Raw genomic sequence first — 56,281 nt, 5'->3', positions numbered from 1 at the left:
CTGCTGAAAGAGGCGGGCATCACTTTTGCGATGCCGGTGGCGCCGCTGTTTGAAACCCTCGACGATCTCAACAACGCCAATGACGTGATGAGCCAGCTGCTGAGCATCGACTGGTACCGCGGCTTTATTCAGGGCAAACAGATGGTGATGATCGGCTACTCCGACTCGGCGAAAGACGCCGGCGTGATGGCCGCCAGCTGGGCGCAGTATCAGGCGCAGGACGCCTTGATCAAAACCTGCGAGAAGGCCGGCATTGCGCTGACGCTGTTCCACGGGCGCGGCGGCAGTATCGGCCGCGGCGGCGCCCCTGCCCATGCGGCGCTGCTGTCACAGCCGCCGGGCAGCCTGAAAGGCGGCCTGCGCGTCACCGAACAGGGCGAGATGATCCGCTTTAAATACGGCCTGCCGGAAGTCACCATCGCCAGCCTGTCGCTCTACACCGGCGCGATTCTGGAAGCCAACCTGCTGCCGCCGCCGGAGCCGAAGCAGGAGTGGCACAGCATTATGGATCAGCTCTCAAAGCACTCCTGCGACATGTATCGCGGCTACGTGCGCGAAAACCCGGACTTTGTGCCCTACTTCCGCTCCGCCACGCCAGAGCAGGAGCTGGGCAAACTGCCGCTCGGCTCGCGTCCGGCGAAGCGTCGCCCGACCGGCGGCGTCGAGTCACTGCGCGCCATTCCCTGGATCTTCGCCTGGACGCAGAACCGCCTGATGTTACCTGCCTGGCTCGGCGCGGGCGCGGCGCTGCAAAAGGCGATGGAAGAGGGCCATCAGGATCAGCTGGAGGCGATGTGCCGCGACTGGCCGTTCTTCTCCACGCGCCTCGGCATGCTGGAGATGGTGTTCGCCAAAGCGGACCTGTGGCTGGCGGAATACTACGACCAGCGTCTGGTGGATAAAACGCTGTGGCCGCTGGGCAAACAGCTGCGCGACCAGCTGGACGCCGACATTAAAGCGGTGCTGACCATCGCCAACGACGCGCATCTGATGGCAGACCAGCCGTGGATCGCCGAGTCGATCGCGCTGCGTAATGTCTACACCGATCCGCTCAACGTGCTGCAGGCGGAGCTGCTGCAGCGTTCGCGCGAGCAGGACGCGCGCGGCGAAGAGGCCGATCCGCGCGTCGAGCAGGCGCTGATGGTGACCATCGCCGGCGTCGCGGCGGGGATGCGTAATACCGGTTAACCTTTCTGACCTCTCCGGGCAGGCCCCTGCCCGGAACCCGCCACGCCGCAGCGCGTTTCGCGCGCGTCGGCGTTGTGCCAGGCCGCTACTTTGCTCTATTCTTTAGGACCATTCCTCGGTTATCAATATTCTCATTTACAGGAGTTGCCCTTATGGCATCAGGAATTTCTCGCATCTGGATGCGTACCGGCATGTTGCTCGGCGCCGCGTTGCTGGTGCTTAACCTCACCGCTTGCGGCGACAAAGAGGGCGATCAGCGCAAAGCCTTTATCGACTTCCTGCAGAACACCGTCATGCGCAGCGGCGAGCATCTGCCCAGCCTGAGCGAAAGTCAGAAGCAGAATTTTGGTAAATACGCCGGCGACTACGCCATCCTTTACGGCTTCTCCCAGCAGGTGAACAAAGCGGTGGATCAGGGCATGCGCCCGGTGGTTGATGAGCTGTCGGCGATCCACGTGCCGCAGGATTATCTGACGCGCCGCGACGCGCTGCGCCAGGCGAACGGCGCGCTGGTGATTGTCACCCAGCAGCTGGAGAGCGCCAAAATGCAGGCGGACAGCAGCAAAGCCGCGCTGAAGCAGGAAGAGGATCTGAAGAAGGTCTACGACACCGCCTACGATAAAGTGGTGACGCAGCCGGCCAACCAGCTGGTGCCGCTGCTGCCGAAGCTGCAGGCGCTGAGCCAGGGCGCGGCGCAGGCGGGCGACTTCCTGCAGCAGCAGGGGCCGCGCGTGAGCTTCAACAACGGCGCCGTTCAGTTCCCGACGCCGGATCAGGTCACGCAGTACAACGCGCTGATGAGTGATATCTCCGCCAACGCGCAGGCGTTAACCCAGGCGCAGAGCGCCGTTCAGAACGGACTGCAGTAACCACTGATGCGGGACGCGCCAGCCGCTCGTCCCGCCCTCTTCGCCGTCACTCTCTTTCAGATTTTCCCCAGCCAGACAGCCGCCTCGTCCACAGTGTGATCTGGCGCATTTTCGACCAAAAATAGTTTGTGATCTTAATCACATATATGAAACAAACCAGACACCCTTAAACGTGATATTCATCACGTTTAACCCCGTTTTACGGCGAAAAAAACGCCACTGTAGCTTTTTTACACCGTTTTTTTGTGATCTGCCTCACCAAAACAGCCCCTTATCCCACCGGCAATCGGTGATCTGGATCACACTAAGGCGGGCCGCTACGCAGCGTCATACTGGCGTGGTAGAGTCCGCCTGCATACAGTAATAGCGACGGTTCGCCGCCGTACTGACTTAACAAAAACAAACGCGCGCCCTTATGGCAGCGCGTCTCGATAAGGGGTGGGTTTATGTCCTCATCAGTCAAGGTCAAGGTTCAAAGCTTTGGTCGCTTTCTGAGTAATATGGTGATGCCTAACATCGGTGCGTTTATCGCCTGGGGTATCATCACTGCGCTGTTCATCCCGACCGGATGGATCCCTAACGCGACGCTGGCGAAGCTGGTCGGCCCGATGATCACCTACCTGCTGCCGCTGCTGATCGGTTTCACCGGCGGCCGTCTGGTTGGCGGCGATCGCGGCGGCGTGGTCGGTGCCATCACCACCATGGGCGTGATTGTCGGCGCCGATATGCCGATGTTCCTCGGCGCTATGATTGCCGGTCCGCTCGGCGGCTGGGCGATAAAAGCCTTTGACCGCGCCGTTGACGGTAAAATCAAAAGCGGCTTTGAGATGCTGGTCAACAACTTCTCTGCCGGCATTATCGGCATGTTGCTGGCGCTGCTGGCGTTTCTCGCCATCGGTCCGCTGGTCGAGGGGCTCTCCCACATTCTCGCCGCAGGCGTTAACCTGATGGTGCAGAACAACCTGCTGCCGCTGACCTCAATCTTTGTCGAACCGGCGAAAATCCTGTTCCTCAATAACGCCATCAACCACGGCATCTTCTCGCCGCTGGGCATTCAGCAGGCAAGTGAAGCAGGCAAGTCGATCTTCTTCCTGATTGAAGCAAACCCAGGCCCGGGCATGGGCGTACTGGTTGCCTATATGATGTTCGGTCGCGGCAGCGCCAGACAGTCTGCGGGCGGCGCGGCGATCATCCACTTCCTCGGCGGCATCCACGAAATCTACTTCCCGTACGTGCTGATGGCGCCGCGTCTGCTGCTGGCAGTGATCCTGGGCGGCATGACCGGCGTCTTTACCCTGACGCTGCTGAACGGCGGTCTGGTTTCTCCGGCTTCGCCAGGCTCTATTCTGGCGGTGCTGGCGATGACGCCGAAAGGCGCCTACTTCGCCAATATCGCAGCGATTATCGCGGCCTTTGCAGTCTCGTTCGTGGTCTCCTCTATTCTGCTGAAAACCAGCAAAGTGAAAGAAGACGACGATATCGAAGCGGCCACCAAACGCATGCAGGATATGAAAGCGCAGTCCAAAGGCCAGTCGGTTGCCGGCGCGCCGGTAGTAGCCGACGCCAACAGCGTTGACGTCAGCCACGTGCGTAAAATCATCGTTGCCTGCGACGCCGGTATGGGCTCCAGCGCCATGGGCGCGGGCGTGCTGCGCAAAAAAGTGCAGGACGCGGGACTCGCTAACGTGTCGGTCACCAACAGCGCGATTAACTCGCTGCCGGGCGACGTCGATCTGGTGATCACGCACCGCGACCTCACCGAGCGCGCGATGCGTCAGGCGCCGCAGGCGCAGCATATTTCGCTGAATAACTTCCTCGACAGCGCGCTCTACACCAACCTGACCGATCGTCTGGTGGCGGCGAACCGCAGCGAAGCGCACCGCGAAACGGTGCAGACCGCGCTGGCGGATAGCTACGACACCAGTAACGCGCACCTGTTTAAGCTGGGCGCGGACAACGTTTTCCTCGGCCTGAGCGCCAGCAATAAAGAGCAGGCGATCCGCTTCGCCGGCGAGCAGCTGGTGAAAGGCGGCTACGTCCAGCCGGAATATGTGGAAGCGATGCTGGCGCGTGAGCAGCTCACCCCAACCTATCTCGGCGAATCCATCGCGGTGCCGCACGGCACGGTGGAAGCGAAAGATCGCGTATTGAAAACCGGCGTGGTGTTCTGTCAGTATCCGCAGGGCGTGCTGTTCGGCGACGATGCGGACGACGTCGCGCGACTGGTTATCGGCATCGCGGCGCGCAACAATGAACACATCCAGGTGATCACCAGCCTGACCAACGCGCTGGACGACGAAAGCGTGATTGAGAAGCTGGCGCACACCACCAGCGTGCAGGAAGTGCTGGATCTGCTCTCTGGCAGCCCGGCGACCGCCTAAACGTCCTGCGTGATTTTCCCTGGGGCGGGTAAGCCCGTCCCGATTTCCGGGGCGGGCGTGCCCGCCCCATCGTCATTTGATATGGGTCAATATTATGAAAGCGTTACATTTTGGAGCAGGTAACATCGGTCGCGGCTTCATCGGCAAGCTGCTGGCAGATGCCGGCATCGAGCTGGTGTTCGCCGATGTCAATCAGGCGGTGCTGGATGCACTCAACGCGCGTCATGAATATCCAGTACATGTGGTTGGCGAACAGGCAAAAGTGGAAATCGTAAAGGGCGTCAGCGCCGTTAACAGCACCAGCGACGACATTATCGCGCTGGTGGCGGAGGTCGATCTGGTGACCACCGCCGTCGGCCCACAGATCCTCGAGCGCATCGCCGGCAGCGTGGCGAAAGGACTGGCGCAGCGCCATGAAGCAGGCAACGCACGCCCGCTCAATATTATCGCCTGCGAAAACATGGTGCGCGGCACCAGCCAGCTGAAGCAGCACGTGCTGAACGCGCTGCCGGAGCAGCATCACGCCTGGGTGGAGCAGCATGTCGGCTTCGTCGACTCCGCCGTCGACCGCATCGTGCCGCCGTCTGAAGCGGGCAGCAACGATCCGCTGGAAGTGACTGTGGAAACCTTCAGCGAGTGGATTGTTGATAAAACCCAGTTCAAAGGCGCGCTGCCTGATATCGCCGGCATGGAGCTGACCGACAACCTGATGGCGTTCGTCGAGCGCAAGCTGTTCACCCTCAACACCGGCCACGCCATCACCGCCTATCTCGGCCAGCTGGCTGGCCATCAGACCATTCGCGACGCCATCCTTGACGAAAAAATCCGTGCGGTGGTCAAAGGCGCGATGGAGGAGAGCGGCGCGGTGCTGATCAAGCGCTACGGCTTCGACGCCGACAAGCACGCCGCCTATATTGAGAAAATCCTTGGCCGCTTCGAGAACCCCTACCTGAAAGATGACGTAGAGCGCGTCGGCCGTCAGCCGCTGCGCAAGCTGAGCGCGGGCGATCGCCTGATCAAACCGACGCTGGGCACGCTGGAGTATCAGCTACCGAACGCGCATCTGGTGCAGGGCATCGCCGCCGCGATGCACTATCGCAGCGCGCAGGATCCGCAGGCGCAGGAGCTGGAAGCGCTGATTAACGAGAAAGGCCCGCAGGCGACGCTGGCGCAGGTATCCGGTCTGGATGCCAACAGCGACGTGGTGGCCGCCGCGGTCAGCGCCTACCACGCAATGGCATAACAAACGCGTGTCAGTCACGCACAAGCGGTACGGGCGCAGCGAGGCTGCGCCCGTTGGCGGTATCAGAATTCTGCAGGCGACAATGGAAGAGAAGCAAGCTTTTGAAAACCGGGTGCTTGAGCGCCTGAACGCCGGACGTTCGGTGAGAAGCTTCCTGATCGCCGCCGTCGAACTGCTGGCCGAAGCGGTCAATGTGCTGGTGCTGCAGGTGTTTCGCAAAGATGACTACGCCGTGAAGTACGCGGTTGAGCCGCTGCTGCTGGGCGACGGCCCGCTTGGCGAGCTGCCGGTGCGCCTGAAGCTGATTTACGGTCTGGGCGTTATCAACCGTCACGAGTATGAAGATTGCGAACTGCTGCTGGCGCTGCGCGAAGAGCTGAATCACGATCGGGGCGATTATCGCTTCACCGACGACGAGATCCTCGGCCCGTTCGGCGAGCTGCACTGCGTGGCCGCCTGGCCGCCAAAACCCGCTTTTCATCCCGACGACGCCGAACTGCGCGCCATGCAGCAGCAGCGCTACCTGCAGATGGTGCGCTCCACGATGGTGCTCTCCCTGACCGAGCTGATCTCGCGTATCAGCCTGAAACAGGCGTTCAAACGTCCCGGCGCCTGATCTTCAGGCGCCCTGCTCCATCGCCGCGCGAATCTGCGCCGCTTTTCGTGTATCCTTTGCCTGTTTTCCACAACGAGTTTTCGCTATGAAAGAGCAAGAAAAAGCCGAGATTAAACGTCTGAGCGATCAGCTGGACGCCCTGAACCGTAAAGAGCCGCAGCTGCTGGAAGCGGGCGACGCCGAGAAGCTGGGCGCGCTGCTGAAAGAGAAAGAGACGCTGGTGACTGAGATCGAGCGCCTGCGCGACAAGATCGACGACAAGCTGAGCAAAGAGGCGCAGAAGCTGATGAATCTGCCCTTCAACCGCGAAATCACCAAAAAAGAGCAGGCCGATATGGGCACGCTGAAGAAAAGCGTGCGCGGCCTGGTGGTGGTGCACCCGATGACCGCGCTGGGCCGTGAAATGGGCCTGAAGGTGATGACCGGCTTCGCGAAGAAGCCGTTCTGAGCCAGGGATCAGGCGGCCGCCTGATCCTCCTCGTGCTGGCCGACGGCAGCGGATAGCTGCTGCGCCAGCGCGTCAAGCAGTTCGTAGCGGCGGCGATACTCCGCGCGCTTCTTGCTGGCGATATCCTCCAGCGCTTTACGCGGCAGGCTCAGCGGCAGCAGAAACAGCGCATCTTTGCGCGCCTCGCCGCCCAGCGACAGCCAGAACTCGCTGTAGCTGGCGAAGAAATAGTCGCGCTTGCTGTGACGATAGCGCAGGCTGCGAAACACATGCGTGGTATCGCCGACGGCGAGGATCTGCTCTACCGCGCACTGCTGCGCCAGCCTGGCCACCACTTCCATCAGGATACGCTTGGGAAACAGCCCGTGCGCCGCCTTCGTCGCCTCGCGGATCACCTCGTTAGAGATATGCTTGCGCGGCCCCTGTAAGCCGCCGATCAGCAAGGTGCGTTGACCCGCCTCCTGGACCAGCGAAAAAGAGAGCGAGGCGATCACCTCATGCTGATAGCGCAGCACCAGCGTAATTTCGCCTTCGCGATCAAACCGTCCCGGACAGGAGAAGAGTTCGAACCGCTCCCCATTTTTCCCCTCTAGCGTCGCCAGCAGATTATCGCCAGGGCTTTGCAGCAGCTGACGCAGCGCGCCGTTCTGCAGCGCGCCTACCATCTGATAGTGGTCGAGGATCGCCTGCGCGCGCGCCGCCACGCTGATGCCGGCGCGCAAATAGGGACGGTGCGGTTTGGCAGGCAGTAACCCCTGCACGCCCATCACCTGATGCAGATCCGGCAGGCGCGACAGCTGATGCAAATAGCGCAGCGTGGTCACGGGAAACGCCAGCGTTCTCAGGGCGAACTTCAGGCGAAAGTTTTTGCTCAACCACAGTTTATTCGGGATATATTTTCCGCTGATTAACTGAAAAAACAGCGAAGCCGACGACTCGGTGGTCGGCGCAGGCGTTGTTATAATGGACATAATGTTACATTCTCTGGTGGAATGTTTTTTAGCCTACCTGGGTGAAACTCAACGGCGGGTTAATGTCCCAAAAAGTTAAATGTCTGGTGCGAGGATGTTTAGCTGCGGTTTAATTTTCAGAATTTTGGCAATAAAAAACCGGCGAATCACGTCGCCGGTTGGGGCTACCTTAGCGGTTGAACTTACTTAGCAGAGGCGAAACGCGCCGCGGCTTCGTCCCAGTTCACCACGTTCCAGAACGCCTTGATGTAGTCAGGGCGTTTGTTCTGATACTTCAGGTAGTAGGCGTGTTCCCACACGTCCAGGCCGAGGATCGGGTAGCCTGACGCGCCAGAGATCGCTTCGCCCATCAGCGGGTTGTCCTGGTTAGCGGTAGAAACCACGGCCAGTTTGTCGCCTTTTTTCACCAGCCACGCCCAGCCTGAACCAAAGCGGGTCGCAGCGGCTTTCTCAAACTCTTCCTGGAATTTCTCAACGCTGCCGAAATCTTTTTCGATAGCCGCTTTCAGGTCGCCCTGCAGCGTGGTGCCGGTTTTCAGGCCTTTCCAGAACAGGCTGTGGTTAGCGTGGCCGCCCGCGTTGTTGCGCAGTACGCCTTTTTTGTCTGCCGGCACCTGATCCAGTTTGGTGATCAGCTCGTCAACCGGCAGGTCAGCGAATTCGGTCCCTTCCAGCGCCGCGTTAGCGTTGTTAACGTAGGTCTGGTGGTGTTTGGTGTGATGGATCTCCATCGTCTGCTTGTCGAAGTGCGGTTCCAGAGCGTCGTAGGCGTAAGGCAGGGATGGCAGTGAATAACTCATGTTCTTCCTCTCCATTTCATATTTGGGCGGCGCCGCCCAGTGGCGTGCCGCGTAAGCAGTCGAACCATTATAGTTAAATTCATGATCCGGAAAAGGGTAATCAATGCCCCATTAAACATAAGGAATTTACAAAACTGTTATAAACAAACTGTTGTTTTTACAGCCCGCCGCCGCGGCGCGTCCGTTAACGCAGCCGCTGCGGATGGCTATAGACCGTGGCGCGCCCCGGCTTACTGAAGCCGACCAGCGTCAGGTTGCAGCGCTCCGCCACCTCGACGGCCAGCCGCGTCGCCGCCGAAACAGCGAACAGGATCTCAACGCCGCACATGGCGGACTTCTGCACCATCTCATAGCTGGCGCGGCTGGAGACCAGCACCGCGCCGCCGCCCCACGCCGCCTGGCTGCGATAGCCGAGCAGCTTATCCAGCGCCACGTGACGGCCGACATCTTCGCAGCCGCCCGCCAGCTCGCCGTCCGGGCGGATCCACGCCGCCGCGTGGGTGCAGCCGGTCTGCTGGCCCACCGGCTGAAAGCGCTTGAGCTGGCTCAGGCCGCGATCCAGCTGCGCCAGATCGAAGGTCTGGGTGAAGGGCAGCGGCTGCACCGGCTTGCCGATCTGCTCCAGCTGCTCAACGCCGCACACGCCGCAGCCGGTGCGTCCCGCCAGCGCGCGGCGCTGCTCTTTCAGCGCCATAAAGCGGCGGCTGGAGAGTTCAATCTGCACCTCGATGCCGTTGCAGCCCGGCACTACGTCCAGACCAAAAATATCGTCCGGCGCGTCGATAATGCCTTCCGACAGGGAAAAGCCGATGGCAAACGCCTCCAGATCTTTCGGCGTGGTCATCATCACCACGTGCGAGATGCCGTTATACACCAGCGCGACGGGCACTTCGTCCGCCAGCCAGTCGGGCTGCGCCGCCGCCAGATCGGCGCGCTGCCACACCAGGCTTTCGCTGACGCCCGTTTGAGTTGTTAAATTTTCGCCGGTAGGTTGCGGGATAGCCTTCAATGAGTACGACCTGTAATTAACAAAAAATTAAATTATGCGCTGCCGCGAGGCGGGCAGAGAGTGCGGTCTATTTTGCCTTTTTGCCGCGGACAGCGCAAAAAAAGCGCTATACAAATTATGCGGAAAAAAGCGGGTGGACGCCGATACGGCGCGCTTTAACCTGAGAATGAGAACGATTTTCCGCTGTGCGTTAACATGCGTTTCAATATAGAAATATTATTATGCTGCTTATGCCAGAAAAAAATTTATGTACCCGCAAGCGCCTAAACGAATTTAAACAGAATTTAAAAAACGGGTTACTAAAGGCTAACTTATTGACCTTAGTCAAATAAGACGCAGACAGGGCTGCTAATTTGCATAGCTTCGCAATGGAGCTTACAGAAGAAAGATAAATGCAAATTACCAGACGGAGTTTTTTCAAAATCTGCGCTGGCGGCATGGCGGGAACCAGCGCCGCGCTATTGGGCTTTGCCCCGGAAACCGCCTTAGCCAGCATCAGAGAATATAAGCTCGTTCGCGCCCGCGAGACGCGCAATAATTGCACCTACTGTTCCGTCGGCTGCGGCATGCTGATCTACAGCCTTGGTGACGGCGCGAAAAACGCCAGCGCGGCGATCTACCATATCGAAGGCGATCCCGACCATCCGGTCAGCCGCGGCTCGCTCTGCCCGAAGGGCGCCGGCGTGCTCGACTATATCCACAGCGATCAGCGGCTGAAATATCCAGAGTACCGCGCGCCAGGTAGCGATAAGTGGCAGCGCATCAGCTGGCAGGAAGCGTTTGAGCGCATCGCCCGCCTGATGAAGCAGGATCGCGACGCCCACTTCCAGCAGACCAACGCCGCAGGCGTAACGGTCAACCGCTGGCCCACCACCTCTATGTTCTGCTCGTCGGCCGCCAGCAACGAAACCGGCCTGCTGGATCATAAGTTCGCCCGCGCGCTCGGCATCGTCGCGCTGGAGAACCAGGCGCGCCTCTGCCACGGCCCGACGGTCGCCGCGCTGGCGCCCAGCTTTGGGCGCGGCGCCATGACCAACAACTGGAACGATATTAAAAATGCCGATCTGGTGATGATAATGGGCGGCAACCCGGCGGAAGCGCATCCGGTCGGCTTTAAGTGGGTCATTGAGGCGAAGACGCGCAACAACGCGCAGGTCATCGTGGTCGATCCGCGCTTCAACCGTTCCGCCTCGGTGGCGGACCTCTACGCGCCGGTGCGCGCCGGCAGCGACGTGGTGTTCCTGATGGGGGTCATTAACTATCTGCTGCAGCACAACCAGATCCAGCAGCAGTATGTGCGCGCCTTCACCAACGCCGCGCTGATCGTCAGCGACGGCTACAGCTTCAAAGATGGGGTGTTCAGCGGCTACGACGCGGAGATGCGCCAGTACGATCGCGCCAGCTGGCGCTATGAGCTGGATGAACAGGGGCACGCCCGCCGCGACGACAGCCTGACGCATCCGCGCTGCGTGCTGAATCTGCTGAAGGCGCACGCCAGCCGCTATACGCCGGAGATGGTGACGCGCCTGTGCGGCACGCCGCAGGAGAGCTTTCTGGCCATCTGTCGCCAGCTGGCGGCCACCAGCGCGCCCAACCGCACCGCCACCATCCTCTATGCGCTGGGATGGACGCACCACACCAACGGCTCGCAGATTATCCGCACCGCCGCGATGATCCAGCTGCTGCTGGGCAATATCGGCATGCCGGGCGGCGGCATCAACGCGCTGCGCGGCCACTCCAACGTGCAGGGCTACACCGACCTCGGCCTGCTGTCGCAGAGCCTGCCGGGCTACCTGCCGCTGCCGTCGGAGAAAATGGCGACGCTGGCGGACTACCTGCAAAAAGCGACGCCCGCCGCAACGCTGCCGGGCCAGGTCAACTACTGGCAGAACACCGACAAGTTCTTCGTCAGCCTGATGAAAAGCTTTTACGGCGAGCAGGCAACGGCGGACAACCAGTGGGGTTACGACTGGCTGCCCAAGTGGGACAAGAGCTACGACTGCATGGCGCAGGCGGAGATGATGGAGCAGGGCGCGATCAACGGCTGTCTGGTGCAGGGTTTTAACCTGCTGGCCGCCTTCCCCGACAAAAACAAAGCGGTTCGCGCCCTCTCGCGCCTGAAATATATGGTGGTGATCGATCCGCTCAGCACCGAAACCGCCAGCTTCTGGCAGCCGCACGGCGAATTCAACGACGTCGATCCGGCGCAGATTGAGACCGAAGTGTTTCGCCTGCCCTCTTCCTGCTTTGCCGAAGAGGATGGCTCGGTCGCCAACTCGTCGCGCTGGCTGCAGTGGCACTGGGCCGCCGCCGAACCGCCGGGCGAGGCGCTGCACGACGGCAAAATCCTCGGCACGCTCTTTTTGCGCCTGCGCGAACTCTACCGCCAGGAAGGCGGCATCGCGCCGGAACCGCTGATGGCGATGCGCTGGGACTACAGCAATCCTGCCGATCCCTCGCCGGAAGAGGTGGCGCAGGAGAGCAACGGACGCGCGCTGCAGGACGTTTACGACGCCAGCGGCGCGCTGCTGCTGAAAAAGGGTCAGCAGCTCAACAGCTTCGCCGAGCTGCGCAACGACGGCAGCACCGCCAGCGGCTGCTGGATCTACGCCGGCAGCTGGACGCCAAAGGGCAACCAGATGGCGCGCCGCGACAACGCCGACCCGTCCGGGCTGGGCGCGGTTTCCGGCTGGGCCTGGGCGTGGCCAGCGAACCGCCGCATCCTTTATAACCGCGCCTCCGCCGATGAGCAGGGCAAAGCCTGGGATCCGAATCGTCGCCTGATCGAGTGGGATGGCCAGCGCTGGCAGGGCATCGACGTGCCGGACTATCCGCTGACGCTGGCGCCGCAGCAGCAGGCCGGCCCTTTTATCATGCAGCCCGACGGCCTGGGCCATCTCTTCGCGCTCGACAAAATGGCGGACGGCCCCTTCCCCGAGCACTACGAACCGATGGAGAGCCCCCTCGCCGCCAATCCGCTGCATCCGCAGCAGAGCCACAGTCCGGTGGCGCGCCTCTTTGCGCGCGACGCCGCGCAGCTGGGCGAGGCGGCCGACTATCCCTGCGTCGCCACCACCTACTCCATCACCGAGCTGTTTCGTCACTGGACCAAGCACGCGCTGCTGAACGCCATCGCGCAGCCAGAGCAGTTTGTGGAGATCGGCGAGGAGCTGGCGGCGGAAAAAGGCATCCAGGCAGGCGACAGCGTCAAGGTCTCTTCCCGTCGCGGCTATATCAAGGCCAAAGCGGTGGTGACGCGCCGTCTGCAGCGTCTGCACATCGACGGCAGGCCGGTCGACACCGTCGGCATTCCCTGTCACTGGGGTTTCGAGGGCACGGCGCGCAAAGGCTTCCTCGCCAACACGCTGACGCCGTCAGTGGGCGACGCCAACTCGCAAACACCCGAGTACAAAGGGTTTTTAGTTAAAGTGGAAAAGGCGTAACGGAGAACGCACATGGCTTACCCCACACAGGACATTATTCGTCGCTCCGCGACCAGTTCCCTCACGCCCGCGCCGCAGGCGCGCGATCATCGGCAGCAGGTCGCCAAGCTGATCGATGTCACCACCTGCATCGGCTGTAAAGGCTGTCAGGTCGCCTGTTCGGAGTGGAACGATATTCGCGCCGAGGTTGGCTACAACGTCGGCGTTTATGACAATCCGACCGATCTCGACGCCAAAGCCTGGACGGTGATGCGCTTCTCGGAGGTGGAGGAGGATGGCCGCCTGCAGTGGCTGATCCGCAAAGATGGCTGTATGCACTGCGCCGATCCCGGCTGTTTGAAAGCCTGCCCGTCGGCGGGCGCCATCGTGCAGTACGCCAGCGGCATCGTCGATTTTCAGTCCGAGCACTGCATCGGCTGCGGCTACTGCATCGCCGGCTGCCCGTTCAACGTGCCGCGCATTAGCAAAGAGGATAACCGCGCCTATAAGTGCACCCTTTGCGTCGATCGCGTCAGCGTCGGGCAGGAGCCAGCCTGCGTCAAAACCTGTCCCACCGGGGCGATCCGCTTCGGCAGCAAAGAGGAGATGCAGCAGCTGGCGGCGGAGCGCGTCGCCGATCTGAAATCGCGCGGCTTTGCAAACGCCGGGCTTTACGATCCGGCGGGCGTCGGCGGCACTCACGTGATGTACGTGCTGCATCACGCCAACAAACCGCAGCTCTATCACGGGCTGCCGGAAAACCCCGCCATCAGCCCGACCGTGACGTTCTGGAAAGGGATCTGGAAGCCGCTGGCGGCGATCGGCTTCGCCGCCACCTTCGCCGCCTCGCTGTTTCACTACGTCGGCGTGGGCCCCAATCGGGTCGACGAGGCGCCGCACAAGGAGGAGAACGAATGAAAAAAGACGATCGCATCATCCGCTACCGCGCGGCGGAGCGCATCAACCACTGGATTGTCGCCATCAGCTTCGTGCTGCTGGCGCTGAGCGGGCTGGGATTTCTCTTTCCCTCCTTCAACTGGCTGATGAACGTGCTGGGCACGCCACAGCTGGCGCGCATCCTGCATCCCTTTATCGGCGTGACCATGTTCGCTGCCTTTATGCTGATGTTTTTCCGCTACTGGCATCACAACCTGGTCAACAAAGAGGACCTGCTGTGGGCGCGCAATATCCACAAAATTGCCCTTAACCAGGAGGTCGGCGATACTGGCCGCTATAATTTCGGCCAGAAGTGTGTGTTCTGGGCTGCTATCATCAGCTTATTGCTGCTTCTGCTTAGCGGGATAGCGATCTGGCGTCCCTGGTTCGCCAGCGCTTTTAGCATCCCGCTGATCCGTGCGGCGCTGCTGGTGCATTCTCTCTCCGCCGTGGGCCTGATCCTGGTGATTATGGTGCACGTTTATGCGGCGCTGTGGGTAAAAGGCACCCTTACGGCGATGGTCGAAGGCTGGGTGACCGCCGCATGGGCGGAAAAACATCATCCCCGCTGGTATCGCGAACAGCGCAACCGCTCAACACAACAGGAAAAACGCCCCTGATGAGTATTCGCATTATCCCGCAAGACCAGCTGGAGAAGAGCGAAAAAACCACGGCGGATACCATTCCGCCGTTACTTTTTCCACGGCTGAAGAACCTCTATAGCCGCCGCGCCGCGCGACTGCGCGAGCTGGCAGCGAAAAATCCGCTTGGCGACTATCTGCGTTTCGCCGCCAAGATCGCGCAGGCGCAGGAGATCGTGCTGTATGACCATCCACTGCACCGCGATCTGCGCGATCGTCTGGTGCAGAGCGCCGCCCAGGACAAGCCGCCGCTCGATATCCACTCTCTGCCGCGCGAGGCGCACTGGCAGCGGCTGCTGCACTCGCTGATCGCCGAGCTGAAGCCGGAGATGACCGGTCAGGCGCTGGCGGTGCTGGAGAACCTGGAGAAAACCGCCGCCGGCGAGCTGGAAACGCTGGCCAGCGCGCTGCTGGCGGGCGAGTTCGCGCAGGTCAGCAGCGACAAAGCGCCTTTTATCTGGGCGGCGTTATCGGTCTACTGGGCGCAGATGGCAGCGCTGATCCCCGGCAAAGCGCGCGCCGAATATGGCGAACAGCGACAGTTCTGCCCGGTGTGCGCCAGTATTCCGGTGGCGAGCGTGGTGCACCTCGGCACGCAGCAGGGCCTGCGCTATCTGCACTGCAACCTGTGCGAAAGCGAGTGGTACGTGGCGCGCAGCAAGTGCAGCAACTGCGAACAGACGCGCGATCTGCACTACTGGTCGCTGGACAGCGAGCAGGCGGCGGTGAAAGCAGAGAGCTGCGGCGACTGCGGCACCTACCTGAAGATGCTGTATCAGGAGAAGGATCCCGCGCTGGAGCCGGTGGCGGACGATCTCGCCTCGCTGGTGCTGGATGCGCGCATGGAGCAGGAAGGGTTTTCGCGCAGCAGCCTGAATCCCTTTCTTTTTCCCGATGAGAGTTGATTAACCCCCTGATGGCGGAGGCGCGCGATGAAACTGATTGGCAGCTATACCAGCCCTTTTGTACGAAAGATTTCGGTTATCCTGCTGGAGAAAGGCATCGTTTTCGAATTTGTTAACGATGCACCCTACGGCCCCGACAGCCAGGTGTCGCGTCACAACCCGCTGGGCAAGGTGCCGACGCTGATTGACGACGAGCAGCAGGCCTGGTTCGACTCCTCCATCATCGCGCAGTTCCTTGAGCTGCGCGGCGACGCGCCCGCGATGCTGCCACAGGACGACGCCTGGCTGGCGCTGCATATTCGTCAGGTCGAGCGGCTGGCGGACGGCGTCAGCGACTGCGCCAGCATTATCGTGCGCGAGAAGCTGCGCGCGCCGGAACAGCAGTCCACCGAGGTGCTGACGCGCCATCGGGAGAAGATCCTGCGCGGGCTGGATCAGCTGGAGGCGATTGCGGCGCAGGGGCGTTTGCTGAACAACGGCACGCTCAACCTTGCCGATATCGCCACCGGCTGCATGATCGGCTACATCAACCTCCGTCACGTAGTGCCGAACTGGTGCGTGGATCGTCCGGCGCTGATAAAGCTGGCGGAGCAGCTGTTCCAGCGCGAGAGTTTTGCGCGCACGGCGCCGCCGGCTGCGTAACGGCAGCGGCGCGTTTTACCGATGCAACGCCCAGCGCTTAAGAACTCTCTCTGTCTTAGCGCTGGGCGAAACAGGCGGGCTAATGACGACGTCGTTAAAAAAAGCCTTTAAGCCAGATCACCACAGGTTATTTATTGTGGTTAACTTAAAAATATTTCTGGCCCTTTGTCAGAAATCATATTGATAATTCGCAGCACTGCCTGATTCGGCTTACTCTCCCCACGCTCCCATTTAGAGACGCTTTCAACAGACATGCCTGTTGTTCGCGCCAGAACTGACTGAGACAGGTTCCAGCGCTGCCGAACCTCCTTGATTTCTTCGCCAGTCATAGGACGAACATCAGGAATATCAGCAGCTTTAATACGAGCTTCAACCGTTTTAAGCGTTTCATCTTTTACCACGCCATGCTTATGATAACGTTTCGCCATAGCGTAAATATTTTTTAAATCATCACTCATTACAGTTAACCTCGAACAGTTCTTTTTTTTCAAGCAGCGTTTTTATCATAGCCTCGTTCATGGCGATAAAATCTGGCGCGATACTACAAAAAAGGTCTATTTCGGCATCCTCTATCTCTTTACCTTTCTTTTTAGAGAGATCGCTTTTTGCGTAAAGGTAAAAAAAATAAAGATGCACGCCATCATTAAAGAAAACGATTGAACGCGCGCCATCTCGTTCACTGACATTTGGCAGGGCAATCCGTCTTTTATAGGTGAACTTTCCCAGCGAATTCCCTTTAAGACCGCTGAAAACCTTGCGCGCTGTTTTACAAATAATATTATCTGTAATACTCAGTCGCCTGCGCTCTGCTTCGAACTCAGGCGTTAAAAAAACGCCCATATATTCCCCCTACATCCTTGTAAGCCGTAACCCTTACTATAGTCTTCCTTACGGGTTGGATCAAACTGCCGCTCGCTTCTCTGATAAAAAAAGGCCGACAGTGATGTCGGCCTTTTACTGGCATTATTCGCTTACGGCTAATAACACGCTTACTGCAGCAGCGAAATATCCGCCACCTGCAGGAACAGCTCGCGCAGCTTCGCCAGCAGCGTCAGGCGGTTGACGCGCACCTCGGCGTCGTCGGCGTTCACCATCACCTTGTCGAAGAAGTTATCAACCGCGGTGCGCAGCTGCGCCAGTTCGATCAGCGCATCCTGATAGCGGCCTTCGGCGAAGTAAGGCTGCAGCTTGTCGCCGAGCGCGGTGACGAAGGTCGCCAGCTGGATCTCTTCGTTCTCTTTCAGCAGCGACGCCTGCACGCTCTCATTCAGGGTTTCGGTCGATTTCGCCAGAATATTGGAGACGCGCTTGTTCGCCGCCGCCAGCGCCGCCGCTTCGTCGAGCGTGCGGAAGTGCGACACCGCCTTCATGCGCGCATCGAAGTCGGCCGGACGCGTCGGACGACGCGCCAGCACCGCCTGCAGCGTATCGACGCTGTGGCCCTCTTCCTGATACCAGCTGCGGAAGCGGCCGAGCATAAAGTCGATCACGTCGTCCACCACGTTGCCGTTGCTCAGCTTGCTGCCGTAAAGACGCACCGCTTCCTCGGTCAGGGTTTGCAGATCGAGCGGCAGGTTCTTCTCGACGATGATACGCAGCACGCCCAGCGCGGCGCGACGCAGCGCAAAGGGATCTTTGTCGCCCTTCGGATGCTGGCCGATGCCAAAGATGCCCGCGAGGGTATCCATCTTGTCGGCGATCGCTAGCGCGCAGGCCACCGGGTTCGACGGCAGATCGTCGCCGGCGTAGCGCGGCTGATACTGCTCGTTGAGCGCCACCGCCACATCTTCGGCTTCGCCGTCGTGACGCGCGTAGTGCATGCCCATGACGCCCTGCGTGTCGGTAAACTCAAACACCATATTGGTCATCAGGTCGCACTTGGAGAGCAGGCCGGCGCGCGTCGCGTGATTGACGTCCGCGCCGATTTGCGCGGCGATCCAGCCCGCCAGCGCCTGAATGCGGTCGGTTTTGTCGCGCAGCGTGCCCAGCTCTTTCTGGAACAGCACGGTTTCGAGACGCGGCAGATGATCTTCCAGACGCTTTTTGCGGTCGGTGTTAAAGAAGAATTCGGCATCCGCCAGACGCGGGCGCACCACCTTTTCGTTACCGGCGATAATCTGCTGCGGATCGCTCGATTCGATATTGGTGACGAAAATGAAGTTCGGCAGCAGCTTGCCCGCGTCGTCATAGACCGGGAAATATTTCTGATCGCCCTTCATGGTGTAGACCAGCGCTTCCGCCGGCACCTTGAGGAACTTTTCTTCGAAGGTCGCCGTCAGCACCACCGGCCACTCCACCAGCGAGGCCACCTCTTCCAGCAGGCTATCGCTCAGGTCGGCAGTGCCGCCCAGCTGACGCGCCGCCGCTTCCGCATCGGCTTTAATCTGCGCCTTACGCACCGCGTAATCGGCGATCACCTTGCCGCGCGTCTCCAGAATTTCCGGGTACTGGTCGGCGTGGTCGATAGTGAATTCCGGCTCGCCCATAAAGCGGTGGCCGCGAATCGTGCGTCCTGACGCAATGCCGAGAATAGTGGCCGGGATCAGTTCGTCGCCCAGCAGCAGCGTCACGGTGTGCACCGGACGGACAAACTGCACGTCGCTTGCGCCCCAGCGCATCAGTTTCGGGATCGGCAGCTTGCCGAGCGCGGTGGCGATCATGCCCGGCAGCAGCGACTGGGCGGACTCGCCCTTCACCTGCGCCCGGTAAACCAGCCATTCGCCTTTGTCGGTGCTCAGGCGCTCTGCCTGGTCGACGGTGATGCCGTTGCCGCGCGCCCAGCCTTCCGCCGCTTTGGTCGGCTTGCCGTCGGCGTCAAAGGCGGCAGAGACGGCCGGGCCGCGTTTCTCGACTTCACGATCGGGCTGCGCAGCGCTTAAGCCTGCGACTTTCAGCGCCAGACGGCGCGGCGCGGCGTACCAGCGCACCTCGCCATGCGCCAGACCGGCGCTGTCCAGCTCGGCGGTGACCTGTGCGGCAAAGGCTTCGGCCAGGCTGCGCAATGCTTTCGGCGGCAGCTCTTCGGTGCCGATCTCCACCAGAAACGTTTTTTCAGTCATGGCTGCCTCTTACTTGTTGTTATTGCACATCGGGAAGCCCAGCGCCTCGCGGGAGGCGTAGTAGGCTTCAGCCACGGCTTTGGTCAGGGTGCGGATGCGCAGAATATAGCGCTGGCGCTCGGTCACGGAGATCGCCTTGCGCGCGTCCAGCAGGTTAAAGCTGTGCGCGGCTTTCAGAATGCGCTCGTAGGCGGGCAGCGGCAGCGGTTTTTCCAGCGCCAGCAGCGTCTGCGCCTCTTTCTCGTACTGCTCGAAGCAGGTAAAGAGGAAGTCGACGTCGGCGTATTCGAAGTTATAGGTGGACTGCTCCACTTCGTTCTGATGGAACACGTCGCCGTAGGTGGTTTTACCCAGCGGGCCGTCGCTCCAGACCAGATCGTAGACGCTGTCGACGCTCTGGATATACATCGCCAGACGCTCAAGGCCGTAGGTGATCTCGCCGGTCACCGGCTTACACTCCAGGCCGCCCACCTGCTGGAAGTAGGTGAACTGCGTCACTTCCATGCCGTTGAGCCACACTTCCCAGCCGAGGCCCCACGCGCCCAGCGTCGGGTTTTCCCAGTTATCTTCCACAAAGCGAATATCATGCACGGTGGGATCGATGCCCAGCTCTTTCAGCGATCCGAGATACAGCTCCTGAATGTTGTCCGGCGACGGCTTGATGATCACCTGGAACTGGTAGTAGTGCTGTAAGCGGTTCGGGTTTTCGCCGTAGCGCCCGTCGGTCGGACGGCGCGACGGTTGCACATAGGCTGCGGCAATCGGCTCTGGTCCGAGTGCGCGCAGGCAGGTCATAGGGTGTGAAGTGCCAGCGCCCACTTCCATGTCCAGCGGCTGAACGATGGTGCAGCCCTGACGCGCCCAGTAATCCTGCAATGTCAGGATCAGGCCCTGAAAGGTTTTGGTATCAAACTTTTGCATGATGATTTCGCACGCGAGTCGGGTAGATGAAAAAAGAGTGCGACAGTATACCCTTTGACCGCGCGATGTGCAGCCGGAAATCCTGGCGGGCGCGGGGCGCGCCAGACGGCTCCGAATCCTGAGGCGAAAGGTTGTCGCGCGCATTGCGACTGTCTACCCTTCTTCGCACCAATGAGATGCGCAAGAGGACCCGATGTCGCAAAAGATTTGCTGGATCGACAATTTACGCGCGGTCGCCTGTTTAATGGTGATCGTAATTCATACCACCACCTGGTATATCACCGGGCCGATGGCGGTGACCGGACACTGGTGGGATATCGCCAACCTGCTCAACTCCGCGTCGCGCGTCTGCGTGCCGCTCTTTTTTATGATCTCCGGCTACCTCTTCTTCGGCGAGCGCAGCGCCCAGCCGCGCCATCTGCTGCGGCTGGTGCTCTGCCTGCTGTTCTACAGCGCGGTGGCGCTGGCCTACATCACCTGGCTGACGCCCATCAGCGAAGGGCGCTCGCTGCTGAAGATGCTGCAGAAGCCGGTGTTTTATCATCTGTGGTTTTTCTTCGCGCTAATCGGCATCTATCTGCTCTCGCCGCTGATTCAGGTCAAGCAGGTGCAGGCGCGCTACGTGGCGCTGCTGGTCATTGTGCTGGCGGTGCTGGCCAACCCGAACACGGTGGATCAGGCGGTCGGGCCGTTTCACTGGCTGCCGGTCAATCTCTACGTCAGCGGCGACAGCATCTACTATCTGCTCTACGCCCTGTTGGGACGCGCCATCGGCACCATGGAAACGCAAAAGCGCGGCGTGACGCCGCTGGCGGCGGGGCTGTTCGCCGCCTGCGTGATCGGCATTACGCTCGGCACCAAACAGGCGCTGATCGTTAACGGCGCCTTTAATGACCGCTGGTATCTCTACTGCGGCCCGCTGGTGTTTATCGCCGCCATCAGCCTGCTGGTGCTGTTCAAAAACGCGCTGAACGCCCGCACGCTGCCGGTGCTCGGCACCCTTTCACGCTATTCGCTGCCGATTTACGGCTTTCACGCGCTCTTTATTCACTTTTTGCGCACGCGTCACTATGACGATATGTCGCGGCCGCTGCTCGATCTGCCCTGGGTGTTCGGCGCGACGCTGGCGGGCAGCCTGCTGCTGGCTGTAGGCCTGCAGCGCCTCGACAGGCGTCACTGGGTAAGCTGATCGCGCCAGCGATCGCGGGCGCGCCGCAGCTGACGCGCTGAAGAAAAACCGGCGGCCAGCGCCGCTTTCTCCGCGCCTTCGCCCTGCTGCTGGCGCTGGCGCGCGATGCCCAGCCGCAGCTGCTCGTGATACTCGCGCACGCTGACGCCCAGATGCTGGCGGAACAGGCGCGCCAGGTGACGGCCGCTGACGTGAACGCGCGCGGCGAGATCCTCCAGCGACCAGGCGTGCTCGGGATGGGCGATCATCGCGTCCTGCGCGCGATGGATCGCCGGATGCAGATGGTTGCGGTAGCGCAGCCAGGGCGACAGCTGCGGATCGTCGCCGGAGCGGCGGAACCACACCACCATCTCGCGCGCCACCTCCAGCGCCGCCTGCGCGCCGCACAGCCGGTTAATCAGGTGCAGAGAGAGATCGATGCCGGCGGTGATGCCGGCGCTGGTCCAGATATTGTCGTCGTCGACGAAGACGCGATTCTCTTTCACCAGCGCGGCGGGCGCGGCGGCTTTCAGCCTTGCGAGCACCTCGTGATGGGTGGTGCACTGTACGCCGTCGAGCAAACCGGCCTGCGCCGCCAGCAGCGCGCCGGAACAGACGCAGATCAGGGTGATCTGCCGCGCGTGCAGCAGCGGCTGCTGACGTTGCAGCCAGCGTCGCGCTATTTCCGCCTGCGGCGTGGCGAACCAGACCGAAGAGTCATACACGCCCGGCACCACCAGCAGGCTGTCGGGCGGCAGGCTCGCCGGCAGCGGCTCGATGCCGGCGATGGTCATCTGCGTCGAGCTGAGCACGCTCTCCTCTGGGCCGATATAGCGCAGCGCAAAGCGATCCCCCGCCAGCCGCAGCGTCTCCGCCGGTCCGGTCACATCAAGCGCCATTACGCCGGGCAGAGTAAGAAACAGGACGGTTTGCGCCATCGCGCGACTCCTTGTTGTCAGACGCGCGCCAGGCACGCTTCCACGCTCACCACCTCGGCAAAGCGGTTAATCAGCACGGTTTCGGTACGGTGAATCAGCTCGGCGCTGCTGAGCGTGACGCCATTGTGCGTCATCGGAAAGGTCAGCGTCGCTTCGCTGACAAACAGTACCTTAAAACCGAGATCGGACGCCACGCGCGCGGTGGTTTCGCAGCACTGCTCGGTGCGGATGCCGCTGATAATCAGCGTGTCGATCCCCTGTGCCTCCAGCCAGGGCAGCAGGCCCGATTCGGTCAGGGCATTATGCACATGTTTCTGCACGCTGAAGGCCGCCTCGTGCTGCAAAAAATCCATCCGCTTCACCCAGCCGGAGTCGAGGGCAAACGGGCCCTGCGGCGCGACGTGGAAGACGTCCACCACCGGAATTGCTTTCGCCTGGCAGCCTTCGATCAGCGCGCTGATATGGCGCTGAAAAGCCGGAACGTCCTCTTCCTGCCAGAAATCACGGTGCTGAAACGACTGCTGAACATCAATGACTAACAGTGCTGCCTGTGCCATTTTCGGCCTCCTGAGAAATGAATTCAGGCCCATCACGACGGGCCTGAGGCAGAGGAAGAAGGCCAAATCGGGACAAGATAGCGACAGGACGGGACAGGCTTAGCGCATCAGCGGCGCCAGCTGCGTATAGAGGCGAGCAAAGGTGTCGCGCAGCGGCTGATAATGGTGATGGCGCGCCGCGTCGGGCTGATGGCGCTGCACGCGCGGTAAGGCAGGCAGCGTCGCCTGCGGGTCGAGCGCCAGCTGCGCCAGCCGCGCCGCGCCGAGCGCTGGCCCCACCTCGCCGCCCTGACAGTAGTCGAGCGTCTGGCCGCTGATATCGGCCAGCATCTGCCGCCACAGCGCGCTGCGCGCGCCGCCGCCGATCAGCATAATGCTGGAGGGCGCGACGCCGCACTCGTGCACCGCGTCGATGCCCTGCGCCAGCGCGTAGCCGACGCCTTCCAGCACCGCGCGCGCCAGCTCCGGCCGACCATGCTGATGCGTCAGGCCGAAAAAGACGCCGGTCGCCTGCGGATTGTTGTGCGGCGTGCGTTCGCCGGAGAGATAGGGCAGAAACCACAGCGGCGGCGCGCTGTCACTGGCACGCTCCGCTTCCGCCAGCAGCTGCGGCACGTCGGCGCAGCCGGTCAGCGCTGCGGCCCAGTCGAGCGAGGCGGCGGCGCTGAGGATCACCGACATTAAATGCCAGCGCTGCGGTAGCGCATGGCAGAAGCTGTGTACCGCGCGCTGCGGATTGCTGAGGTAGCCGTCGCTGACCACGAAATAGACGCCGGAGGTGCCAAGCGACAGCATGCCCTGGCCCGGCTCGGTCATGCCGACGCCCACCGCGCCCGCGGCGTTGTCGCCGCCGCCCGCCACCAGCGGCACCGGCGCCATGCCCCAGCGCGCCGCGATGTCGGCGTTCAGCGAACCGGTCACCGCGTTACCTTCGAATAGCGCGGGCATCTGCTCGCGCGTCAGGCCGCAGGCATCGAGCATCCGATCGCTCCAGTCGCGGCGCGCCACGTCGAGCCACATCGTGCCCGCCGCGTCCGACATGTCGCTGGCGAAGTCGCCGCTCAGCCGCCAGCGCAGGTAGTCTTTCGGCAGCAGCACCTTCGCCACCCGCTGAAAAATCTCAGGCTCGTGCTGTTGCACCCAGAGCAGTTTGGGCGCGGTAAAACCGGGCATCATCAGGTTGCCGGTGATCTGGCGCGACGCGGGCACGCGCTGCTCCAGCTCGCGGCACTGCTCGCCGCTGCGCCCGTCGTTCCATAAAATGGCCGGACGCAGCACGCGATGCGCGCTGTCCAGCAGCGTCGCGCCGTGCATCTGGCCGCTCAGGCCGATGGCCTTCACCTCGCTGAGCGCATGCTGCTGCGCCAGCGTCTGCATCGCCCGATCGGTCGCCAGCCACCAGCTTTCGGGATCCTGCTCGCTCCAGAGCGCCTGCGGACGCGACACCTGCAGCGGCGCGCTGCTGACCGCCGCCACCTCGCCCTGCGCATTCAGCAGCGCCACTTTGACCCCGGACGTGCCTAAATCGATCCCGATATACATGCCTTACTCCCGGTTGTGTCAGAAATCATAAAGATAGTGGTTGACCAGGTTCTCCAGCTGCTCCTGGCGACCGCTGTGATGCTGCGGATTGAACTGCTGCTGCTGAGCATGCGCCGCCAGCGAGGCGAGAGAAAACTCCCCTTTCAGGATTTGCTGGCCGAACTCGCCATTCCAGCCGCTGTAACGCTGTGCCACGCGTTGGTCCAGCTCGCCCGCCGCTACCATGCGCGCCGCCGCCTTCAGCGCCAGCGCCATAGTATCCATCGCGCCGATATGGCCGTAAAAGAGGTCATATTTGTCCGTGCTCTGGCGACGCACTTTGGCGTCGAAGTTCAGGCCGCCGGTGGTGAAGCCGCCCGCTTTAATAATCTCGTACATCACCAGCGCGTTCTCTTCCACGCTGATCGGGAACTGGTCGGTATCCCAGCCGCACTGGACATCACCGCGGTTGGCGTCCACCGAACCGAAAATGCCCAGCGCGATGGCGGTGGCGATCTCATGATGAAACGAGTGGCCCGCCAGCGTGGCGTGGTTCGCTTCCACGTTCACCTTGATCTCTTTCTCCAGCCCGAACTGCTTCAGGAAGCCGTACACCGTCGCCACGTCATAATCATACTGATGTTTGGTCGGCTCCTGCGGTTTTGGCTCGATCAGCAGCGTGCCCTGGAAGCCGATTTTATGTTTGTGCTCCACCACCATCTGCATAAAGCGGCCAATCTGCTCGCGCTCCTGGCGCAGATCGGTGTTCAGCAGGGTTTCATACCCCTCGCGGCCGCCCCACAGCACATAGTTTTCGCCGCCCAGCGTCTGCGTCGCCTGCATGGCGCTGCACACCTGGCTCGCCGCCCAGGCGAAGATTTCCGGATCGGGGCTGGTCGCCGCGCCGGCACCATAGCGCGGATGGGTAAAGCAGTTGGCGGTGCCCCACAGCAGCTTCACGCCGCTCTCCTGCTGTTTCTCCAGCAGCTTGTCGGTCATCACCGCGAAATTTTCCTGATAGCTGCGCAGCGAATCGCCCTCCGGCGCGACGTCGACGTCGTGGAAGCAATAGTAGGGCACGTTGAGCTTGTGGAAAAACTCAAACGCCACGTCCGCCTTGAGCTTCGCCAGCTGCAGCGCGTCGCCGCTTTTTTGCCACGGGCGATCGAACGCGCCGACGCCGAACATATCCGCGCCGTTCCAGCAGAAGGTGTGCCAGTAGCAGGCGGCAAAACGCAGGTGCTCAGCCATGGTTTTGCCGAGGATAACCTCGTCAGGATTGTAATGGCGAAACGCCAGTGGATTGGTGCTCTTTACCCCTTCAAAACGAACGTGTTCGATCTGGTCGAAATAGGCGTGCATGTTTCGCTCCTCAGCGTGAAAATCCGGACAGTCGGCCGTGAGCCTTTATATTGCTTGCGCTTTTTCCGTCGGCTCAATTACGATATTTCACACCCAGATTGAGATAATTAATATTTGTGCGTTTGCTCGCAAATTAATAACCAGACCGCGCTTCGCCGCCCTCCCCTTCTCTTAAAAACGTTAAATCTCGATCCCGCTCATAAAAACGGAAATAAACCAAAAAACGTAATCGCTGGATAAAAATCAGTAATTGATGTTGGCGGAAACTCAGGGCAACAATTCATCCGCCTGGACCAAAGCGATAACGACAACAGCCTCTCCCACCCTACAGGATGAACATCATGAAAATGAAACGTACGCTGTTAGCCGCCTGCGCCGCGCTGGCACTCTTCAGCCACGCCGGCAGCGCCAAAGAAGTGAAGATCGGCATGGCGATTGACGACCTGCGCCTTGAGCGCTGGCAAAAAGATCGCGACATCTTCGTAAAGCAGGCGGAATCGCAGGGCGCCAAAGTCTTTGTGCAGTCGGCCAACGGCAATGAAGAGACGCAAATGTCGCAAATCGAAAATATGATCAACCGCGGCGTCGACGTGCTGGTGATCATTCCCTACAACGGGCAGGTATTAAGCAACGTGGTGGCCGAAGCGAAACGCGAAGGCATTAAAGTGCTGGCCTACGACCGCATGATAAATAACGCCGATATCGATTTTTATATTTCGTTCGATAATGAAAAAGTCGGCGAACTGCAGGCGGAAAGCATTGTTAAGCAGGTGCCGAAAGGAAACTATTTTCTGATGGGCGGATCGCCGGTAGATAATAACGCGCACCTGTTTCGCGCCGGTCAGATGAAGGTGTTAAAACCCTATATCGACAACGGCAGCATTAAAGTGGTCGGCGACCAGTGGGTCGACGCCTGGCTGCCGGAAAACGCGCTGAAAATCATGGAAAACGCCCTGACCGCCAACGGCAATCACATCGACGCGGTGGTCGCCTCCAACGACGCCACCGCCGGCGGCGCGATCCAGGCGCTGAGCGCGCAGGGCCTGGCGGGCAAAGTCGCCATCTCCGGTCAGGACGCCGATCTCGCCGCCATCAAGCGCATCATCAACGGCACCCAGACCATGACCGTCTATAAGCCGATCACCCAGCTCGCCACCGAAGCCGCCAACATCGCCATTGAGCTGGGCAACGACAAAACGCCCGCCAGCAACGGCAAGCTGAACAACGGCCTGAAAGAGGTGCCCTCGCGCCTGCTGACGCCGATTCAGGTCAATAAAGAGAATATCGAGAGCACCGTGGTGAAAGACGGTTTCCATAAACAGAGCGAACTCTGAGCGCGCGCCGCGAAGAGGAGAGATCGATGCTGCTGGAAATGAACAATATCACCAAGCGATTCGGCGCCGTGAAGGCGCTGGATAACGTCAGCCTGCGGCTGGAGAGCGGCGAAGTGATGTCGCTGTGCGGCGAAAACGGCTCGGGCAAATCCACGCTGATGAAAATCCTGTGCGGGCTCTACCCGCACGGCGAGTTCGACGGCGAGATCCACTTCGCTGGCGAGGCGATTCAGGCGCAGACCATCCGCGACACCGAACGCAAGGGCATTGTGATTATTCATCAGGAGCTGGCGCTGGTGCGCCAGCTGACGGTGATGGAGAACATTTTTCTCGGCGCCGAGCTGGGCCGCTTCGGCATCGTTGACGACGAAACCATGACGCTGCGCTGCCAGCAGCTGCTGGCGCGGGTCAGGCTCGACGTCTCGCCCGACGCTCGCGTCGGCGACCTCGGGCTGGGGCAGCAGCAGCTGGTCGAGATCGCCCGCGCGCTGAATAAGCAGGTGCGGCTGCTGATCCTCGATGAGCCGACCTCCTCGCTGACCGAGCGGGAAACCGAGGTGCTGCTGAGCATTATCAATAACCTGCGCGACCACGGCATCGCCTGCATCTATATCTCCCACAAGCTGAACGAGGTGAAAGCGATCTCCGATACCATCTGCGTCATCCGCGACGGCAAGCCCATCGCTACTCGCCCAGCCGCCGGGCTGAGCGAGGATGACATTATTACCATGATGGTGGGCCGCGAACTCACCGCGCTTTATCCGCATCAGCGGCACGCTATCGGCGAGACGGTGCTGCGCGTCGAGCACCTCACCGCCTGGCATCCGGTTAACCGGCAGGTGCGCCGCGTCAACGACGTTTCGTTCAGCCTGAAGCGCGGCGAGATCCTCGGCATCGCCGGGCTGGTCGGCGCCGGCCGCACCGAAACGGTCCAGTGCCTGTTCGGCGTCTGGCCGGGGCGCTGGCAGGGCGATATCTGGATTAACGGCAAGCAGGTGCAGATCCGCGACTGCCAGCAGGCGATCGCCCAGGGCATCGCTATGGTGCCGGAAGACCGTAAAAAAGATGGCATCGTGCCGCTGATGGGAGTAGGGAAAAATATCACCCTGGCGGCGCTGGACCAGTTCAGCCGCCGCTTCGCGCCGCTGGACGAGACGCGCGAGCAGCACGTCATTAACGACGCTATCGCGCGGCTGCGGGTGAAGACCTCGTCGCCGGAGCTGGCCATCGGTCGGCTGAGCGGCGGCAACCAGCAGAAGGCGATTATCGCCAAATGTTTGCTGCTCAACCCGCAGATCCTGATCCTCGACGAGCCGACGCGCGGCATCGACGTCGGCGCGCGTCAGGAGATCTATCTGCTGATCAACAGCCTGGTGCAGCAGGGGATCGCGGTGATCGTCATCTCATCCGAACTGCCGGAAGTGTTGGGCCTGAGCGATCGCGTGCTGGTGATGCATGAAGGGCGGATCAAAGCCGATCTGATTAACAACAACCTGACTCAGGAGCAAGTAATGGAAGCGGCCCTGCGGAGTGAACATTATGCTTAAAACCGAAAGTCGTCAGGGCACGCTGCCGGGCGCGCCGTCGCCGGGGAAATTCTCCCTGCCCAATCTGCAGGTGCTGGTAATGCTGGGCGCCATCCTGGTTATCGCCCTGTTTTTCACCTGGACCACCGACGGCGCGTGGCTTAGCGCGCGCAACGTCTCTAACCTGCTGCGCCAGACCGCCATCACCGGCATTCTGGCGGTCGGCATGGTGTTCGTGATTATTTCGGCGGAGATCGATCTCTCGGTGGGCTCGATGATGGGCCTGCTGGGCGGCGCAGCGGCGATTTTCGACGTCTGGCTCGGCTGGCCGCTGCCGCTCACCATCGCGGCGACGCTGCTGATGGGGCTGCTGTTAGGCACCTGGAACGGCTGGTGGGTCGCCTATCGCAAAGTGCCGTCATTTATCGTCACCCTGGCCGGTATGCTGGCGTTTCGCGGCATTCTGGTAGGGATCACCAATGGCACCACGGTCGCGCCGACCACGCCCGCCATGTCGCAGATTGGACAGAGCTATCTTCCCGACGGCGTCGGCTTCGGTTTCGGCATCGCCGGTCTGGCGCTGTTTATGCTGTGGCAGTGGCGGCTGCGGCTGCGCCGCCAGCAGCTGGGGCTGACGCAGTCCGCCGCCGGCAGCACGGTGGCGCGACAGGCGATTACCGCGGTGCTGGTGCTGGGCGCCATCTGGCTGCTCAATGACTATCGCGGCGTGCCGACGCCGGTGCTGCTGCTGGCGTTGCTGCTGCTGGGCGGCATGTTTATGGCGACGCGCACCGCCTTTGGCCGCCGTATCTACGCCATCGGCGGCAACCTCGACGCCGCGCGGCTGTCGGGCATTAACGTGGCGCGCACTAAGCTGGCGGTGTTCGCCATCAACGGCGTGATGGTGGCGATCGCCGGGCTGATTTTAAGTTCGCGCCTCGGCGCGGGCTCGCCGTCGGCGGGCAATATCGCCGAGCTGGACGCCATCGCCGCCTGCGTTATCGGCGGCACCAGCCTGGCGGGCGGCGTAGGCTCGGTGGCGGGCGCGGTGATGGGCGCGTTTATTATGGCGTCGCTGGATAACGGCATGAGCATGATGGACGTGCCCACCTTCTGGCAGTACATCGTCAAAGGGGCGATCCTGCTGCTGGCGGTGTGGATGGATACCGCCACGCGCCGGCGGGTGTAATCGCGTCGGCGATCACAACGTGGCGCAAACAATTTCTGCGGTTCATCGCGCCGTGCTATGCATGGCGCTGGGATTCAGGAGAGCGCGCCACTATGCATGAAAAACGCTATCGCATTACGTTGCTGTTCAATGCCAACAAAGTGTATGACCGTCAGGTGGTAGAGGGCGTCGGCGAATATTTACAGGCGTCGCAGACCGACTGGGATATTTTTATCGAGGAGGATTTTCGCTGCCGCATCGAGAATATTCGCGAATGGCTGGGCGACGGCGTGATCGCCGACTACGACGACAGCTCTATCGAGCAGCTGCTGGCGAACGTCGAGGTGCCGATCGTTGGCGTCGGCGGCTCCTACCATCGCCAGCAGGATTATCCGCCGGTGCACTATATCGCCACCGACAACGCGGCGCTGGTAGAGAGCGCCTTTCTTCACCTCAAAGAGAAGGGCATCAACCGCTTCGCCTTTTACGGCCTGCCCGCCTCCAGCGGCAAGCGCTGGGCGCAGGAGCGCGAGCACGCCTTTCGCCAGCTGGTGCAGCGCGAGCGCTATCAGGGCGTGGTGTATCAGGGCATGAACACCGCGCCGGAGAACTGGCAGCACGCGCAGAACCGGCTGGCCGACTGGCTGCAAACCCTGCCGCAGCAGACCGGCATTATCGCCGTGACCGACGCCCGCGCGCGTCATCTGCTGCAGGCGTGCGAACACCTTAAAATTCCGGTGCCGGAAAAGCTGAGCGTGATCGGCATCGACAACGAAGAGCTGACGCGCTATCTGTCGCGCGTGGCGCTCTCGTCCGTGGCGCAGGGCACGCGGCAGATGGGCTATCAGGCCGCTAAGCTGCTGCATCGCCTGCTGGACAAGCAGCCGCTGCCGCTTCAGCGTATTCTGGTGCCGCCGGTCAAGGTGATCGCCCGCCGCTCCACCGATTTCCGCTCGCTGCGCGATCCCGCCGTTATCCAGGCGATGCACTATATTCGCTTCAACGCCTGTAAAGGCATCAAGGTCGAGCAGGTGCTGGACGCCATCGGCATGTCGCGCTCCAACCTGGAGAAGCGCTTCCGCGATGAAACCGGCGACACCATTCACGCCATGATCCACCGTGAAAAACTGGAAAAGGCGCGCGAGCTGCTGGCCTCCTCCTCTTTGAACATCAACGAAATTTCGCAGATGTGTGGCTATCCTTCGCTGCAATATTTCTATTCGGTGTTTAAAAAAAGCTATGCCGCGACGCCGAAGGAATATCGCCAGCATTATGGCGAAAGCGTGCTGTAACAGAAAATAAAGGCTAAGCCGCATTTGGCGTAAAACAGACGACGTTTTATTGTCGCCGCAGGTTTAGCCTTGCGGTTAATAATGTTTTGCGCCGCACGTCCAGGCTGGCTAAATAACCCCATTTGCCTCCCCGCCTTTTTTCACTTTCAAAAGTTACAATAGTTACAATATTTGTAATTCTTTTTAAAACATGTGGTGTGAATGTTATATTCCGCCGCGCTTTTAACTGTAACTTAACACATGACCCAATCGTGTTGGATGTGAGTTGAATTTTTGATGGAGATCGCAGCGCCTCCGCAGAAGGCGCGCGGTGTCACTGGCCGGTTATCACCGATAGCCGTTGGAGAAGTGTTTCATGCGTAAAATTGTACAACTTCTGGCTCTCTGCGCGCCGCTGCTGGTCGCGCAACACGCGGCCTGGGCCGACGAGCAGAAAAACGTCGACGTCATGCTCATTGGCGGCGGCGTAATGAGTGCCACCCTGGGAACCTATTTGCAGGAGCTGGAGCCGCAGTGGAATATTGAGATGGTTGAGCGTCTCGATAAAGTCGCTGAAGAAAGCTCTAACGGCTGGAATAACGCCGGCACCGGCCACTCTGCGCTGGCGGAAATGAATTACACGCCGGAAAAAGATGACGGCAGCATCGATATCAGCAAAGCCGTCGAAATTAACGAATCTTTTCAGATTTCCCGCCAGTTCTGGACCTATCAGGTCAATCGCGGCGTCCTGACCAACCCGAAAAGCTTTATTAACAGCACGCCGCATATGAGCTTTGTCTGGGGCGACGACAACGTCAACTTCCTGCACAAGCGCTACGAAGCGCTGCAGAAAAGCACGCTGTTCCGCGGCATGGAATATTCAGAAGACCACGCGCAGATCGAGAAGTGGATCCCGCTGGTAATGGAAGGCCGCGATGCGAAACAGAAAGTGGCGGCCACGCGCATTCCGATCGGCACCGACGTCAACTTCGGCGAAATCACGCGTCAGCTGGTGGCGTCGCTGCAGAAAAGCGATCGCTTCTCGCTGGAAACTGGCCATGAAGTGCGCGATATCAAGCGCGCCGACGACGGCGGCTGGAACGTGACCGTCGCCGATCTGCACAACAACAACGCCGAGCACGTGGTGCACGCGAAGTTCGTGTTTATCGGCGCAGGCGGCGCGGCGCTGCCGCTGCTGCAGAAGTCGGGCATCCCGGAAGCGGATAACTATGCGGGCTTCCCGGTGGGCGGCGAGTTCCTCGTCACCGACAACCCGGCCGTGGTGCAGCGTCACCTGGCGAAGGTGTACGGCAAAGCCTCTGTCGGCGCGCCGCCGATGTCGGTGCCGCACCTGGATACCCGTATGCTGGACGGCAAACGCGTGCTGCTGTTTGGACCTTTCGCGACGTTCTCCACCAAGTACCTGAAAAACGGTTCGCTGTGGGATATGTTCGGCGCCACCACCACCTCCAACTTTATGCCGATGGTGCATGTGGGTCTGGATAACTTCGATCTGGTGAAATACCTGATTGGCCAGCTGATGCTGTCGGACGACGACCGCTTCGCCGCGCTGAAAGAGTACTTCCCGGACGCGAAGAAAGAGGACTGGCGTCTGGCGATTGCGGGCCAGCGCGTGCAGATCATCAAGAAAGATGCGGAGAAAGGCGGCGTGCTGCGTCTCGGCACCGAAGTGGTCGCCTCTAAAGATGGCTCTATCGCCGCGCTGCTGGGCGCGTCGCCGGGCGCCTCAACCGCCGCGCCGATCATGCTGACGCTGATGCAAAAAGTCTTTAAGGACAAAGTCGCGTCCGACGCCTGGCAGAGCAAGCTGAAAGAGATGATCCCCTCTTATGGCCAGAAGCTGAACGGCGACGTGGCGGCAACAGAGAAAGAGCTGTCGGAAACCAGCCGCGTGCTGCAGCTCGACTATACGCCGCTGACGCCAGCGGCCACCCGCGACCAGGCGGCCACGCCGGTAGCGACCGCGCAGTAACCACGGACGCACCTCAGGGATGAGGTGCGTATCCGCGCAGGCCGAGCGAGCAAAGATGCCTGAGCGACTTTGCGATCGCTTCCCGTCATCCGCGACCTCTCCTGCTCTCTTTATCCCTGACGTTGTTCAAACTGCTCTATCACCGCCAGCGACAGCCCTACCGCCGGATCGAGGCGCGTCTGTAAAAAATGCAGCGCCGTGTTTTGAAAGGTGAAGGCTGGCGTGCCGGCCGCGATGCGTTTACGCACCGTGTCGCAAAACAGCGGATGCAGATTCCAGGGCGCGTCGATAATCACGCTGGCGGGATTGAGCAATAAAATCACCTCGCCGATGGCTCTGGCGAGAAAGCCGCCCGCCTGCTGCATCACCTCATCGACGACCTTCGGCGCCTCGTCGCGCGTCTGCCAGCTCAGGCCGGGACGGCGCTGCGCCAGCTGCTGCGCGATCGCCGGTTTGCTGATCAGCGCTTCGGCGCATCCCTGACGTCCACAGCGACAGCGCGGGCCATCCGGCTGCACGTTGATATGCCCTACTTCGCCCGCCGTCCAGCTGTGGCCGGTCACCACTTCGCCCTGCTGCACCAGCGCGCCGCCTACGCCCTCGGCGATACGCAGATAAAAGTGGCTGCACTCGGTTTTCAGTCCCAGCTGCTGCACCGCCAGCAGCGCCGACGCCTTGACGTTATTCATCACGCGCAGCGGCACCGCGACCTTTTGCCTGACCGGCGTCAGCAGATCGACATCCTGCCAGCCAAGATGGGTCGACAGGTGCATCCAGCCGCGATCGGGATCGACGATGCCGGGAAAGCCCAGCCCGATACCCAGCAGCTGCGGGTGCTTCTGCGCCAGCTCGCCGCACAGGTTCGCCACCTCATCCAGCAGCTTTTTCGGGTTGCTGGTGTCGACGCGGCGCGTCTGCTCCACCATCACCTGCGAAAAGTAGTCGCAGACGCGCCAGTAAATCGCGTTGCGCTCCACCATTACGCCGGCGCTTTTCAGCTTTTCCGGCAGCAGGGCGATCTCAATCTTCGGCCGTCCGGCGGCGGAGACGCTGACCGGACCCAGCTCCTGCACCAGCGCCTTCTCCAGCAGTTCATCGACGATCAGCGACACCGTATTTTTGCTGAGCGACAACAGGTGGGCTAAATCCTGACGCGACGTGACGCGCAGGCGACGTAGCTGCGTCATCACGCGCTTTTGATTGTTGAGTCTGAGTAGTGCAGGACCTTTACCCATATTTTATGCGCTCCTCTGACAGGCAACATAACTTCAGTGTAACAGCGTCAGAGAGCGCCTTATCTGGCACTTTTGCGCGCTGTTTCACACAAGTTGCAGAGGGTGGAAAAAGGCGTAAAAAAACCGGGGCACCCCCGGTTTTTTGCAGCAGAACGCGCGCGTTAGTACTCGTCGCCGCGCACGCGGCTGCGGTAGCTTTCCCAGTCGAAGCGCACCCACATGCTGTTGCCAAGGCGCATACGATCCATCACGCGCTCACCCAGCAGCGTATTCATGCCGGCGGGATCGAGGTTAGAGAGCATCCCGGTCGGGCGTTTCGACGAGGAGCGGCGGTCGACGATCTGGTTGATGATCACCTTTTCATAGCGCGATTCGCTCTGCATGCCGATCTCGTCAATCACCAGCAGATCGACGGTGCTGAGATCGTGCAGCAGGCGCTCTTCGGTAATGTCGCTGCCGCCGCTGAAGGTGCCCTTCATGCTGGACATTAAATCCGCCACGGTGACGATCAGCACGCTTTTGCCGCGCAGGATCAGATCGTTGCCGATAGCCGCCGCCAGATGGTTTTTGCCGGTACCGGGACGGCCGGAAAAGACGAAGCTGGCGATGCTGCCCTCAAAATCGTTGGCGTACTGGCGCGCCATGGTTAACGCTCTGCGCTGGCCCTCATTCTCGACGCGATAGTTGTCGAACGAGCAGTTCATATGCAGCTCGCGAATGCCGGATCGCCCCATCACGCGCTGCATTTTCATGGCGCGGTTTTCACGCACGATGGACTCCGAACGCAGGCGGCCCTGCTCCTGATTCCACGCCAGCAGCTCTTCACCGCTGGTGAATTTCGGCTGGACGTTGGCGGGCATCATTTTTTTCAGACGGCTGAACAGATCGGTCGGCGTTTTCATTACTCACCTCGAAACCCATCGGGAATGTTGTAATCAGTATTGCTGATTTGCGTGATGTCGCGTTTCGGCTGGCCGCCGCTGGCGGCGCGGTTCATCTGCACGCTGCGCGCCAGCTTCTGCTGCCACTGCACGTGATGAAACAGGCGGCCTTCCGCCTGCCAGTAGGCGACAAAGGCGGCCAGCTCGGCGGGCGTGACCGGCTCGCTCAGCGCCACGCCCCAGATAGCGGCCTGACGCTGGAAATCGGCGTCGGGCTGCCAGCCTGCATACATGGCGAATTTTCCCGCCGGCGTTGGCAGCGCGGCAGGCAGGTCGTCATACAGACTGTCGTCCAGCGTCACGTCGCTGCGGTGCTGCGTCGCCGCCTCCAGCGCCAGCAGATGCGCCAGCCGCTCAGGCGTCACGGCGTAGAGCACCGGCGCGTAGTTATCGAGCACCGCCAGCGTGCCGTTTTCCGCCTGTTGCAGCGCCTGACGCGGATCCTGACGAAAGGCATCCAGACCAATAAGCGTAGAAGTAAGAATTTTGACTGACATGATGAAACCTGACGTTGACCTGCACGTTGCGCCGGCAGAGCACCGGCGCACAAGTCTCTATTGTACCTTTTTTAACGCCCGGACGCGCCAAAAAAGGCGGAGCTTACGAGGAGTATGACGCAGGTTCGGCGGCAAGAGAATGGGCGATCGGCTCGGCGGCGGTAGCGGCGGCGCGCGCCGGACGCGTTTGCCACAGATATAGCACCGAGGCGAGCCAGCAGATGCTGTAGCCCAGCAGCTCGGTGCCCTCTTCCGCGATGTTTTTTACCACGCGGTTATAGCCGTCCAGCATCAGGTGCTGCCACAGCTGGTGCATGCCGAACAGGCGAGAGAACACCAGCACGATCAGCAGGCCGCTGGCGGTCATCAGCCAGCTGCGGTGGGTGACAAACGCCACCAGCCCCTCCAGCGTGCCGCGCGGCGCGCGCAGCGCCAGCGCCAGGCTGGCGGCGGCGGTTGCCAGCGCGAACCAGACCCAGCTGCCGTGCTCGACGACGTCGAAGACGAAGTCCAGCTCGCGGATCAGCATGCAGCTGTAGAAGCCGCCGATCAGGATCAGCGCGCCGCGCTGGGCCGCGCGACGACGCGACGACAGGAAAAACATCACCGCGACCGAGGCGAGCATCACCTCCTGCAGCGTTTCCGTCAGCGAGGTTTCATGCATGGCGTCGTTCATCCAGTTAACGTCGATATAGATAGCCGACATCATGGCGACGAGAAACAGTGTTGCAAATAAAAAAGCCGCGCATTCACGGCCGAGGATTAAAAATTGTTCGCGCATATTATTACCACTATTATGATTAGCGCGCTTATTATATGGCGTAACTTACCCGCCCTTTCTCATTTTATGCCCCGAGTTAAAAACTGGCGCTCACGCCGAGGCTGTAAATAAACTGCTCGCCGCTGTTGAGCGCGTCGCTTTGCGAGAACGCCGCGAACGCCGCCACATACTGATTTAAGGGAATATGTGCCCCGACGCTGAGATCGACCCAGCCCGATTCGCGCACTGCCGCGTCATCCAGCGGCCGGTCGCGCGCCGCGCCGGTCAGGCTATCGCCCGGCAGATAGCTGTAGCTAAGCTGCGCGTAGGGCGCGATCCCCTCCAGTTGCGAGTCGACGCGCCAGCCCAGCGTCGCGACGCCGTCGCGGCTGACGTCGCACTGCGCGCACTCAGCCGGCGCCAGCGCTGGAGCGTACTGCGCCACCGGCCCGGTGGTCAGCGGCCCTCCCAGCGGCATCGCCCAGCCGGCGCTGTAGCGCGAGCCGGTTGGCACCGGCTCGACGCGCAGCGTAAGCGCCGTCGGCGAGTTCAGCGCCGCGTCCAGCAGGCTAACCTGCGCGTCGTCGCCGAACACCAGGCGATTTCGGGAAATTTTTTCCGCAAGGATGGTGTCGTAATCGGGAGCTGCGCGCGCGCCGTCATCCACTGATGACAGCGTCGTACCGCTCCAGGCGAACAGGGGCGCTGCAAAGCAAAAAAGCAACGCACTACGCAGCGCCAGCGTGGTAAGGCGCTGGCGGGCACACTGACTTTTCTGCGACATGAAAACTCCCGACAAGGCTGAAGAGAGTAAAGCGGCGTAAGTAATAGGCTGTTTTATCACGCCTGCTGTTTAACTATTAACCGACTATACGTAAGATCAAGCCTCGCCAACATTTTTTTCTTTATAAGGATATAGAACATGCAACGATGCGGCTGGGTTACCCAGGATGCGCTTTATATGGCCTATCACGATCGCGAGTGGGGCATTGCGCAAACCCACAACCAGGCGCTGTTTGAGATGCTCTGCCTGGAAGGCCAGCAGGCGGGACTCTCGTGGATTACCGTGCTGAAAAAGCGCGAAAACTATCGTCGCGCCTTTCACGGATTCGATCCCCAGAAGGTCGGTTTAATGGATGACGAAGAGCTGGCGCGTCTGATGCAGGATAGCGGCCTGATACGCCATCGCGGCAAACTGGCCGCCATTATCGGCAACGCGCGCGCTTATCTGGCAATGGAGGCGAAAGGCGAGGATTTTGCGCGCTTCGTGTGGAGTTTTGTTGATAACCAGCCGCTTGTGCACCACTTTGCTCATTATAAAGAGGCACCAACCACCTCGGAACAGGCAATAGCGCTGTCGAAGGCTTTAAAGCAGCGTGGTTTTAAATTCGTCGGACCGACAATTTGCTACTCCTTTATGCAGGCCTGTGGCCTGATCTGCGATCATCAGACCAACTGTTTTTGTCATCCTGACAACCTTTTAGGCGCAACGCCGACAAAATAAGAGTTTCCCTCACCCTTTCTCCTGTTTAAAGCGGCATAATTCCGCCGCTTTAAGACGTTACGTCTTGTTTGATTGAGGGAATGAGCATGTATAAAAAAACATTTACGCTTTGCCTGTTACTGAGCGGCAGCCTTGCGCTGTCGGGTTGCACCGTTAACCCCTATACCAACGAATCACAGGCCGGCAAATCCGGCATCGGCGCCGGTCTTGGCGCGCTGATGGGCGCCGGCGTCGGCGTTCTCTCCTCCTCGAAGAAAGATCGCGGCAAAGGTGCGCTGATTGGCGCGGCCTCCGGCGCGGCGCTGGGCGGCGGCATCGGCTACTACATGGACGTGCAGGAAGCGAAACTGCGCGAAAAAATGCGCGGCACCGGCGTCAGCGTGACGCGTCAGGGCGACAATATCGTGCTGAATATGCCCAATAACGTCACCTTCGACTCCAGCAGCAGCAGCCTGAAAGCCGCGGGCGCCAATACCCTGACCGGCGTCGCCATGGTGCTGAAAGAGTATCCGAAAACCGCGGTAAACGTGGTGGGCTACACCGACAGCACCGGCTCGCGCGCGCTGAATATGCGTCTGTCGCAGCAGCGTGCGGAGAGCGTCGCCAGCGCGCTGATCACCCAGGGTGTCGCGGCAGATCGCCTGCGCACCCAGGGTCTGGGGCCAGATAACCCGGTCGCCACCAACAGCACCGAAGCGGGCAAGGCGCAGAATCGCCGCGTAGAGATCACCCTCAGCCCGATAAACTGATCGGAAACGCCCTGAAAGGGGCGTTTTTTGACATTTTTACGCGCCTGTTTCGACAAATTTTCCTTACACGGAACGCAATCTGTAGTGCCAAAACAGGCTTTATGTTAGCGTGAAAAAAACGTGTTCAGCGAGTCGTCCAGCATGTCACTTAAGGCCATTGCCAGCGTATTAGGGTTGTCCGTCACCACGGTTAGCCGGGCGTTAAACGGCTATGAAGACGTGGCGGAAGAGACGCGCAAGCGCGTCGAAGAAGAGGCGCAGCGCCGCGGCTATCGTCCCAACGCCGCCGCCCGCCGTCTGAAAACCGGTCGCGCCAATGCGGTCGGCCTGGTGTTTCCCGTCACCACTTCGCCCATCAGCGACTGCCGCTTTAGCGAGATGCTGCTGACGCTCGATCAGCGCCTTGCGCAGCAGGAGATCGACCTGCTGCTGCTGGCTGACAAGCCGTACGACGGGCCGCGCACCCTGACGCGGCTGCTGCGCAGCCGGGTGCTGGACGCGCTGATCGTGACGCATACCGCGCCGCAGGACGCGCGTCTGCTGAGCCTGCAGCAAAAAAATTTCCGCTTTATCACCCTCGGCCGCAGCGACCTGCCGCAGCCCTACGCCTGGCTCGACGTCGACCATTACCACGGCTCGCGTCTGGCGGTGGAAGCCTGCCTGCAGCAGGGACTGACGCGCATCGCCTGGCTGGGGAGCGATGAAGAGACCACCTTTGTGCGCGATCGCCGTCAGGGTTTTCTCGACGCCATGGGCGCCGTCGTACCAGCGCATCTCGTCGCCGTGCCGCCGTCGCGCCGCGCCGGCTATCAGCAGAGCGCGCTCTGGCTGGCGCAGGATCCTTCGCTACAGGCGATTATCACCGACAGCAGCGCGCTGGCGGAAGGCGCGGCGCTGGCGGCGCAGCAGGCGAAGCGTCTTACCGGTCCGCAGGCGCTGCGCCTCTATGCCTGGGAGGGCCTGCCGCGCGAGGCGATCGTCGAGGCGCCGGTGATCGCCATTCGTCAGGCTTCGGAGCGTGAAACCGGCGATCAGCTCGCCGACCTGCTGGTGCAGATGCTTAACGGCGCGCCGCCAGAGCAGCTGCAGCTGCTGCGTCAGCCCTGGCTGGATAGCGCGCCGCACTGAGGCACGCCTTTTTTGCGACGCGCGTCGGCTGTGCTAGTCTCTGCCTGTTTCTCTTTCTACAGGACCCGACATGAAGAACAGACCGCCTCGCGCCACCATTAGCGATGTCGCTCGCAGCGCGCGAACCGGTAAAACCAGCGTGTCTCGCTATCTCAATGGCGAGCAGCATCTTCTTTCCGCCGATCTGAAAGCCCGTATCGAACAGGCGATCGCTGAGCTGGACTACCGTCCCAGCCAGATGGCGCGCGGACTGAAGCGCGGCCGCACACGCCTGATCGGGTTAATTATCGCCGACATCACCAACCCCTATTCGGTGGATGTGATGTGCGGTATCGAAGCCGCCTGTCGCGAGCGCGGCTTCACGCTGCTGATGTGCAACACCAACAATGAGGTGGACCTGGAGCAGCACTATCTTCAGCTGCTGAGCAGCTATCAGGTTGAGGGCGTGGTGGTCAACGCCGTCGGCATGCGCGAAGAGGCGCTGAACCGCCTGCAGCAGTCGCTGCTGCCGATGGTGCTGATCGACCGCAAAATACCCGATTTCGCCTGTGACGTGGTCGGGTTAAACAACGCGGAAGCGGCGACGATCGCCACGCAGCATCTGCTGGATAACCGCTATCAGGCGCTGCTGTTCTTAAGCGAGCCGCTGGGCAGCGTCAACACGCGCCGCGAGCGCCTGCAGGCGTTTCGCCAGCGGCTCGCCGACAGACCGGATGTTATCCATGAGAATGCCGAGGTGCCGCTGCATCAGCCTGCGGCGCTGGATAAGCTGCTGCTCGACTACGCGCGACGCCACAAGGGCAAGCGCGCGGCGGTGATGGTGGCGAACGGCGCGATGACGCTGCAGGTGGCGCGCGCCATGCAGCGCGTCGGGCTGCGCTGGGGCGAAAATATCGGCCTGCTCGGCTTCGACGAGCTGGAATGGGCTGCGCTGGCTGGCGTCGGCATCACCACGCTGCGCCAGCCGACCTGGCAAATTGGCTACGCGGCGCTGGAGCGGCTGATCGCCCGTATCGAGGGCAGCGCCGGGCAGCCTGGCGAACAGGTTTTCTCCGGCGAGCTGGTGGTGCGCGGCTCCAGCCAGCCTCTGCCCTGATCCTCTCTCTTTCCCCTTCTCTCGTGCTCGCTTCGTGAGCACGATCATAGTTTCAGCCTCTGCCTCTTTGCTTTGGAACCGGTTCCAATTAACGTTTTCCCTGTGAATTTTGCTTAATGCGCCTTTCAGGAGGGACGATGAACGCTGAAATTATCGTGGTGACCGCCGCTTACGGACAGCACCAGGTCGCCGCGCTGGGCGGCCAGCAGGCGCTGCTGCCGCTGATCCAGCAGGCCGGCGCCGACGGCGTCGAAATCCGCCGCGAGCTGTTCGACGCGGCGACGCTCGCCGACCTGCCCGCGCTGGCGCAGGCGATTGAACAGCATCAGCTGCGCGCCAGCTACTCGGTGCCCGACACGCTGTTTTGTGACGACGGCGTGCTAAATCCGCAGCTGGAGAACTACCTTAAAGAGGCTCAACAGCTGAATGCGCAGCGCCTCAAGCTGGCGCTGGGCGGATTCAGCGGCGAGTTGCACGACGCGGATCTGCGCGCGCTCAGCGAACGCTACCCGCTTGAGCTGGCGGTAGAAAACGATCAAACCGCCAACGGCAAACTTGCCCCTTCGCTGCAATTTTTCCAGGCGGCGGAGCAGGCGAACCTGCCGGTGGGGATGACCTTCGATATGGGCAACTGGCTCTGGACGCAGGAGAACGCGCAGACGGCGGCGACGCAGCTTGGCCGCTTCGTGCGTTATATTCACGTCAAGGCCGCCGAGCCGCATGGCGACAGCTATCGCGCGGTGGCGCTGGACGAGGCGAAAGCGGACTGGCGCCAGCTGCTGCGCCAGCTGCCGAACGACGCGCCGCGCGGCATTGAATTCCCGCTGGAAGGCGAGGATTTGCTGGCGGTCACCCGCCACTACGTGTCGCTGCTGCGCACTCTGTAAGGAGAGAAGATGACTACTCTGGCTAACGGCACGCTCGACGTCGTCACCATCGGCGAGGCGATGGCGATGTTCGTGGCGCGGGAAACCGGCGATCTCGCCGCCGCGGAAACCTTTATCAAGCGCGCGGCGGGCGCGGAGCTTAACGTCGCCATCGGGCTGGCGCGCCTCGGTCTGAACGTCGGCTGGGTCAGCCGCGTCGGCGACGACAGCTTCGGCCGCTTTATTTGTCAGGTGCTGGAGAGTGAAGGCGTCGATCACCGTCAGGTGACGCAAGATGCGCGCTATCCCACCGGCTTTCAGCTGAAATCCAAAGTCGACGACGGCTCCGATCCGCTGGTGGAGTATTTCCGTAAAGGCTCCGCCGCCAGCCATCTTTCCGTCGACGATTTCAACAGCGACTACTTCGGCGCCGCGCGCCATCTGCACCTGAGCGGCGTCGCGGCCGCGCTCTCCGACAGTTCGCTGGCGCTGCTGAAGCACAGCGCGCAGGAGATGCGCGCGCGTGGCAAAACCATCTCTTTCGATCCCAATTTGCGGCCGGTGCTGTGGCGCAGCGAAGAGCAGATGCGCCAGCAGCTTAACCATCTGGCGGGCTACGCCGACTGGGTGCTACCGGGCGAAAAAGAGGGCTATATCCTGACCGGCTATCGCCAGCCGGAAGCGATCGCCGATTTCTACCTCGATAAAGGGGTGAAAGCGGTGGTGATCAAAACCGGCTGCGACGGCGCCTGGTATAAAACCGCGCAGGGCGAACAGGGTCAGGTCGAGGCGATCCGCGTCGAGAACGTGGTGGACACGGTCGGCGCGGGCGACGGCTTTGCCGTCGGCGTGATCAGCGCGCTGCTGGAAGGTAAAACGCTGCCGCAGGCGATTAAGCGCGGCAACAGAATCGGTTCGCTGGCGATCCAGGTGATCGGCGACAGCGAAGGGCTGCCGACACGCAGCGAGTTAGGCGATTTCTAGCCTGCATCCGCACTATCAGAGGAGAACCGCATGAAAACGCAGACAATCGCGCCGAAACGCTGGTGGTATATCATGCCCATCGTGTTTATCACCTACAGCCTGGCGTATCTGGATCGCGCAAACTTTAGCTTCGCCTCTGCCGCGGGCATCAACGACGACCTCGGCATCACTAAAGGCATGTCCTCGCTGCTGGGCGCGCTCTTTTTTCTCGGCTACTTCTTTTTCCAGATCCCCGGCGCGGTCTACGCCGAACGCCGCAGCGTAAAAAAACTGATTTTCTGGTGCCTGGTGCTGTGGGGCGTCTGCGCCTCGCTGACCGGCGTGGTGAGCAATATCCCGATGCTGGCGGCGATCCGCTTCGCCCTTGGCGTGGTGGAAGCGGCGGTGATGCCGGCGATGCTGATCTACATCAGCAACTGGTTCACCAAATCGGAGCGCTCACGCGCCAATACCTTTTTGATCCTCGGCAACCCGGTGACGGTGCTGTGGATGTCGGTGGTGTCGGGCTATCTGATCGACGCCTTCGGCTGGCGCGAAATGTTTATCTTCGAAGGCATCCCGGCGGTGATCTGGGCCGTCGCCTGGTGGTTTATGGTGCAGGATAAGCCGGAGCAGTCGCGCTGGATGAGCACCGAAGAGAAAGCCGCGCTGGCCGCGCAGCTGAAAAAAGAGCAGGAGAACATCAAGGCGGTGCGCAACTACAGCGAAGCGTTCCGCAACCGCAACGTGATCCTGCTCTGCATGCAATATTTTGCCTGGAGCATCGGCGTGTACGGTTTTGTGCTGTGGCTGCCGTCGATTCTGCGCAACGGCACGCAGATGGGCATGGTGGAAGCGGGCTGGCTGTCGGCGGTGCCTTATCTGGCGGCAACCATCGCGATGATCGTCGTCTCCTGGGCGTCTGACAAAATGCAGAACCGTAAGCTCTTCGTCTGGCCGCTGCTGCTGATTGGCGCGCTGGCGTTCCTCGGCTCCTATCTGGTGGGTTCCGACAACTTCTGGCTCTCCTATGCGCTGCTGGTGATCGCAGGCGGCGCGATGTATGCGCCCTACGGCCCCTTCTTCGCCATCATCCCGGAAATGCTGCCGCGCAACGTTTCCGGCGGCGCGATGGCGCTGATCAACAGCATGGGCGCGCTGGGTTCGTTCGTCGGTTCCTGGATTGTCGGCTATCTTAATGGAGCGACGGGCAGTCCGTCGGCCTCCTATATCTTTATGGGCGCCGCGCTGCTGGTTTCGGTATGGCTGACGTTAATCGTCAAGCCGGCCGAAAACAAAACGCCGCCGCTGCACGGCGCGAAACACGCCTGAAAGCGTAAGCGCTGACCCTCTTCTTCTCCGGGCGACCTGTGTGTCGCCCGTCACACGTTTTACAGGGAGCGAACGATGAAACCATCCGTGATTCTGTATAAAAGCCTGCCGGACGATCTGCGCGCCCGGCTCGACGCCCACTTCAGCGTAACCGAGATCAAAGACCTGTCGCCGGAAAGCCAGCAGCAGCACGCTGACGCGCTGGCACAGGCCGAAGGGCTAATCGGCTCCGGCGGCAAGGTCGACGGCGAGCTGCTGGCGAAGATGCCGAAGCTGCGCGCCTGCTCGACCGTGTCGGTGGGTTACGACAACTTCGACGTCGAGGCGCTCAATCAGCGTCATGTGCTGCTGATGCATACCCCGACGGTGCTGACCGAAACGGTGGCGGATACTATGATGGCGCTGGTGCTGAGCAGCGCGCGCCGCGTGACCGAGCTGGACGCCTGGGTGAAAGCGGGCCAGTGGAACAAGAGCATCGGGCCGGACAAGTTCGGCATCGACGTGCACCACAAAACGCTGGGCATTCTCGGCATGGGCCGCATCGGCATGGCGCTGGCGCAGCGCGCCCATCTGGGCTTCGGCATGAAGGTGCTCTATAACGCGCGCCGCGAGCATGAAGAGGCGCAGTCGCGCTTCGGCGCGCAGCGCTGCGATCTGGAGACGCTGCTGAAAGAGAGCGACTTCGTCTGCATCAGCCTGCCGCTGACCGAGCAGACGCACCATATGATCGGCGCGGCGCAGCTGAAGCTGATGAAGCCGAGCGCCATTCTGATCAACGCCGGGCGCGGTCCGGTGGTCGACGAAGAGGCGCTGATCGCCGCGCTGAAAGCGGGCATCCTTCACGCGGCGGGCCTCGACGTGTTCGAACAGGAGCCGCTGACCGCGTCGCCGCTTTTTTCGCTGCCGAACGTGGTGGCGCTGCCGCATATCGGTTCCGCTACTCATGAGACGCGCTACGGCATGGCGCAGGACGCGGTAGAGAACCTGATCGCCGCGCTAGATGGCAAGGTGGAAAAGAACTGCGTTAACCCCGACATTCTCAAGTAATCCGCCCTTCCCATTGCGCCCGCCGCTGGCGGGCGTTATCGTTGATCCCCCATTCGTCACACGTTTTTAACTTTTATATGTCTTTTTCTCAGTTCGGCGACAAGTTTACCCAGCACACCGGCATCTCACGTCTGATGGAAGATATGGGCGCAGGCCTGCGCACGCCCGGCACCATTATGCTCGGCGGCGGCAATCCGGCGCAGATCCCGGCGATGAATGATTATTTCCAGCAGCTGCTGCAGCAGATGCATGAAGAAGGCAAGCTGAGCGAAGCGCTCTGCAACTATGACGGTCCGCGCGGCAAAGCGACGCTGCTCAACGCGCTGGCGACGCTGCTCAGCAGCGAACTGGGCTGGCCGGTGACGGCAAACAACATCGCCCTGACCAACGGCAGCCAGAGCGCCTTTTTCTACCTGTTTAATCTGTTCGCCGGCCGCCGCGCCGACGGCAGCAAAAAGCGCGTGCTCTTTCCGCTGGCGCCGGAATATCTGGGCTACGCCGACGCCGGACTGGACGAAGGGCTGTTCATTTCCGCCAAGCCCAACATCGAGCTGCTGCCGGAAGGCCAGTTTAAATATCACGTCGATTTCGATCACCTGCCGATGCATGACGATATCGGCCTGATCTGCGTTTCGCGCCCCACCAACCCGACCGGCAACGTGGTGACCGACGACGAGCTGATGCAGCTCGACGCGCTGGCGCAGCAGCATAACGTGCCGCTGCTGATCGACAACGCCTACGGCGTGCCCTTCCCCGGCATTATCTTCAGCGACGCACGCCCGCTGTGGAACCCGAATATTATTCTCTGCATGAGCCTGTCGAAACTCGGTCTGCCCGGCGCGCGCTGCGGCATTATCGTCGCCGACGAGAAGACCATCGGCGCCATCAGCAATATGAACGGCATTATCAGCCTGGCGCCTGGCAGCATCGGTCCCGCCATCGCCGCCGAAATGATCCAGCGCGGCGACCTGCTGCGGCTGTCGGAAGAGGTGATCAAGCCGTTCTATCAGGCGAAAGTCACTGAAACGATTGCGATTCTTCGCCGCTATCTGCCGGAAGATCGCTGCCTGATCCACAAGCCGGAAGGGGCGATTTTTCTCTGGCTGTGGTTCCGCGATCTGCCGATCAGCACCGAAGCGCTCTATCAGCGCCTGAAGGCGCGCGGCGTATTGATGGTGCCGGGCCACTTTTTCTTCCCCGGTCTGGAGCAGGCGTGGCCGCACACCCATCAGTGCATGCGCATGAACTATGTGCCGGACGCTGAGAATATCGAGCGCGCGGTGCAAATTCTGGCGCAAGAGGTGGAAAAGGCGTTTGCCGAGCAGCTGTAAGCCGGTGGCCTGCATGCGCGCCGGCCTGGCCGGCGCTCACTCCTCCAGCAGCGACTCCCGACACCACTGCGCCAGCTGGCGGATCGCCTGCTCGACCTCCTCGTTCCAGCCAAAACCCGCATTAAGCCGAAAACAGCGATCGTAGCGATCGTCAGTGGCGAAGATATGGCCCGGCGCGATGCCGATGCCGGCGTTGCGCGCCTTGAGAAACAGCGCGCGCACGTTGAGCGCCCGCGGCGGCATCTCTACCCACAGCACATAGCCCCCTTCCGGCTCCGAAACCCGTGTGCCCGCCGGGAATTCACGCAGCAGCGACTGCCGCATCTGCCTGATCTGGCTCGCCAGCTCGCGCCGCAGCTTGCGCAGATGGGCGTCATAGCCGCCGCTGCGCAGCAGCTCGGCGATCGCCGCCTGCGACAGCGTCGAGGTGCCCATGGTCGAGGTGTATTTCAGCGAGGCGATTTTGCGCATGTAGTTGACGCTGTGCACCCAGCCGATGCGGATGCCGGGCGCAACGGTTTTTGAAAAGCCGCTGCACAGAATGGCGTTGGGGCTGAAGGCGCGCATCGGAAAGGGGCGCCGCTCGCCGAACGCGGTATCGCCGAAAATGTCATCTTCAACGATCACCACATCATTCTCATCGGCCTGGCGAGCGATATAGGCCTTCTGCTCGTTAGGAATCGATTTGCCGAGCGGATTGTTGACGTTGCTGATGGTGAGAAACGCCTGCACCGCTTTGCGGCGAAACAGCGCGGTGAGCTTTTCCACGTCGACGTAGCCTTCCGGCCCGGCGTCGACCTCAATCACGCGCAGGTTCAGGTTGTGCAGCATCTGCAGCAGCACAAAGTAGCAGGGCGACTCCACCGCCACTACGTCGCCCGGCTGCAGCGTGGCGCGCAGCGACAGCGACACCGCCTCGATGCAGCCGTTGGTGATCAGGATATCGTCGGCGCTGATGTTGCAGCCATACTCCACCGCGCGGCGCGCGATCTCATGCTTGAGCGGCAGATAGCCGGTGCCTTTTACGGTGTTGCCCAGCAGCGCCGGCTTGCTGTATCCCATCTGGCGCATCAGCAGCCCGATCTTTTTCACCGGATAGAGCGCGCTGTCGCCGTTCGCCAGGTCGAGACGCACGCGGCACTCCGATCCGAGGATCGCCAGATGCATTTCGGTCTGTTCATCCAGCGGCGCCACCAGCCGCGGCTGCGCCATCGTCGGCGCCTCTTTCTCCGTCAGGCGCGCCGCCACAAAGAAACCCGACTTCGGTTTCGCCACCGCAAAGCGCTCATCCTCCAGCGTGCGTAACGTTTTCAGCGCGGTCGTCAGGCTAACGCTGTACTGCGTCGCCAGCGTGCGCACCGAGGGCAACCGGCTGTCGGGCAGCAGCGAACCGCTGCGGATAGCCTGCTTGATCTGCTCGGCTATCTGGCGGTAACGGCTGCTTTGACTCTCCTGTTCGTCCGTTTCACCGGGCATCTGTTCCACCCCATATCGTACTGATCTGTGCGTATTCAAGAGAGTACATTCAAAGTACTTTAAGCTGCATCTCTTAATTATTGTTAATCCCGACGCGCGGGCTAACGCACCCGCTGAGACATTCATTGCTGCACCGCTTCATGGCCTGTTTTTCAGGGAATCCGCAGGTTCCACTGCATTTAAACGAATTTAACCGCCAAAGGAAAACGTGAAAAATGAATAATCTTTCCACCATGATGAGAGAAATTGAAGGCTACCTGACGCCGGCAATCATCGATTCCGCTAAACGATGCTCTTATCGTCTGCTTGCTGCGCTGCCCGACGGGGAACGCCTGTCGCGCAACCGCATTCTGCTCGCTTACGGCGGCGGCAAAGACAGCAGCTATATGGTGGCGTACGTGCGTTACATTCAGGGGGTGATCTGGCAGCAGCGCGGCGACACCTTTCGCCTGCGCGTCAGCACCAACCGCCACGCCGCGATGAATGACAGCGTGATGGAGAATATCGACCGCGTTTATCGCGCGCTGGGGATGCACCACGACGCCCTGGTGGAGTGTCTGATCGTCGACGGTCAGCAGATCCGCCCTTTCGAACGTCATCTTCCTCTGCCTGAATCGGTACGCCAGCAAAATCGCGACGACGTGCTGATGAATGGCCACCGCTTCCGCGCCGACGCGCGCTCCACCTTCTGCAACGCCTGCAATCTCAGCATGGTGAACTCGTTCGGCCTCGCCGCCCACTATGACGGCGGCGTGGATCTTATCGTGACCGGTGACTCGCCGCAGGAGCAGACCGCCTATGTCGCCTGGGCGCGCCACCTTTCGCGCCTGTTCGACGCGCCGACAGCGAAGAAAGATCAGGGCTTCCGCGGCTTTTTGCAGACACTTGACGGCGTGGCCGAACGCTATTCAGCCGCTATCCACGGCGCGGAGGGCGTAACGCCCGCGCGCCGCATCATGCATCAGCTGACGCGCGATCCGCTGTTCTTCAATATCTATCAGGACACCGCATATGAAGCCGGCGCGCACTGGGCGCTGCTTAATGACTTTATGCGCTTCCGCTTTGACGCGCTGATGTTCAGCTTTTCCGAATCAGACTGCGGCAACCCGACGCTGATGGCGCATATTCGCGGCCTGCGTGCGGAAACGCTGCTGCAGCGCAGCTACGCCGAAGGCATTCGCGAATATGTGCGCTTCGCGCTGGGGCTGATGGCGCAGAAAGACTTTCCGCCGCCGCTGATCGCCGAGATGGCGGCGCGCTATCAGGACGACGCCGCGATTGAGCAGCAGCGCCAGCGTGCGGCGCGCTTCGCCGAAGAGACCTTCGGCCTCGACGAGAACCAGCTGATCTGCATGATCTATTCCCCCTTTATCGCCCAGGGCAGCCAGCTGAACAGCTGGCTAACGCAGCAGCGCATCGCGCTGGACGCGTCGGCGATCCGCCAGCTGCTGGACGGCGAGCGCGACGACGCGGCGCTGGCGCAGCAGCTTAGCCAGCTTTCCGGGCTGGATCTCGCCCAGTTGCGTCACTGCTGGCGCAGCAGCCAGGTGAGTTCCCTGCTGGAGGGCAAAAGCGCCGATCCGCTGTCGCGCGTGCTGCGCTTCGATCCGCACAAAGCGGTGATTCAGGTTAATAACGGCGTCCTGCAGGATACCGTCACCGAAGTGATCTCCGGGCGCTGATCCCGGTAAGGCGGAGCGATGAGAAAGATTTTCCTGCAAATAGGCGCCACGCGCGACGGCCAGAACCCCTACTGTGAGGTGGCGAAGCGCGACGGCTATTTTACCGTGCTGGCGGAGATGAGCGATTTTGTCGACTACCAGACGCTGAGCCTGACGCTGCCGTTTGATCTGATTATTCGCCTCGACCGGCCGGAAAATCCCTGGGAGGTGCTGCAGGCGTACCTGCACGCCGGCCTGCTGGAGCACCCGCGCGTGGTGCTGGCCGGTTTTGAAGCCTACAACGCCAGCGCCGGTCGGGTGCGCGAAATCCTGGCGGGGCCGGATGCGCCGCGCACCTTTATTCCGCTGGATAAGTATGCCCAGCGGATGGCGCTGAAAAAGGCCTGGCCGCGCTTTCCGCAGCCGGAGTTTCGCTTCTTCGCCTCGCCGCTCAGCATTCTCGATGCGCGCGAGGCGCTGCTCTATCCCTGCGTGATTAAGCCGGTGGACGGCGGCGGCGGGCTCGGCATCTGGCTGGTTGAGTCGCCGGCGCAGCTTGGCGTCGTGGTGCGCAGGCTGGACGAGACCATGAACTACGGTGGCCGCGGCTTTAGCGGCTTTATCGTCGAAAGCTGGCTGGAGGGCGACGAGTATTCGCTGCAGGGCGTGGTGCACGACGGCCGTCCTTACGCCCTGACCTGCTGCCAGAAAGTCATCGAGCAGCAGCGTGACGCGCAGGGCGGCGTCAGCTTTTATGAATCGGGCCATGTCGCGGTTGCGGCCGAGGCGTTGCCGTCCGCCTTCGCCAGCCTGATGACATTCTGCTGCGAAACCTTCGGCTACCGGCTCGGCGCCTTTCATATTGATTTCATCGTGGTGGATGGCGTGCCGCATTTTCTGGAGATGGGCTTTCGTCTTTCCGGGATGGGCGTGGTGAATCTGGTGCAGGAGACGACCGGCATTAACTGGGCGGAGATCGCCTTTCTGCTGGAAGCGGGCGGCGCGATGCCCGCGCTGCGCTTCTCCGCGCCGCCGCACGCCGTCGGCCAGCTGCGTCTGCGCCAGCCCGCGCAGCTGCGTCAGGCGGAGAACTGGATCGCTGAGCATCATCAGGGCGCACTGCTGCCGCCGCTGGCGCTGCCCGGCCTGCAGGTTTCGCGCCGCTCGTCGCTCTATGCGGATTTGACGCGCCATGCCGGCATCCTCGGCGTGTTGCGCCTCACGGCGGCCGGCCGCGACGATATTCTGGCGGTGTTTAACAGCATGGTGCGTAACGCCGCCGCTGTTTCAGGAGGAAATTTATTATGTGCAGAATGATTCTGGCGCAGGGCGACTTTGACGCGGCGCAGGTGCTGGACGCGGCGCGCGCCATGAGCTGCGGAGAAACCGCCTGCCACGACGGCCCGATTAAAGAGCATCCCAACGGCTGGGGCTGTTTATGGCTGGAAGATGGCGAGATCAAGACGCTGCGCGGCAGCGGCCGCTTCGCCGACGCGCTGCCCGCTATCGATGTCGATCGCATTAAGGGACGCTTTCTGGCGGTGCACGTGCGCCACGCCACGCTGAGCAAAAATCAGGGGCTGGAATTTTCCCATCCGCTGCTGCGCGACAGCGCAGGCACGCGCTGGTACATGATGCACAACGGCTTTATGCCGACGGTCTACGCGCGTCTCGGCATGGCGGCCTCCCGCTTCGATTCGGCGGAGTATCTGGAATATCTGGTGGATCGCATTACGCCCGCCGACTTCACGCGCGACTATCTGCGCGACAGGCTGGCGCAGGTAGAGCCGGGCGGCAGCGCGGGCAACGCGATTTTCGTCACCCGGGATCGCGCCTGGGCCTGGCAGTGGCATCCGCAGGACACCCCTTATCCGCACTATTTTACGCTGCACGCTTTGCAGCAGGACCGCTGCACCTTTATCTCGTCTGAACCTGTTCCAACCCTGGGCGACGCCGCCAGCTGGCGGCGTATGGCTAACCATGAACTACGGGAAATTCCTTTGGGGGAGTAATCATCATGGCCATTTTCAATCAGATACGCGTGATCAATCCCAGCATGTTTGTCGAGACGACCTGGCTGGACGATATCGTCACGGCGCGCGTGCCGCTGCTGGTGCTGCGCAACTTCCTCACCGACGAGGATCGTCAGGAGGTGGTGGCGGATTTACAGCGCTGCCGCGAGAAGATCCGCGTGTCGCACTATCCCAACGGCGCGCTGACCACGCTGGGCCCTTACCTGGCGAAACACACGGCGGCGCCGGAAAACTATTTCACCGAATGGCGCGATATCGAACCGGCGCTGCCGCCGTCGCTCGCCGCGCTGCGCCTGCAGATCTACGAGTGGGTGCGTCATGCCCTCAAGCTGGAGAGCCTGCAAACCGCCTGTGAGCCGGCGCTGGGCAGCTACGCCGGATCGATTGTGCGTTTCCACGCTGATGGCGTCGCCAATCCGCTGCATAACGACAATATCGTGCGCGACGCCGCCGGCAGCGGCCTCGCAGTCACGCAGATCCTGCATCAGCTGAGCTGCGTGGTCTGTCTGCAAGAGTGCAACGCGGGCGGCGGGCTGCGCATCTTCAATAAAAAGTGGCAGCCAGAGGATGAAGCGTTCAAAACGCCGGGCGAGCTGGGCTATCAGAGCGGCGTGACGGCGCAGAGCGAAACCTGCGAATTCACGCCGCGCAGCGGCGATATCTACTTGTTTAATCCCGCCTTTTATCACGAGATCGACCGGGTTGAAGGCGATACCCGCATTACCATGGGCTTCTTTTTCGGCCTGACCGACAAAAAAATGAAACGCGCAATCGCGTGGAGCTGACGCCTGAGGCGCAGCCTGGCAAGACGAGGAGAACAGGATGACGACGTTTGCAAACATTACCGCGCTGCTGGATCGGCAGCAGGCGGATTATCGCGTGGTCGAGCATGAGGCCATCGGCCAGACCGACGCCATTAGCGCGCTGCGCGGCAATGCGCTGAGCCAGGCGGCGAAGGCGATGGTGCTGGAAGTGGCGATGCCGGACGGCGGCGGCTCGCGCTTTCTGCTGGCGATCGTGCCGGGCGACTGCAAAATCAACTTCAAAAGCGCGGCGCGCGCCATCGGCGGCAAGAAGTCGAGCTTCGCCGCGCCTGAGATGGCGCAGTCGCTGACGCAGTGCGTGATGGGCGCGGTGCCGCCATTTAGTTTTGATGACCGGCTGGCGCTGCGCGTCGATGCGCGCCTGCGCGACGTCGGCACGCTGTGGTTCAACGCCGGCGCGCTGGAAAAATCGATCGCCCTGAACGCCGACGACTACCGCCGTATCATCGGCGACGCCAGCTATGCTGATATCGCCACGCCGATGACGGTCAGCGCCTGACGGCAGAGGAAAGCGTATGTCAGTTAAAGATATGTTGCTGGCGCTCTGCGTCGTGGTCGCCTGGGGGGTCAATTTCGTGGTGATCAAGCTGGGCTTGCAGGGCATGCCGCCCTTTTTGCTGGCGGGCCTGCGTTTTTCCCTGGTGGCGTTTCCGGCGATCTTTTTCGTGCGCCGTCCCGCTATTCCGCTGCGCTGGCTGGTGGTGTACGGCATGACCATCAGCTTTGGCCAGTTCGCCTTTCTGTTCCTGGCCATCAAGCTCGGCATGCCGGCCGGGCTGGCGTCACTGGTGCTGCAGGCGCAAGCCTTTTTCACCCTGCTGCTCGGCGCGCTGCTGCTGGCGGAAAAATTACGCTGGAACCATATTGCCGGCGTGCTGATCGCCACGCTCGGGATGTTTATGCTGGCGACGGCGGGCATGGAGGGGCAGTCGGCGGCGGGCATTACCCTGACCACCATGATGCTGACGCTGGCAGCGGCGCTGTCGTGGGGGCTGGGCAATATCACCAACAAGATTATCCTGCGCAACCGCAAGGTGCCGGTGATGTCGCTGGTGGTGTGGAGCGCGCTGGTGCCGGTGCTGCCTTTTTTCGCCTGCTCATGGCTGTTCGAAGGCGAGCGCGCCATCCTGTTCAGCCTGACGCATATTTCGCTGCAAACCGTGCTGGCGCTGATCTATCTCGCGTTTATCGCCACCATCGTCGGCTACGCCATCTGGGGCAACCTGTTGAGCCGCTATGAAACCTGGCGCGTGGCGCCGCTGTCGCTGCTGGTGCCGGTGATCGGCATTTTAAGCGCCGCGCTGGTGCTGGGCGAGCGGCTGTCGGCGCAGCAGATGCTGGGCGCGACGGTGATTATTTTCGGCCTGCTGGTCAACGTGTTCGGCGGCCTGGTGAGCCAGCGCCTGGCGATGCGCTCCCACCCCCGATCGCAGCCATAAAAAAACGCCGCATCAGCGGCGTTTTCTTTTCGTTGATTCTGATTAGTTCAGAATTTCAATCCGGCGCGGTTTCGCCTCTTCGGGGACGATGCGTTCCAGATCGATGCTCAACAGGCCATTTTCCAGCCGGGCGTCACGCACCACGATATGGTCGGCCAGCTGGAATTTGCGCTCGAAGTTGCGTTCGGCGATACCCTGATACAGGTATTTGCGCTCGACCTGCTCTTCAGGATGCGCGCCGCGCACGATCAGCACGTTGTCGTGAGCGGTGATGTCCAGCTCGTTCTGAGCAAAGCCCGCCACCGCAATGGTAATGCGATAGTGATTTTCGCTGACCAGCTCAACGTTGTACGGAGGATAACCACCATTGCTCTGGTTCTGATTCGATTCCAGCAGGTTAAACAAACGATCGAAACCGATGGCAGAGCGATAAAGTGGAGCAAGATCAAAATTACGCATGGAATGACTCCTGATATTCAGCAAGTTTTGGCAACCTTCCACAATGGACAGGTCGCGCGGCGCCCCGATGCCCCTGTCGGCGACAGCGAGTGCGTCCGTAGTGATAAAATGGGTATGCCCCTTTTGCTTTCAAGAGGCGAAACGCAATTTTTTTCGCCACTCTGCTGAAATGGCATACACTCAGGGGACCTTTCGTCTGGCATAACGCACCTTGCCGCAGAGCAGGGAGATAACGGACGAGCCAACTCAGCGCGGCGACCGCCGTAGCTGAAGGGATGATGAAGATGAAATTACTGAAGACTTTTCCTCTGGCGAGCGCGCTGGCCTGCTGCACCTTTATGAGTTCAGGCTGCTCCAGCGTGATGTCACATACTGGTCCGAATCAGGGCTACTACCCCGGCACGCGCGCCAGCGCCGAGGTGCTGGTCGACGATCACAGCAGCTGGGCGCTTAAGCCGCTGGCGCTGATCGACCTGCCTTTTTCCGCCGTGCTGGATACGCTGCTGCTGCCGTGGGACTATGCGCGCAGCGATGACGACCGCTCGATCGATTCCCCGCGTGAGCGCATTCTTCAGAGCGAGAAGCAAAACCACACGCAGGAGAATCTGGCGCAGGCAGCGCCCTATCCGACGGCTACGCCGGCACAGTAAAGAGCTGGCGCCAGCCGTCGACCTCGCGCATAAAGGCGATCTGACGGCCGTCCGGCGACCAGACCACCGCGTCGCCGCTCGGCGGCTGCTCGCCGCGTTCGGTTAACGGCTGGCACGCGCCGCTGCTGATATCGCAGCACATGACCCGATCGTCGCTGATAAAGGCGATCGCCGCGCCCTGCGGATGCCAGCTAAACGCCGACTGAACCCCCTGCGCCAGCTGCGTCACCTGACGCGGCGCGCCGCCGTTGGGCGAGACTGTCCAGAGCTGGATCACTCCTTGCGCATCCGCCATCAGAAACGCAATGGCGCTGCCGTCCGGCGCGCTGCGCAGCCAGTGGCGTGGCTGCTGAGCCAGCCCACGCGTGGTAAACGTCAGGCGACGCTGCTGCACGCCCGCCGGCGGCGCAGGCAGGCCGTTTTCACTGCCCTCCAGCGGATCGTCGCCCGGACGGGCGTAATCCTCCAGCGCCTCCGGCAGGTCGACGATAAAGACTTCCGGCTGTTTCTCGCCGGCGGCGGAGAGCGTGTCACCGATAAAGGCGATGGCCCAGCGCTGCCAGCTGCCGTCCTCTTTCTGGTAGCCGCGCGTGCCGATCCAGCCCTCTTCGTAAGCGCGATTAATCTCGTCGCTGCCCGGTTGCGGCGTCGCGGTGGTACGGCTGATCAGCACACAAAAGTGGCTGCCGTCATATTCACGCGGATGCTGTTTGACCGGCGCGACCGCGCGCAGCGGCACCGCAACGCCGACGTTGCGCAGATCCTCCGTCACGTCTTTCTCATGCATCACATGGTCGTTGTAGGTGAAGCTGACGCGTGAGCCGTCCGGGCTGAAGAGATGCACATGCGAGCCGCCGCGCAGCGCGCCGGGGGTAAAAGGCGGCGTGATATCGCAGGCGTCGAGGTTTTGCGCGCGGCCGTTCTGGACGATAACGCCGCGTCGATGATGGAAGTCGTAGTGCCAGTCGGCGTCTGGCTGTTCTGGACCGTGAATGCAGAGATAACGCGGCGGCAGATCGGGGCTAACGGTGACCACGCCAACGTGCGCGCCGTCGGTGGCGCGATAGAGCACCTCGACCTCGCCGCTCTCAACGTTGACCCGCTCAATGGTGTCGCTGGTAAAAGAGGCGCCCGACGGGCGGACATCGAAAGCGAGCCACTGGCTGTCGGCGGTCCAGACGTTGCTGTTGGTCAGCTGATGATGTCGCGGGCTGAAGGTGATCTGTTTTTCGCGCATAGGGCAACCTGACAAAAAAATGTTGCCCCACACGCTACGCCAAAAGCGCTAAAGATGCAGCTCTGATTTAGGCTTCGCCGCGGATGCTCCTTCAATCGCCCGCCTGCGCCCGACCATCAGCCCCAGCACGCCGCCGAGGATAAGCGCGCCCGCCACAATCAGCA

Annotated in this window: 53 protein-coding genes (2 of these 53 only partly in view); 33 read left to right on the top strand and 20 right to left on the bottom strand. The window is 61.3% G+C overall.

Going from position 1 to position 56,281, the window contains the following annotated elements; all coding sequences use genetic code 11:
* The 6 genes from ppc to B2J69_RS15775 form a co-directional block, all read left to right on the top strand.
* Window positions 1-1,188: the end of a phosphoenolpyruvate carboxylase gene (ppc, locus tag B2J69_RS15800; RefSeq protein ID WP_081140605.1), read on the top strand. The gene continues 1,464 nt to the left of window position 1, outside the view; the window shows 1,188 of its 2,652 coding nt (coding positions 1,465-2,652); its start codon lies beyond the left edge, outside the window; it ends in the stop codon at window positions 1,186-1,188.
* Between the two features lie 152 nt (window positions 1,189-1,340).
* A complete protein-coding gene (locus B2J69_RS15795; protein WP_081140604.1) occupies window positions 1,341-2,057 on the top strand; it encodes a DUF3053 domain-containing protein in 717 nt (238 codons plus the stop codon).
* Window positions 2,058-2,503: 446 nt separating this feature from the next.
* On the top strand, window positions 2,504-4,438 hold the full coding sequence (locus B2J69_RS15790) for a PTS mannitol transporter subunit IICBA (RefSeq protein ID WP_081140603.1): 1,935 nt from the start codon (window positions 2,504-2,506) through the stop codon (window positions 4,436-4,438).
* Window positions 4,439-4,532: 94 nt separating this feature from the next.
* A complete protein-coding gene (gene mtlD / locus B2J69_RS15785) occupies window positions 4,533-5,681 on the top strand; it encodes a mannitol-1-phosphate 5-dehydrogenase (RefSeq protein ID WP_081140602.1) in 1,149 nt (382 codons plus the stop codon).
* Between the two features lie 82 nt (window positions 5,682-5,763).
* The gene (locus B2J69_RS15780) at window positions 5,764-6,297 is read left to right on the top strand and encodes an MltR family transcriptional regulator (RefSeq protein ID WP_081140601.1); all 534 of its coding nucleotides are present in this window, start codon (window positions 5,764-5,766) and stop codon (window positions 6,295-6,297) included.
* An 85-nt stretch (window positions 6,298-6,382) separates the two neighbouring features.
* Window positions 6,383-6,745 carry a YibL family ribosome-associated protein gene (locus tag B2J69_RS15775; protein WP_081140600.1) on the top strand — a complete coding sequence of 121 codons (363 nt, stop codon included), beginning with the start codon at window positions 6,383-6,385 and terminating at the stop codon, window positions 6,743-6,745.
* Between the two features lie 8 nt (window positions 6,746-6,753).
* Here the strand turns inward: B2J69_RS15775 and B2J69_RS15770 are convergent, their stop codons facing one another.
* The 3 genes from B2J69_RS15770 to fdhD form a co-directional block, all read right to left on the bottom strand.
* Complete coding sequence (locus B2J69_RS15770; protein ID WP_081140599.1) at window positions 6,754-7,716, bottom strand: VirK/YbjX family protein; 963 nt, start codon at window positions 7,714-7,716, stop codon at window positions 6,754-6,756.
* Window positions 7,717-7,898: 182 nt separating this feature from the next.
* The gene (gene sodA / locus B2J69_RS15765) at window positions 7,899-8,516 is read right to left on the bottom strand and encodes a superoxide dismutase [Mn] (RefSeq protein ID WP_081140598.1); all 618 of its coding nucleotides are present in this window, start codon (window positions 8,514-8,516) and stop codon (window positions 7,899-7,901) included.
* Between the two features lie 184 nt (window positions 8,517-8,700).
* Window positions 8,701-9,525 carry a formate dehydrogenase accessory sulfurtransferase FdhD gene (gene fdhD / locus B2J69_RS15760; protein WP_081140597.1) on the bottom strand — a complete coding sequence of 275 codons (825 nt, stop codon included), beginning with the start codon at window positions 9,523-9,525 and terminating at the stop codon, window positions 8,701-8,703.
* A 392-nt stretch (window positions 9,526-9,917) separates the two neighbouring features.
* On the opposite strand from fdhD, the gene fdnG reads away from it, so the two are divergent.
* Genes fdnG through B2J69_RS15735 form a run of 5 tightly spaced genes read left to right on the top strand, consistent with a single transcriptional unit; the run spans window position 9,918 to window position 16,071 of the window.
* Window positions 9,918-12,968, top strand: coding sequence for a formate dehydrogenase-N subunit alpha (gene fdnG, locus B2J69_RS15755; RefSeq protein ID WP_081140596.1), 3,051 nt, complete (start codon window positions 9,918-9,920; stop codon window positions 12,966-12,968).
* Between the two features lie 12 nt (window positions 12,969-12,980).
* On the top strand, window positions 12,981-13,865 hold the full coding sequence (gene fdxH / locus B2J69_RS15750; RefSeq protein WP_081140595.1) for a formate dehydrogenase subunit beta: 885 nt from the start codon (window positions 12,981-12,983) through the stop codon (window positions 13,863-13,865).
* Complete coding sequence (gene fdoI, locus B2J69_RS15745) at window positions 13,862-14,503, top strand: formate dehydrogenase cytochrome b556 subunit (protein ID WP_081140594.1); 642 nt, start codon at window positions 13,862-13,864, stop codon at window positions 14,501-14,503. The genes fdxH and fdoI overlap by 4 nt, the downstream gene beginning before the upstream one ends.
* Window positions 14,503-15,429, top strand: a complete 927-nt coding sequence (fdhE, locus tag B2J69_RS15740; protein ID WP_081140593.1) for a formate dehydrogenase accessory protein FdhE — start codon at window positions 14,503-14,505, stop codon at window positions 15,427-15,429. The genes fdoI and fdhE overlap by 1 nt, the downstream gene beginning before the upstream one ends.
* A gap of 27 nt (window positions 15,430-15,456) precedes the next feature.
* A complete protein-coding gene (locus B2J69_RS15735) occupies window positions 15,457-16,071 on the top strand; it encodes a glutathione S-transferase (protein ID WP_081140592.1) in 615 nt (204 codons plus the stop codon).
* A 140-nt stretch (window positions 16,072-16,211) separates the two neighbouring features.
* On the opposite strand, the gene B2J69_RS15730 is transcribed toward B2J69_RS15735, so the two are convergent.
* The 4 genes from B2J69_RS15730 to glyQ all read right to left on the bottom strand — a co-directional run bounded on the left by B2J69_RS15730 (window position 16,212) and on the right by glyQ (window position 20,051).
* Complete coding sequence (locus B2J69_RS15730) at window positions 16,212-16,529, bottom strand: helix-turn-helix domain-containing protein (protein ID WP_081140591.1); 318 nt, start codon at window positions 16,527-16,529, stop codon at window positions 16,212-16,214.
* On the bottom strand, window positions 16,522-16,911 hold the full coding sequence (locus B2J69_RS15725; protein ID WP_081140590.1) for a type II toxin-antitoxin system RelE/ParE family toxin: 390 nt from the start codon (window positions 16,909-16,911) through the stop codon (window positions 16,522-16,524). Before B2J69_RS15725 ends, B2J69_RS15730 begins: the two co-directional genes overlap by 8 nt.
* A 149-nt stretch (window positions 16,912-17,060) precedes the next feature.
* Window positions 17,061-19,130 (bottom strand): glycine--tRNA ligase subunit beta, encoded by a 2,070-nt coding sequence (gene glyS, locus B2J69_RS15720; RefSeq protein ID WP_081140589.1) that lies wholly within the window; start codon window positions 19,128-19,130, stop codon window positions 17,061-17,063.
* A 9-nt stretch (window positions 19,131-19,139) separates the two neighbouring features.
* Window positions 19,140-20,051, bottom strand: a complete 912-nt coding sequence (gene glyQ / locus B2J69_RS15715) for a glycine--tRNA ligase subunit alpha (protein WP_081140588.1) — start codon at window positions 20,049-20,051, stop codon at window positions 19,140-19,142.
* Between the two features lie 193 nt (window positions 20,052-20,244).
* Between glyQ and B2J69_RS15710 the strand changes: the two genes are divergently transcribed.
* Complete coding sequence (locus B2J69_RS15710) at window positions 20,245-21,240, top strand: acyltransferase (protein WP_081140587.1); 996 nt, start codon at window positions 20,245-20,247, stop codon at window positions 21,238-21,240.
* Here B2J69_RS15710 and B2J69_RS15705 read toward each other — a convergent pair.
* From B2J69_RS15705 to xylA, 4 genes are all read right to left on the bottom strand, one after another.
* Entirely contained in the window at window positions 21,225-22,157 is a 933-nt protein-coding gene (locus B2J69_RS15705) for a GlxA family transcriptional regulator (protein ID WP_081140586.1), read from the bottom strand. The two genes, B2J69_RS15710 and B2J69_RS15705, sit on opposite strands and share 16 nt — an antisense overlap.
* 17 nt (window positions 22,158-22,174) lie before the next feature.
* Window positions 22,175-22,714, bottom strand: coding sequence for an isochorismatase family protein (locus tag B2J69_RS15700; RefSeq protein ID WP_081140585.1), 540 nt, complete (start codon window positions 22,712-22,714; stop codon window positions 22,175-22,177).
* A 99-nt stretch (window positions 22,715-22,813) separates the two neighbouring features.
* Window positions 22,814-24,256, bottom strand: coding sequence for a xylulokinase (gene xylB, locus B2J69_RS15695; protein WP_081140584.1), 1,443 nt, complete (start codon window positions 24,254-24,256; stop codon window positions 22,814-22,816).
* An 18-nt stretch (window positions 24,257-24,274) separates the two neighbouring features.
* On the bottom strand, window positions 24,275-25,597 hold the full coding sequence (xylA, locus tag B2J69_RS15690; protein WP_081140583.1) for a xylose isomerase: 1,323 nt from the start codon (window positions 25,595-25,597) through the stop codon (window positions 24,275-24,277).
* A 341-nt stretch (window positions 25,598-25,938) separates the two neighbouring features.
* Here xylA and xylF point away from each other — a divergent pair, with 341 nt between their 5' ends.
* From xylF to B2J69_RS15665, 5 genes are all read left to right on the top strand, one after another.
* Window positions 25,939-26,931 (top strand): D-xylose ABC transporter substrate-binding protein, encoded by a 993-nt coding sequence (gene xylF, locus B2J69_RS15685; RefSeq protein WP_081140582.1) that lies wholly within the window; start codon window positions 25,939-25,941, stop codon window positions 26,929-26,931.
* Between the two features lie 26 nt (window positions 26,932-26,957).
* The gene (locus B2J69_RS15680; protein WP_081140581.1) at window positions 26,958-28,478 is read left to right on the top strand and encodes a xylose ABC transporter ATP-binding protein; all 1,521 of its coding nucleotides are present in this window, start codon (window positions 26,958-26,960) and stop codon (window positions 28,476-28,478) included.
* Window positions 28,471-29,646 (top strand): xylose ABC transporter permease XylH, encoded by a 1,176-nt coding sequence (gene xylH, locus B2J69_RS15675; RefSeq protein ID WP_081140580.1) that lies wholly within the window; start codon window positions 28,471-28,473, stop codon window positions 29,644-29,646. Before B2J69_RS15680 ends, xylH begins: the two co-directional genes overlap by 8 nt.
* Window positions 29,647-29,738: 92 nt before the next feature.
* Window positions 29,739-30,917, top strand: coding sequence for a D-xylose utilization transcriptional activator XylR (xylR, locus tag B2J69_RS15670; protein WP_081140579.1), 1,179 nt, complete (start codon window positions 29,739-29,741; stop codon window positions 30,915-30,917).
* A gap of 355 nt (window positions 30,918-31,272) precedes the next feature.
* A complete protein-coding gene (locus tag B2J69_RS15665) occupies window positions 31,273-32,889 on the top strand; it encodes a malate:quinone oxidoreductase (protein ID WP_081140578.1) in 1,617 nt (538 codons plus the stop codon).
* Window positions 32,890-32,999: 110 nt separating this feature from the next.
* Here the strand turns inward: B2J69_RS15665 and B2J69_RS15660 are convergent, their stop codons facing one another.
* From B2J69_RS15660 to B2J69_RS15640, 5 genes are all read right to left on the bottom strand, one after another.
* Entirely contained in the window at window positions 33,000-34,076 is a 1,077-nt protein-coding gene (locus B2J69_RS15660; protein ID WP_236722739.1) for an ROK family protein, read from the bottom strand.
* A 209-nt stretch (window positions 34,077-34,285) separates the two neighbouring features.
* Window positions 34,286-35,026: a DNA replication protein DnaC gene (dnaC, locus tag B2J69_RS15655; protein ID WP_081140576.1), complete on the bottom strand. Its 741-nt coding sequence runs from the start codon at window positions 35,024-35,026 to the stop codon at window positions 34,286-34,288.
* The gene (gene dnaT, locus B2J69_RS15650) at window positions 35,026-35,562 is read right to left on the bottom strand and encodes a primosomal protein DnaT (protein ID WP_081140575.1); all 537 of its coding nucleotides are present in this window, start codon (window positions 35,560-35,562) and stop codon (window positions 35,026-35,028) included. Before dnaT ends, dnaC begins: the two co-directional genes overlap by 1 nt.
* A 103-nt stretch (window positions 35,563-35,665) precedes the next feature.
* Entirely contained in the window at window positions 35,666-36,343 is a 678-nt protein-coding gene (locus B2J69_RS15645; RefSeq protein WP_081140574.1) for a hypothetical protein, read from the bottom strand.
* Window positions 36,344-36,419: 76 nt separating this feature from the next.
* Window positions 36,420-37,106, bottom strand: a complete 687-nt coding sequence (locus B2J69_RS15640; protein WP_081140573.1) for a hypothetical protein — start codon at window positions 37,104-37,106, stop codon at window positions 36,420-36,422.
* A gap of 138 nt (window positions 37,107-37,244) precedes the next feature.
* Here B2J69_RS15640 and B2J69_RS15635 point away from each other — a divergent pair, with 138 nt between their 5' ends.
* From B2J69_RS15635 to B2J69_RS15595, 9 genes are all read left to right on the top strand, one after another.
* Window positions 37,245-37,826, top strand: coding sequence for a DNA-3-methyladenine glycosylase I (locus B2J69_RS15635; protein WP_081140572.1), 582 nt, complete (start codon window positions 37,245-37,247; stop codon window positions 37,824-37,826).
* A gap of 86 nt (window positions 37,827-37,912) precedes the next feature.
* Window positions 37,913-38,575, top strand: a complete 663-nt coding sequence (locus tag B2J69_RS15630; protein ID WP_081140571.1) for an OmpA family lipoprotein — start codon at window positions 37,913-37,915, stop codon at window positions 38,573-38,575.
* Window positions 38,576-38,716: 141 nt separating this feature from the next.
* A complete protein-coding gene (locus B2J69_RS15625; protein ID WP_081140570.1) occupies window positions 38,717-39,703 on the top strand; it encodes a LacI family DNA-binding transcriptional regulator in 987 nt (328 codons plus the stop codon).
* 70 nt (window positions 39,704-39,773) lie between these two features.
* Window positions 39,774-40,799: a LacI family DNA-binding transcriptional regulator gene (locus B2J69_RS15620; RefSeq protein WP_081140569.1), complete on the top strand. Its 1,026-nt coding sequence runs from the start codon at window positions 39,774-39,776 to the stop codon at window positions 40,797-40,799.
* Between the two features lie 137 nt (window positions 40,800-40,936).
* The gene (locus B2J69_RS15615; protein ID WP_081140568.1) at window positions 40,937-41,686 is read left to right on the top strand and encodes a sugar phosphate isomerase/epimerase family protein; all 750 of its coding nucleotides are present in this window, start codon (window positions 40,937-40,939) and stop codon (window positions 41,684-41,686) included.
* A gap of 9 nt (window positions 41,687-41,695) precedes the next feature.
* Window positions 41,696-42,649 (top strand): sugar kinase, encoded by a 954-nt coding sequence (locus B2J69_RS15610; protein ID WP_081140567.1) that lies wholly within the window; start codon window positions 41,696-41,698, stop codon window positions 42,647-42,649.
* A 30-nt stretch (window positions 42,650-42,679) separates the two neighbouring features.
* The gene (locus tag B2J69_RS15605; RefSeq protein ID WP_081140566.1) at window positions 42,680-43,960 is read left to right on the top strand and encodes an MFS transporter; all 1,281 of its coding nucleotides are present in this window, start codon (window positions 42,680-42,682) and stop codon (window positions 43,958-43,960) included.
* Between the two features lie 75 nt (window positions 43,961-44,035).
* Window positions 44,036-45,007: a glyoxylate/hydroxypyruvate reductase GhrB gene (ghrB, locus tag B2J69_RS15600; protein ID WP_081140565.1), complete on the top strand. Its 972-nt coding sequence runs from the start codon at window positions 44,036-44,038 to the stop codon at window positions 45,005-45,007.
* A 77-nt stretch (window positions 45,008-45,084) separates the two neighbouring features.
* Entirely contained in the window at window positions 45,085-46,338 is a 1,254-nt protein-coding gene (locus B2J69_RS15595) for a valine--pyruvate transaminase (protein WP_081140620.1), read from the top strand.
* 36 nt (window positions 46,339-46,374) lie between these two features.
* On the opposite strand, the gene B2J69_RS15590 is transcribed toward B2J69_RS15595, so the two are convergent.
* Window positions 46,375-47,814 carry an aminotransferase-like domain-containing protein gene (locus tag B2J69_RS15590; protein WP_081140564.1) on the bottom strand — a complete coding sequence of 480 codons (1,440 nt, stop codon included), beginning with the start codon at window positions 47,812-47,814 and terminating at the stop codon, window positions 46,375-46,377.
* A 215-nt stretch (window positions 47,815-48,029) separates the two neighbouring features.
* On the opposite strand from B2J69_RS15590, the gene B2J69_RS15585 reads away from it, so the two are divergent.
* Genes B2J69_RS15585 through B2J69_RS15560 form a run of 6 tightly spaced genes read left to right on the top strand, consistent with a single transcriptional unit; the run spans window position 48,030 to window position 53,771 of the window.
* Complete coding sequence (locus tag B2J69_RS15585; RefSeq protein ID WP_081140563.1) at window positions 48,030-49,496, top strand: hypothetical protein; 1,467 nt, start codon at window positions 48,030-48,032, stop codon at window positions 49,494-49,496.
* 18 nt (window positions 49,497-49,514) lie between these two features.
* Entirely contained in the window at window positions 49,515-50,792 is a 1,278-nt protein-coding gene (locus tag B2J69_RS15580; RefSeq protein ID WP_081140562.1) for an ATP-grasp domain-containing protein, read from the top strand.
* Window positions 50,780-51,487, top strand: a complete 708-nt coding sequence (locus B2J69_RS15575; RefSeq protein ID WP_081140561.1) for a class II glutamine amidotransferase — start codon at window positions 50,780-50,782, stop codon at window positions 51,485-51,487. The genes B2J69_RS15580 and B2J69_RS15575 overlap by 13 nt, the downstream gene beginning before the upstream one ends.
* 5 nt (window positions 51,488-51,492) lie before the next feature.
* A complete protein-coding gene (locus B2J69_RS15570; protein WP_081140560.1) occupies window positions 51,493-52,293 on the top strand; it encodes a 2OG-Fe(II)-dependent halogenase WelO5 family protein in 801 nt (266 codons plus the stop codon).
* A gap of 37 nt (window positions 52,294-52,330) precedes the next feature.
* On the top strand, window positions 52,331-52,831 hold the full coding sequence (locus B2J69_RS15565) for a YbaK/EbsC family protein (protein WP_081140559.1): 501 nt from the start codon (window positions 52,331-52,333) through the stop codon (window positions 52,829-52,831).
* Window positions 52,832-52,847: 16 nt separating this feature from the next.
* Entirely contained in the window at window positions 52,848-53,771 is a 924-nt protein-coding gene (locus tag B2J69_RS15560; protein ID WP_081140558.1) for an EamA family transporter, read from the top strand.
* 42 nt (window positions 53,772-53,813) lie between these two features.
* Here the strand turns inward: B2J69_RS15560 and ibpA are convergent, their stop codons facing one another.
* Window positions 53,814-54,230, bottom strand: coding sequence for a small heat shock chaperone IbpA (gene ibpA, locus B2J69_RS15555; RefSeq protein WP_081140557.1), 417 nt, complete (start codon window positions 54,228-54,230; stop codon window positions 53,814-53,816).
* A 284-nt stretch (window positions 54,231-54,514) separates the two neighbouring features.
* Between ibpA and B2J69_RS15550 the strand changes: the two genes are divergently transcribed.
* On the top strand, window positions 54,515-54,880 hold the full coding sequence (locus B2J69_RS15550) for a YceK/YidQ family lipoprotein (RefSeq protein WP_081140619.1): 366 nt from the start codon (window positions 54,515-54,517) through the stop codon (window positions 54,878-54,880).
* Here B2J69_RS15550 and B2J69_RS15545 read toward each other — a convergent pair.
* Entirely contained in the window at window positions 54,864-56,117 is a 1,254-nt protein-coding gene (locus tag B2J69_RS15545) for a DUF3748 domain-containing protein (protein WP_081140556.1), read from the bottom strand. The genes B2J69_RS15550 and B2J69_RS15545 overlap by 17 nt on opposite strands.
* A gap of 48 nt (window positions 56,118-56,165) precedes the next feature.
* A protein-coding gene (locus B2J69_RS15540; RefSeq protein WP_081140555.1) for an MFS transporter crosses the window boundary here: on the bottom strand, window positions 56,166-56,281 show its end. It continues 1,201 nt past the right edge of the window; 116 of the gene's 1,317 nt are visible here — the last part of the coding sequence; the start codon falls outside the window, past its right edge — the gene reads right to left on this strand; the stop codon is at window positions 56,166-56,168.

Source organism: Pantoea latae (assembly GCF_002077695.1).
GTDB lineage: Bacteria > Pseudomonadota > Gammaproteobacteria > Enterobacterales > Enterobacteriaceae > Pantoea > Pantoea latae.
The sequence above is the reverse complement of the archived record's forward strand: the minus strand, read 5'-3'. Positions and strand labels throughout refer to the sequence as shown.

Excerpts from the sequence above, each read along its gene's own strand:
- B2J69_RS15795 (WP_081140604.1), top strand. The coding sequence starts at position 1,341 with ATGGCATCAGGAATTTCTCGCATCTGGATGCGTACCGGCATGTTGCTC.
- B2J69_RS15790 (WP_081140603.1), top strand. The coding sequence starts at position 2,504 with ATGTCCTCATCAGTCAAGGTCAAGGTTCAAAGCTTTGGTCGCTTTCTG.
- mtlD (WP_081140602.1), top strand. The coding sequence starts at position 4,533 with ATGAAAGCGTTACATTTTGGAGCAGGTAACATCGGTCGCGGCTTCATC.
- B2J69_RS15780 (WP_081140601.1), top strand. The coding sequence starts at position 5,764 with ATGGAAGAGAAGCAAGCTTTTGAAAACCGGGTGCTTGAGCGCCTGAAC.
- B2J69_RS15775 (WP_081140600.1), top strand. The coding sequence starts at position 6,383 with ATGAAAGAGCAAGAAAAAGCCGAGATTAAACGTCTGAGCGATCAGCTG.
- B2J69_RS15770 (WP_081140599.1), bottom strand. The coding sequence starts at position 7,716 with ATGTCCATTATAACAACGCCTGCGCCGACCACCGAGTCGTCGGCTTCG.
- sodA (WP_081140598.1), bottom strand. The coding sequence starts at position 8,516 with ATGAGTTATTCACTGCCATCCCTGCCTTACGCCTACGACGCTCTGGAA.
- fdnG (WP_081140596.1), top strand. The coding sequence starts at position 9,918 with ATGCAAATTACCAGACGGAGTTTTTTCAAAATCTGCGCTGGCGGCATG.
- fdxH (WP_081140595.1), top strand. The coding sequence starts at position 12,981 with ATGGCTTACCCCACACAGGACATTATTCGTCGCTCCGCGACCAGTTCC.
- fdoI (WP_081140594.1), top strand. The coding sequence starts at position 13,862 with ATGAAAAAAGACGATCGCATCATCCGCTACCGCGCGGCGGAGCGCATC.
- fdhE (WP_081140593.1), top strand. The coding sequence starts at position 14,503 with ATGAGTATTCGCATTATCCCGCAAGACCAGCTGGAGAAGAGCGAAAAA.
- B2J69_RS15735 (WP_081140592.1), top strand. The coding sequence starts at position 15,457 with ATGAAACTGATTGGCAGCTATACCAGCCCTTTTGTACGAAAGATTTCG.
- B2J69_RS15730 (WP_081140591.1), bottom strand. The coding sequence starts at position 16,529 with ATGAGTGATGATTTAAAAAATATTTACGCTATGGCGAAACGTTATCAT.
- B2J69_RS15725 (WP_081140590.1), bottom strand. The coding sequence starts at position 16,911 with ATGGGCGTTTTTTTAACGCCTGAGTTCGAAGCAGAGCGCAGGCGACTG.
- glyS (WP_081140589.1), bottom strand. The coding sequence starts at position 19,130 with ATGACTGAAAAAACGTTTCTGGTGGAGATCGGCACCGAAGAGCTGCCG.
- glyQ (WP_081140588.1), bottom strand. The coding sequence starts at position 20,051 with ATGCAAAAGTTTGATACCAAAACCTTTCAGGGCCTGATCCTGACATTG.
- B2J69_RS15710 (WP_081140587.1), top strand. The coding sequence starts at position 20,245 with ATGTCGCAAAAGATTTGCTGGATCGACAATTTACGCGCGGTCGCCTGT.
- B2J69_RS15705 (WP_081140586.1), bottom strand. The coding sequence starts at position 22,157 with ATGGCGCAAACCGTCCTGTTTCTTACTCTGCCCGGCGTAATGGCGCTT.
- B2J69_RS15700 (WP_081140585.1), bottom strand. The coding sequence starts at position 22,714 with ATGGCACAGGCAGCACTGTTAGTCATTGATGTTCAGCAGTCGTTTCAG.
- xylB (WP_081140584.1), bottom strand. The coding sequence starts at position 24,256 with ATGTATATCGGGATCGATTTAGGCACGTCCGGGGTCAAAGTGGCGCTG.
- xylA (WP_081140583.1), bottom strand. The coding sequence starts at position 25,597 with ATGCACGCCTATTTCGACCAGATCGAACACGTTCGTTTTGAAGGGGTA.
- xylF (WP_081140582.1), top strand. The coding sequence starts at position 25,939 with ATGAAAATGAAACGTACGCTGTTAGCCGCCTGCGCCGCGCTGGCACTC.
- B2J69_RS15680 (WP_081140581.1), top strand. The coding sequence starts at position 26,958 with ATGCTGCTGGAAATGAACAATATCACCAAGCGATTCGGCGCCGTGAAG.
- xylH (WP_081140580.1), top strand. The coding sequence starts at position 28,471 with ATGCTTAAAACCGAAAGTCGTCAGGGCACGCTGCCGGGCGCGCCGTCG.
- xylR (WP_081140579.1), top strand. The coding sequence starts at position 29,739 with ATGCATGAAAAACGCTATCGCATTACGTTGCTGTTCAATGCCAACAAA.
- B2J69_RS15665 (WP_081140578.1), top strand. The coding sequence starts at position 31,273 with ATGCGTAAAATTGTACAACTTCTGGCTCTCTGCGCGCCGCTGCTGGTC.
- B2J69_RS15660 (WP_236722739.1), bottom strand. The coding sequence starts at position 34,076 with ATGACGCAGCTACGTCGCCTGCGCGTCACGTCGCGTCAGGATTTAGCC.
- dnaC (WP_081140576.1), bottom strand. The coding sequence starts at position 35,026 with ATGAAAACGCCGACCGATCTGTTCAGCCGTCTGAAAAAAATGATGCCC.
- dnaT (WP_081140575.1), bottom strand. The coding sequence starts at position 35,562 with ATGTCAGTCAAAATTCTTACTTCTACGCTTATTGGTCTGGATGCCTTT.
- B2J69_RS15645 (WP_081140574.1), bottom strand. The coding sequence starts at position 36,343 with ATGCGCGAACAATTTTTAATCCTCGGCCGTGAATGCGCGGCTTTTTTA.
- B2J69_RS15640 (WP_081140573.1), bottom strand. The coding sequence starts at position 37,106 with ATGTCGCAGAAAAGTCAGTGTGCCCGCCAGCGCCTTACCACGCTGGCG.
- B2J69_RS15635 (WP_081140572.1), top strand. The coding sequence starts at position 37,245 with ATGCAACGATGCGGCTGGGTTACCCAGGATGCGCTTTATATGGCCTAT.
- B2J69_RS15630 (WP_081140571.1), top strand. The coding sequence starts at position 37,913 with ATGTATAAAAAAACATTTACGCTTTGCCTGTTACTGAGCGGCAGCCTT.
- B2J69_RS15625 (WP_081140570.1), top strand. The coding sequence starts at position 38,717 with ATGTCACTTAAGGCCATTGCCAGCGTATTAGGGTTGTCCGTCACCACG.
- B2J69_RS15620 (WP_081140569.1), top strand. The coding sequence starts at position 39,774 with ATGAAGAACAGACCGCCTCGCGCCACCATTAGCGATGTCGCTCGCAGC.
- B2J69_RS15615 (WP_081140568.1), top strand. The coding sequence starts at position 40,937 with ATGAACGCTGAAATTATCGTGGTGACCGCCGCTTACGGACAGCACCAG.
- B2J69_RS15610 (WP_081140567.1), top strand. The coding sequence starts at position 41,696 with ATGACTACTCTGGCTAACGGCACGCTCGACGTCGTCACCATCGGCGAG.
- B2J69_RS15605 (WP_081140566.1), top strand. The coding sequence starts at position 42,680 with ATGAAAACGCAGACAATCGCGCCGAAACGCTGGTGGTATATCATGCCC.
- ghrB (WP_081140565.1), top strand. The coding sequence starts at position 44,036 with ATGAAACCATCCGTGATTCTGTATAAAAGCCTGCCGGACGATCTGCGC.
- B2J69_RS15595 (WP_081140620.1), top strand. The coding sequence starts at position 45,085 with ATGTCTTTTTCTCAGTTCGGCGACAAGTTTACCCAGCACACCGGCATC.
- B2J69_RS15590 (WP_081140564.1), bottom strand. The coding sequence starts at position 47,814 with ATGCCCGGTGAAACGGACGAACAGGAGAGTCAAAGCAGCCGTTACCGC.
- B2J69_RS15585 (WP_081140563.1), top strand. The coding sequence starts at position 48,030 with ATGAATAATCTTTCCACCATGATGAGAGAAATTGAAGGCTACCTGACG.
- B2J69_RS15580 (WP_081140562.1), top strand. The coding sequence starts at position 49,515 with ATGAGAAAGATTTTCCTGCAAATAGGCGCCACGCGCGACGGCCAGAAC.
- B2J69_RS15575 (WP_081140561.1), top strand. The coding sequence starts at position 50,780 with ATGTGCAGAATGATTCTGGCGCAGGGCGACTTTGACGCGGCGCAGGTG.
- B2J69_RS15570 (WP_081140560.1), top strand. The coding sequence starts at position 51,493 with ATGGCCATTTTCAATCAGATACGCGTGATCAATCCCAGCATGTTTGTC.
- B2J69_RS15565 (WP_081140559.1), top strand. The coding sequence starts at position 52,331 with ATGACGACGTTTGCAAACATTACCGCGCTGCTGGATCGGCAGCAGGCG.
- B2J69_RS15560 (WP_081140558.1), top strand. The coding sequence starts at position 52,848 with ATGTCAGTTAAAGATATGTTGCTGGCGCTCTGCGTCGTGGTCGCCTGG.
- ibpA (WP_081140557.1), bottom strand. The coding sequence starts at position 54,230 with ATGCGTAATTTTGATCTTGCTCCACTTTATCGCTCTGCCATCGGTTTC.
- B2J69_RS15550 (WP_081140619.1), top strand. The coding sequence starts at position 54,515 with ATGAAATTACTGAAGACTTTTCCTCTGGCGAGCGCGCTGGCCTGCTGC.
- B2J69_RS15545 (WP_081140556.1), bottom strand. The coding sequence starts at position 56,117 with ATGCGCGAAAAACAGATCACCTTCAGCCCGCGACATCATCAGCTGACC.